The following is a 56588-nucleotide window of genomic DNA, read 5'->3' as shown; positions in this document are numbered from 1 at the left end:
CGCCCGCTGAATGCTCCGCGCCCAGTAGCTGATCGATCGTGGTCACAGCATGCCCCTCGGAATAGTGCGCACCTGATCTCCCCCGAGTGCGCTCAGGTTAGCAGGTGGTATATCGGTCCGCGAGGGGGCTCGCGAACCGTCGGAACCGCCTGATGCAGGGGGCGCGGATTCATCGTCGGAGATTCACCCCGATCGGGTGACTCTCGGGTGCTCATGGCGGCAGATACTGAGGCGCACCCGGATAGCTTGCGCGTCGTGCGGATCCCACCGCATCCGCACCATCCACCGCATCCGCACCATCCATCGCATCAACGGAAAGGCCGATCATGAGTTTCTGGCAGGGATTCTGGGACATCATCTGGTGGTTCTTCTGGGCGTTCGTCTTCATCTCCTATCTGTTCGCGCTGTTCGCGATCATCGGAGACCTGTTCAGAGACCGAAAGCTCAATGGCTGGTGGAAGGCGGTCTGGGTCGTCTTCCTGATCTTCGTGCCCTTCCTCACCTCGCTCGTCTACCTGATCGCTCGCGGGCAGGGCATGGCCGAACGCAGCGCCGCGCAGGTGCAGGCGACGGCCGACGCGACCGACCACTACATCAGGACGGTCGCAGGCTCGAGCCCGAGCGACGAGATCGCCAAGGCGAAGAGCCTGCTCAACGACGGCACCATCACGCCAGAGGAGTACGAACGGATCAAGGCGCGCGCTCTCGCGCATGTCTGAGAGCGGACGGATGAGCCCCGCCGACATCGTGTCGGCGGGGCACATCCGTGCCGGGCGGGCTGTCCCCGCGAGGTCAACCGGTGATGGTCGGGAAACGCCAGGAGCCGTCGAGCACCTCGGGTCGCGGTCGGTACAGACGCACGAGATAGTTCCAGCCCTGCGTGAGGGGAAGTGCGTTGGGTGCGGCAGGATCGCCCCCGAATCGCACCGTGATCGTCCCGTCGGCATCGCGCGCACCGGTGACGCTGTTGACGCTGTAGCGGCCGGCGTCATTGGGCTCGAAGTAGCCGTCTGCGTTGTACAGCGAGATCGACCAGAACCCGTCGACGGGCACATCGCCCACCTGCAGCGTGTACTCGCCGGGCGGCAGGCCGGGTTCGACGTTGAGGTAGTACGCCTCGTTCTCGGGGAGCCCGCCCCACCCGGCGGCGGTGCCGAGCAGATGGCGGATCGGGTCGACCTCATCCGCACGTCCGAACGCGTGCTCGAAGTCGGGCAGGCCCTTCGCGAGAGTGAGCACGGCCTCCCGCGTCTCTGAGAACGTTGTCGCGTCGTAATCGAGCGGCGGTAGCTCGCGGCCTCCGGCCGACGTCAGTGTGAGCTGGTCCTGCAGAGCGTTGACGGCGGCGACGTCTTCCGGGTCTTCGGAGTCGACCAGGATGCGTGCGGCCGCGAGAACGAAGTCGCAACCGAGGTCCTCGGCGGACAGAGCATGCTCGCCCGGCTCGTGGAGGACCCGGTTGATGTAGTGCCCCTCGTTCACGAGCATCACCGACACGTACCGATCGCCCGCTTCGGGGATCGTGAGAGTCGCCCCCTGCGACACATCGATGATCGCGGCGCTGTACAGCGTGTCGCGGTTCATGCGGATCACGGTCTGCTCATCGATCGGCGTGGGGACCCGGAAGTGGTTCCAGCGGTTCGCGCCGCCGGCGCTCGCGGCGATGGCGGCGAACATCCGCAGGGTCTCGATATGCGCGAAGTTGGCGAACGTCACGGTGGGGGAGGTGTCGGTCGTGGTGCTGTCGGACATCATCCGGCCTTTCGAGGTCGTGGGATGCTGTCATTCTGATGCACGCGCCCTCTCCCGCACGTCATCCGAAATCGGTGAAGTGGGGATGCTCGATCAGACCATCGACTCATCTGCGCTCGCCGCCTGCCCTCCGAGGCTGGACGCCACCGCGCTTCCGAGCGAGACTGAGACCGGCGTCGCCGATGACGTCAGGACAAGGGGAATCGTCATGACCTACCGAGTCGGATACTTCGTCGGGAGTCTCTCGTCGACTTCGATCAACCGCATCCTCGCGACGGCGCTGATCCGGTTGGCTCCGAACGATCTCGAGTTCTTCGAGATCCCGATCAGAGACCTCCCGCTGTACAGCCAGGACTATGACGACGACTATCCGGCTGTCGCTGTCGAGCTGAAGGAAGCGATCGATTCGGCGGATGCGGTGCTGTTCGTCACGCCGGAGTACAACCGCTCGATCCCGGGCGGTCTCAAGAACGCGATCGACTGGGCGTCACGGCCGTGGGGGCAGAACTCCTTCGATCACATTCCCGCAGCAGTGATCGGGGCGTCGGTCGGCGCGATCGGTACGGCAGTCGCCCAGCAGAGTCTGCGGGGTGTGCTGAGCTTCTGCAACGCCCGTCAGATGACGTCTCCCGAGGCCTACATCCAGTTCGTCCCCGACGATTACGCCGACGACGGCACGGTGACGAACCAGAGCACCGCGACGTTCCTGCGGGACTACATGACGGAGTTCCGCGACCACATCGAAAGAGTGCTCACCGTGCTGCCGCGCGACACCGAGAGCTGAGCGCAGGCACCCCTGACGGTCAGGGTCCGAGGAGCGTACTGTGACCGCATGATCATCGACGATCCCACCCTCACGAACCCCGACCACTACCGCACACTCTGGGAGAACGAGTTCGTCCGGGTTCTCGAGTACACCGACGAACCGGGCGACCGCACGACCCCGCACGATCACCCCAACAGCGTGATGATCACCCTCAGCGACTTCTCGCGCCGACTCTCCGCGGGTGAGCGGAGTTTCGACACCGCTCTCACCGCCGGCCAGGCTGTGTGGATCGCCGCGCAGCGGCACTCGGGAGAGAACACCGGGGCGACCGCGACCCATACGATCCTCGTCGAGCTGAAGGGCGAGGCCGCCGGTGACGCGGACTCCGGCGTGCTCGGGCCGCAGACCTGAGGGTGAGCGGGCTTTCAGCCGTTCGGGGCGACGAGGCTCGACACATCGCGCACGCACCGCACGCGGGGCCCACCCTGGACACGACTCGGTCGCCCTCGGCGACCGTCCTCGGGTTCGAGCGCATGCCAGTATGTCGGCATAACAGCAGCGCTGAAGGTACATCCCCGGGTATGCATCGGCCCGCCATCTACGTCGGCTACGTCGCGGTCGTGTTCCTCGTGCAGGAGTTGAGCGGTGTGCCGTACACCGACCTCGGCGAGAGCGGCGGCAACCTGTTCCTCGGCGTCGGCCTCTCGCTGATCGTCGCCGCGATCCTGCTGGCGATCACGACGACGCTCCTGGGCTGGTGGCGGCCCGCGCTCCGCGAGCAGAGGCGCAGCGTCCGGTGGCCGATCATCGCGCCGATCATCATGGTCGTCGCGCTCCTCATCGATCTCGCCTCCACCGACTGGGCCTCCTACGACGGGGCATTCTTCGCGGCGTCCATCGTGCTGATCCTCGTCGGCTTCACCGAAGAGCTCACCACCCGGGGCCTGCTGCTCACCTCGCTGCGCAGCACACTCAGCGAGGGGTGGGCGTGGTTCCTCACCTCTGCGCTGTTCGCACTCATGCACCTCATCAACGCCGCATCCGGCCAGGCGCTCCTCGCGACTGTGCAGCAGGTCGCATTCGCTTTCCTCGGCGGCACCATCTTCTACATCGTGCGCCGGACGACCGGCACGCTCATCTGGGCAATGGTCCTGCACGGCCTCTGGGACTTCTCGACGTTCGCTGTATTGCACGGCACTCCTGGTGCCTTCGCCGGGTTCGGCTCCATCGTCTACCTGGGTGCGGGCGTTCTTGCGCTGATCTTCGTCCCGTTCGTCATCCGCGGCGCGAACGAGAAGATCGGCGCACGTGCATAGCGAGTCGGTGGTGACATCCGGGCGCCCGCGGAGTATCTGGCTCGCCCTCGCCGCGGTCGTCGTATACGTCCTCCTCGCCGCTGGCCTGGGCAGTCTGCTGAGCGGACTCGTAAGCGACGAGCAGGAACTTGCACAGTTCTCGCTCGGCCACTTCATACCGCTCGCCATCGCGATCATCGGTCTGCTTCTGTTCCTGCGCTGGGCGGGCTGGGGTGAGGACGTGTGGCGGGAGCGACCGACTCCCACACTGACACCGCGACGCTGGTGGTTGGTCTCGATACCCGTCCTCGTGGTGCTGCTGCCTATCAGCCAGTTTGGCGACGTCCCTTGGGCGTCGCGCCCCATCGGATATGTGCTGGTGATCGCGGCAGGCACGCTGATGGTCGGATTCGGTGAGGAGCTGCTCATCCGTGGGGTGCTGCTAACAGCGGTGCGCGCACGTCACGGTGAGCTCATCGCCCTTCTCGGGACCAGCCTCGTGTTCGCGCTCGCGCACATCCCCGGCAGCATCATCGCCGGCGCCTCCCTCGCCACCATCGCGTTCCAGGTGTCATTCCTCGCCGCGGCCGGTGCCGCCTACTATTGGGGCCGCCGCGTCACCGGACGACTCTGGGTCGCCATGCTCGCCCACGCCTTCACCGACTGGGTGCTGTACCTCGCGTCGCGTGCAGGAACACCGGGCGCGTCCATGCCGCACGACCACGCCGGAAGCCCGAACCCCATCCAGGCCACTGTGCAGATCATGCTCCTCGTCGCGACCACCGTCAGCATCATCAGCGTCATCCGAGAAGATCGACGCCGCGGACAGGCGGCGGCGGAGCGGAGGGCGTGATCCTCGGAAGTGAGCCATGATCGAGACGACGCGCGCCTTCGCCCCCACCTTCATCGCGGGGCCCGCTTGCGCGCTGCTCACTGACGAGAAAAGCCGCCTGAGACCCGGCAGCTTTTCTCTGAAGGTGCGTGGGTTGTACGCGGAAGTGAGCGCTGCGTCCTCTGCCGTATCGCGGCGATGTCGGATGCAAGGAGGGAGAAATCATCACCGCGGTTCACCACCCCCTGCGTCAGCCATGGCAACTCCTCGTCTCGGTCGCGTCTCGTCCGCGTTTACGCGGGAGGAGTGGTGCGTACCGAGCTTGCGGCAGCCCAGGAGGCGAGAAGGCGCAAGCGCTCCGCCGACGGCGAGCCCGGTTCCGCGGAGTAGATCAGCATGACCTGCCCGGGTTCCGCGGTGAGAGCGAGTTCTTCGTAGACGAGTGTGAGCTCGCCCACCACCGGGTGCTGGAAGCGCTTGGTGCCTGAGCCGTGCGTGCGGACGTTGTGCGCCGCCCAGAGCGTCCGGAAGACGTCGCTGCGAGTGGAGAGCTCCCCGACGAGGTCTTGGATGCCCTTGTCATGCGGGTCTCGTCCTGCCTCGGCGCGGATGACCGCGACGCACATCTCGGCGAACAGGTCCCAGTCGGGATAGAAGTCGTGGGCCGCGGGGTCGAGGAATTGGAACCGAGCGAGGTTGGGCACCCGCCCTCCGTCGCCGATGACCGGGGAGTAGAACGCGCGTCCGAGCGCGTTGGTCGCGATGAGGTTCTGTCGCTGGTCGCGAACGAACGCGACGGCGTCGGTGATGGAGTCCAGGGCCCATTGCAGGCTCGGGCGCGGCGCGGAGGTCTTCACGGCTCGACGGCGGTTGCGGCCGGAAGACGGGATGCCGTCAGCGGATCGGGCCAGGTCGAGCAGGTGGGAATGCTCGGCGTCGGTGAGCTGCAGAGCACGGGAGACGGCGTCCAGCACGGACGCGGATGCTCCGGCGATGGCTCCGCGCTCGAGTTTGCTGTAGTACTCCACGGAGACACCGGCGAGCATGGCGACCTCGCTGCGACGCAGTCCTGCCACTCTCCGGTTCGTTCCTGCAGGAAGGCCCGCAGACGCCGTGGTCAGGTGCGCGCGGCGCGTCATCAGGAACTCGCGAACCTCTGCTCGATTGTCCATAGGATCAGCGTACGGTTCCGCTCCCGCTCGAGGGATGCCCTGAGAGTGCACCCCTCGCTCCGCCAATCATCCGGCGAGTGTCACGCCTGTGGTCTCTGCGAGCGCGGCGAGCAGGTGCTCGTGGAAGATCGAGTCCGCCGCTGCGGCAGCGGGCCGCTGGGTGCTCAGATGGTGCCAGTACCCGCCGGTGCGCGGCGTGATCGACTCGGCGGTCGACAGGTGCACCTGGGTGAGGTGCCCTTCGCGAAGGTCGTCCGGCGCCCCGGAACCGCCCATGCTCGTTGGCACCCATCCGGGGTCCACCGCATGGACGAGGGTGTCTGGCCAACGAGTCGCGAGAGCGAGGGCCATGGCCGTCACCCAGAGCTTGCTGTCGCTGTACGATCCGGAACCGCTCCGCAAGCCCTTGAGGTCGGTGCCCCCACCGCGATGCATGGAACTGCTCAGGTAGATGAGCCGTTCAGGACGATGCATCGACGCGGTGAGGACGTAGGGGGCGACGGAGTTGACGCGCACAGCGTCGGGCGAATGCAGCGCCCCGGCATTGTGCACGACGGCGTCGAACCGACCGAACTCGTCAGCGTCCCGAGCAAGCTGCTTCACAGCGTCGCCGTCGGTGAGGTCCCCGATGAGGGTGCCCCGCCACGCGCCAGGAGGGACGCGAGAGGGTATGCGCGCGTGCACCACGACATCATGCCCGTCGTCAGTGAGGGCCTGCGCGGTAGCGAGGCCGAGACCGGTGGATGCTCCGGTCACGAGGATCAGCGACATCTCAGGCCTCGCTCGACTGCTCTCATCGGTTGATACTCCTCAGGTCGTCCGAGCTTCTCATTCTGCAAGCGCGATGTCACGCGAAGGGTTCCCTGTCAGTACACCTCTCGCCAGGGACTCCCGACGATCCGTCGGGCGGAGAACACTGGTGTGCATGATGTTTCCGCCACGCAACCGAAGATGAGTCGGATGCTGCCTGCACTCTTGCTGGTGCTGACCGTGTTCGGCCCGATCTCCATGGACCTGTACCTGCCCGCGCTGCCGGCGCTCACGCAGGAGTTGGATGCGGCGACGTCCGTCGCGCAGCTCACGGTCACCGCCTGCCTCATCGGGCTCGCAGCCGGTCAGCTGCTGGCCGGGCCGCTGTCCGACCGATTCGGTCGGCGGATCATCCTCCTCATCGGCGTCGTCGCCTACGTGGCGACATCGCTGCTGTGCGCGTTCAGCCCGACGGTCGAGACACTCATCGCCGCCCGCTTCGTGCAGGGGCTCGCCGGCGGAGTGGGGATCGTCATCGCGAACGCGGCCGGCCGCGACGCCTATGCCGGCTCGCAGCTGATCCGGTTCTACGCACGACTGACCGTCGTGGGCGGCCTCGCGGCCATCGTCGGTCCGCTGCTGGGCGGAGTTCTGACGACGTTCACCGATTGGCGCGGTCTGTTCGTGTTCCTCGCCGTCGCGGGAGCTGCGATCCTCGCGTTCGTTCTCTTCGTGTTCGGGGAGACGCTTCCACGGGACCAGCGCACCTCCGGTGGGTTCGGTCACACCCTCCGCGACTTCGGAACGCTGTTGCGGGACCGCGCGTTCCTCGGAGCGGTACTCAACCAGGGGTTCCTCTACGCCGCATTGTTCGCCTACCTCTCCGGTGCCACCTTCGTCCTGCAGGACATCTACGGGCTCTCCCCGCAGTGGTACGCCGCCGCGTTCGGTCTGAACTCCGCCGGCTTCATGGTGTTCGGTCACTTCGCAGGGCAAGCGGCAGAGAGATGGAGCGTGGGCGGCACGCTCGCCGTCGGCGTGGCCGTGACCGCGGCCGGAGCTCTCGGGCTGCTTCTCGCCGGTGTCGTGGCCGTCCCCCTCTGGGTCGTCGTCCTCTCCCTGTTCACGCTGGCCAGCGGCGTAGCCATCGCCTCCCCGCCCGCGACCACCATCGCGCTCAGCGGATATCCGCAGATGGCCGGTACCGCGGCCTCTCTCCTCGGAATGGCTCGCTTCGGCTTCGGTGGTATCGCGGCACCCTTCGTCGGCGTCGCCGGAGCGCTCAGCATCCTGCCACTCGGCGTTGTCACCACCGTCTCGGCCGTGCTCGCCGCCCTCGCTTGCATCCTCATCGTCCGGCCGCGTCATCACGCGCCCGAACCTGCCGTGACCACGGCATCCGCAACCATCCACTGACCCCCAGAGAAAGGACACCACCATGCGTGGAGTCATGATGTACGCCCCCGGCGACGTGCGAGTCGAAGACCGCGCCGACCCCGTGATCCTCGAACCCACCGACGCCATCATCCGGCTCTCGGCCACCTGCATCTGCGGATCCGACCTCTGGCCTTATCGCGGCGCCGAGGATCTGCAGGAGACGCCTCAGCCGATGGGGCACGAGTACGTCGGCGTCGTCACCGAGATCGGTGCAGACGTCAAGAACGTCGCCGTCGGGGACTTCGTCGTCGGCAGCTTCTTCACCTCCGACAACACCTGCGAGATCTGTCAGGCCGGCTACCAGTCGCATTGCGTGCACCGTACGCCCATCGGGGCCGAGGGCACTCAGGCGGAACTCGCCCGGATCCCGAACGCAGACGGCACGCTCGTCGCAACCCCCGGGCAGCCCGACGAGGATCTGATCCCTTCCCTGCTCGCCGCCTCCGACGTGCTCGGCACGGGGTGGTTCGCTGCCGTCGCGGCGAACGCCGGACCGGGTAAGACCGTCGCCGTCGTCGGCGATGGAGCTGTCGGCCTGCTCGGCATCCTCGCCGCGAAGCAGCTCGGTGCCGAGCGCATCATCGCGATGTCGCGCCACGCCGACCGGCAGGAACTCGCGCGTCGGTTCGGCGCCACCGACATCGTCGAAGAGCGCGGCGATGAAGGAGTCGCGAAGGTCAAGGAGCTGACCGACGGACTCGGCGCGCACTCCGTCATCGAAGCGGTCGGCACGCAGGCATCCATGGAACAGGCGATCCGCTCCGCCCGACCCGGCGGCCACGTCGGATACGTCGGTGTCTCGCACGACGTCTCCCTCGACGGATTCGAACTGTTCTTCTCCGGCGTGACCCTGCACGGAGGCCCGGCACCCGTCCGTCGCTTCCTGCCCGAGCTCATCCAGCTCATCTGGGATCGCAAGATCGATCCCGGCGTGGTCTTCGACCTCACGCTCCCGCTCGAGCAGGCCGCCGAGGGGTACACCGCCATGGACCAGCGCACCGCCACCAAGGTGCTGCTGACCGTCTGAACCGCTGTGGGGCGGACGGGCTGCCCGTCCGCCCCACGATGAACAGGAGGACCACATATGAACATCGAACCCGCCGCAGCCGCGGCCAAGAACCCGCCCGAGCAGTTCGCCGGAGACGTCTGGGCGGACATGATCGCTGTCCCGCACGAGGACGATCAGCGCATGTCGGTCGCAGTCGTCAAGTTCGCTCCCGGCGCCCGGACCGCGTGGCATTCCCACGCCCGCGGACAGTACCTCCGAGTCACGCAGGGGATCGCCCGCTTCGGAACCCGTGACGACGAGATCATCGAGGTTTACCCCGGACAGACGCTGTACACCCCGCCAGGCCAGGATCACTGGCACGCATCCGCAGGTGGCACGTTCATGGAGCACATCGCGATGCTCGAGAACGGCGATGACCCCGCAACCACCACCGTGTGGAAGGAACACATCACCGACGACGAGTACGAAGGGAAGGCCACACGATGACCGGATGGACCGGAGGCCAACGAGCCGTAGGCGACATCGCCCCCGCACTCGCGCACTACACCGACAAGATCCTCTTCGACGAGGTCTGGGCTCGCCCCGAGCTCTCTCCACGCGACCGCAGCCTCGCCACCGTCTCCGCGCTGGTGACGCTCGGCGCCACGGACCAACTGACCTTCCACCTCGGCTACGCGCGAGACAACGGCATCACCGAACAGGAACTCATCGAGACCATCACACACCTCGCCTTCTACACCGGGTGGCCCCGCGCCATGGCCGCCATCGGGGCCGCACGAGCCGCGTTCGCCGATGAGGACACATGACGATGAGTCGAAGGCTACGGCTCTCCCTCGCCGCCCTCGCGGTAACCGCGACGTTGGCCGCGGGGTGCGCGCCCGCACCGTCCGAACGCGCCTCCTCGGCTCCGACGCCGCAACCCTCCGCCTCACCGTCCCTTGAGGCGCCGTCTACGGAGGTGCCAGTCCCTGGAGACACTCAAGGCGAGATCATCGTCCGCTTCAGCAACGACGACAACCACGCGGACGTGGTGATGGCGGAGGACAGCCCGGCCGTCAAAGACTTCCTCTCGATGGTTCCCCTGGAACTCTCCCTGGAAGACTTCAACCAGAAGGAGAAGATCTCCTACCTCCCCGGAGAGCTCGCGTGGGAAGGAACGTCCGGCTTCGACCCCGAGGACGGGGACCTCATCTACTACACCCCCTGGGGGAATCTCGGGTTCTACTACGACGCGAGCGGCATCGGCTACTCGGACGCGACGCTCAAACTCGGCACGTTCGCCGCCACGCGAAGCGAGCTCGACGCCCTCGACGGGCCCGTGACGGTGGGCATCGTCCGCTAGCGCCAGAACAAGGCGCTACGGGCGCATGGTAAGTCCACCGTCGACCGAAATGGACTGCCCCTGGATCCATGAGCCGTCTTCGCAGCGCGTCACACACAACCGCGGCCGAGCGCGACGTAACCCCGTCCGCACATAGCCCGCCACAAGTCAGTACCTCTCACACCACCGGCTCGAAGGTCGGCGCCAGCATGCCCAGACGTGGGTCTAGGCACTGGCCTCGAGCTGTTTCTGCGCCGAAGTAGATCACCGCAGACACGAACTGCCGTCGAGAACGAGCTTCAAACGAGAAAAGCCGCCTGAGACCAGGCGGCTTTTCTCGTACTTGGTGGTTACGCGTACGTATTCACATACCATCCGCCTACAACCCTGTGTGTGGTGTGCCCCCGACAGGAGTCGAACCTGCGACCTACGGTACCGGAAACCGGCGCTCTATCCACTGAGCTACGGAGGCGTACCGGTCGACAATATCACTGCTCGGTGGTGGTCTCCGACCCGGCCTCGGTCACGGGCGCGTCGCCGAGTTCGGCGAGTGCCGCGGCGACCTTCTCCGCGAGGTAGCGATGTCCGTCGGTGGAGGGGTGCTTGCGGCCGAGATCGACATCGATCACCGAAAGGTAGTTCTGCTCGGTGATCCAGTTCTGCGCGATGGGGGAGATGTACCACCATCCGCGCGCGGCGGACAGCTCGCCGAGATCCGTGTCGATTCTGGCGGTGCCCTCACCGACCGGGAGCTCGTGCGGGGCGGGACCGAGCACGACGATCGTGGCGTCGGGGTACGTCGCCGACATCGCGTCCCAGGCGGCCGTCACAGCCTCGCGGTAGCCGGCTTCACCCTGCTCGCGGTCGTTGATGGAGCCCTGCATGATGATCAGGTCGGGGTCGAGCGTCGGGTCGAGAGCCGTGATCCGTTCGCCGAACGCGGGGCCGTCTATGCCGGGCTTCAGGTAGCCGCTGCCGCGCACGCCGTTGACGATCGTCTCGCCGCCGAGAAGATCGGCGAGCACGTACGCGTACCCCTCGGTGGGAACCGTGGCGGCCGAGCCGTAGGTCCACGAATCGCCGAAGACGAGCACGGTCGGGTCGTCAGGCAGCAGCAGGGGAGCGGGGGCGATCGCGACCGCGTTCTCATCGGTGGATGCCGCCCCGATGGGTGCCGTCGTCGGCGATGGCACCCACGGTCTCCACACCCCGAGGACCACGGCCGCGAGGGCCAGGAACACCGCGATGGCGACCCCTGCGACGGGCAGGTGTCGGCGGGCGGTGACGGGGCGCATGGCATGACTGTAGATCACGAATCTCCCGACGCAAATTCCGGCGCGTGACGAGCCGTAAACTGGGATGCCTATGAACCCTGAAACGCTCGCCGAAGCCCTCCTCGCCGTCCTCGCACCGATCGCCGAGGAACGACGTCCCGGCGAGCCGCTCGCCGTCACCGCATCCGACATCGTGTTCGAGCGTCCTCGTAACCGTGACCACGGTGACTGGGCCTCGAACATCGCGATGCGCCTGGCGAAGCCGTTCGGCACGAACCCCCGCGAACTGGCGCAGCAGATCGCCGACGGCCTCGCGCAGGTCGACGGCGTGCAGAGCGCCGAGGTCGCAGGGCCCGGATTCATCAACATCCGCCTGGATGCCGCCGCGGCCGGTGCGCTGGCCAAGGTCATCGTCGAGGCGGGCGCGAAGTACGGCCACAACGAGACCCAGGCCGGCCAGAGCATCAACATCGAGTTCGTGAGCGCGAACCCGACCGGCCCCCTGCACATCGGCCACACTCGGTGGGCGGCGCTGGGCGACGCGATCGCCCGGGTGCTCTCCGCGTCGGGTGCGACCGTCGCCAGGGAGTACTACATCAACGACGCCGGTGTGCAGATGGAGCGCTTCGCGAACTCCGTGCTCGCCGCCGCGAAGGGCGAGCCGACGCCGGAGGGCGGCTACGCCGGAAGCTACATCGGCGACCTCGCCGCGCGCGTGCTCGTGGCGCGTCCGGACCTGTTGGAGCTGCCGGCGGCCGAGCAGGCGCTCGTCGCACGTGAGCTGGCCTACGAGTTCCAGCTCGAGGAGCAGAAGCAGTCGCTCGCGAAGTTCAACGTCCATTTCGATGTGTGGTTCTCGGAGCGCGTTCTGCACGACAAGAACGAGGCCGGTGTGAGCCTCGTCGATGAGGCCGTCGACCGTCTGCGCGAGCAGGGCCACGTCTTCGATGACGAGGGCGCCGTGTGGGTGCGCACGACCGACTTCGGCGACGACAAGGACCGCGTGATCCGCCGCTCCAACGGCGAGTACACGTACTTCGCGGCCGATGCCGCGTACTACCTCAACAAGGGCGACCGCGGCTTCGAGTACAAGCTGTACCTCCTCGGCGCCGATCACCACGGCTACGTGCACCGCCTCAAGGCGATCGCCGGCGCCGCGGGCGAAGACCCCGAGAAGAACGTCGAGGTGCTGATCGGTCAGCTCGTCTCGGTCGGCGGTGCTCGTCTGAGCAAGCGCGCCGGCAACATCATCGAGATGGACGACCTTCGCGAATGGCTCGGCACCGATGCACTGCGCTATTCGCTCGAGCGTTCGCCCGCCGATTCTCCGCTCGCTCTCGATCCGGAACTGCTGCAGAAGCGCACGAACGACAACCCCGTCTTCTATGTGCAGTACGCGCACGCCCGCACCCACAACGTCGCGCGCAATGCGGGTGATTCGGGTGTCGACCGCTCGGAGTTCGCCCCTGAGACCCTCACGCACGAGACCGAGGCAGCTCTGCTCGGGGCGCTGCAGGAGTTCCCGCGCATCGTCGCGTTCGCGGCAGAGGTGCGCGAGCCGCATCGCGTGGCACGCTACCTCGAGGAGCTCGCGGGTCTGTACCACCGCTGGTACGACAACTGCCGCGTGATCCCGCAGGGCGACGATTCGATCGAGACCGTTCACCGCACACGCCTCTGGCTCAACGACGCGGCCGGACAGGTATTCCGCAACGGTCTCGACCTTCTCGGAGTGTCGGCACCCGAGCGGATGTAGCCGATCGGCCGCTCGCCGGTACGGCAGGATGGCACCATGAACGACGACAACCACACGCTGCCCTACCCTGCGGCCGATTCCGAGCATCCGACGCTCGTGATCCCCGGTGAGGGAACGGATGCGCCCACGCCGCGCCGTCGCAAGCGCTGGCCGTGGGTCATCGTGATCGTGCTCGTCGTTCTGGCGGTGCTCGTGGTCGCCGCGGAGTTCATCGCGCGAGCGGTGCTCCCCGGCGTCGTGCGGTCGATCGTGATCGAGCAGCTCGATCTTCCCGCCGACCAGCAGCTCGATGTGCAGGCCGACGGCATCCTGCTGCCGCAGCTCATCGGCGGACGCCTCGACGACCTGCACCTCTCGACCGACTCGGTCACGCTCGAAGGCATCACCGGCGCAGTCGATGTCACTGCCGAGGGAGTGCCGCTGCGCGGGGGCGACCTCGACGGTGCCGCAGGTACGATCCGGATCGACGAGTCGCAGTTCACGGAACTCCTCTCCGGAACCGAGCTTCCGGTCGACACCGTCGCCTTCGAGGCGCCTGACGCCACGGTGTCGGGGTCCGTCAGCGTGCTCGGAGTCGCAATCCCGATCTCGCTCACGGTGACGCCCGGCGTCGCGGAGGGCGATCTCGAGCTCACCCCGGTCGGGCTCTCGGTCGGCGGGCTGCAGATCGATGCCGAACAGGTCGGATCGTCGCTCGGTGCGCTCGGCGCCGACCTCACTCAGACGCAGCGGGTCTGCATCGCCGACCGCCTCCCGGCAGGTCTCACGCTGACCGACCTGCAGATCGACGGAAGCGTCGCCGTGATCGACGTCGACGTCGACGGCGCGATCGTCACCGACGAGAGCCTGCAGCAGCCCGGCGTCTGCCCGCAGTGCTGACGATCAGTCGGCCTTCGGCTCGACCCCGCGCGCTGCGCGCTCCGCTTCCTGAGCGCTCCTGAGCGTCGCGGTGGCGAGCGCGACCTCGGCCTCGGCGCGCTGCACACGCCGCTGCTCGAAGGTCTTCGCACCGAATCGGGCGTGCACCCTGTCGTGCCGCTCGTCCTCGGACGTCACGATGTACGCACAGGCGATGAGCATGACCTGGGTCGACAGGTTGAGCCAGATGAGCAGTGCCAGCAGCGATGCGAACGAGGCCAGCAACGGATTGCTCGTCGCGCCGCCGATGAAGAGACTCGAGAGCTCCTGCAGCACGAGCAGGCCGATCCCGCCGATGAGTGCACCCGTCCAGAGCGACCTCGCGGATGCGCCGACTCCGGAGAGCAGGCGGAAGACACCGGCGACCAGCACGGTGTTGAGCGCCAGCACGACGAGCAGCGACACGATGCGGACACTCCACGTGGCGATGGCCGAGTCCTCGTCGAGTCCGAGCAGTCCGGTGATCCAGGTGATGCCGAGCCGACCCACGAAGGTCACTGCCGCCGATGCGATGAAGAGCACCGCCACGCCGACGGCGAGCAGGAGGTTGCGCAGCAGGACCCAGATGAAGAGGATGTCGTCCTGAGCGGTTCCCGCGATCACGCGCACCGCGGTGCGGAGCGAGCCGACCGCACTGAGCGCCGAGCCCGTGAGCGCCACCGCCGAGACGATTCCGGCGATGGACAGCGAGAGCGGAACGCGCAGATCGTCGGGGTCGATCACTCCGTCGTCGCCGATCAGACCGGGAACGACCGACTGCACGGCGTCGATGATCGCCCGCCAGGCATCCGGGTTGCCCGCCAGCCAGAGCGCCAGGATCGAGAACCCGAGCAGTACTCCGGCGAACACGCTGAACAGTGCACGGTAGGTGACGCTGTCGGCCAGCATGGCGCCGCGGCGTTCACTGTAGAGAAGGAAGGCGCGTACCGGCCGGCGCTCGAGCGCCCAGCGGATCGCCTTCGCGCTCACGCGTGCGATCGGACCAGGACTCTGGGCTTTCTGGGGCGCGCTGTCGGTACTCATCGCCACCTACCCTACGAGGCGACGACAGGCGTCCGAAGGGGGTTGACGCGGAGGGTCACCATGACGGATGCGGCATACCCGGTGCCCTAGAATCGGGTCAACCTCGCGCTGCGCCCTCGCGCCGAGACCGTCCCACGATTGGTGTCCCTTGCTTTCCCCTGCCGATTCGCTCGCCCCGGAATGGCTCGTCGTGCCCGACGACGTCAACGACCTCCCCGCAGCGGTGTGGCCGGCTTCCGCCGGGCGAACCGTCGACGGCGTGCTCACACTGTCCGGCATCTCCGCGGCCAGCCTCGCCGAGACCTACGGGACTCCGTTGCTGGTGCTCGACGAGGACGAGGTGCGCGGACGGGCGCGTGCCTTCCGCACCGCGTTCGATGCGGCTGCCGCCGACCACGACACCACCGCGCAGGTCTACTACGCGGGCAAGGCGTTCCTCAGCACGACCGTCGCACGCTGGGTCGTCGATGAGGGACTGCGCGTCGACGTGTGCACGGGTGGTGAGCTCGAGGTGGCTCTGGCAGCCGGCGTCGCGCCGGCGTCTCTGGGGTTCCACGGCAACAACAAGTCCGTGGCAGAGCTCGGCCGCGCGGTCGAGGTCGGTGTCGGCACGATCATCGTCGACAGCGCCATCGAGATCGAGCGGCTCGCGGCGATCACCGCGCGGACAGATGCGACGCAGCGCGTACTCGTGCGCGTGATCAGTGGCGTGCACGCAGAGACACACGACTTCCTCGCCACCGCTCACGAAGACCAGAAGTTCGGCTTCCCTCTCCCCGAGGCGGAGGCGGCCGTGGCGCGGATCCGAGAGATCGACGGCCTGGAGTTCGCCGGCCTGCACTGCCACATCGGCTCGCAGATCTTCGGAGTCGCAGGATTCCGCGAATCCGCGGAACGCGTCCTCGAACTCCACGCCGCTCTGCTCGACCGCGGCCCCGTGCCGCAGCTCAATCTCGGCGGCGGATTCGGCATCGCGTACACGAGCGTCGACGACCCCACGCCCATCGAGACGCTCGCCGGTGAGATCGTGGCGGCCGTGGCAGAGGGCTGCGCGGCGCGCGGAATCGCCGTTCCCGCGCTCTCGTTCGAGCCCGGGCGTGCCATCGTCGGGACCGCAGGGGTGACCCTCTACGAGGTCGGCACCATCAAGGACGTCGATCTCGGATCGGCAGGCACGCGGCGCTACATCAGCGTCGACGGCGGCATGAGCGACAACGCTCGTACGGCTCTCTATGGCGCTCAGTTCTCGGCACGGCTCGCCTCACGGACCGGAGTCGGGGCGGCGCAGCTCAGCCGCGTGGTCGGCAAGCACTGCGAGTCGGGCGACATCGTCGTCGATCATGAGTACCTCCCCGACGACGTGACGCCCGGAGATCTGCTGGCGGTTCCCGCCACCGGAGCCTATTGCGCACCGCTCGCGAGCAACTACAACCACGTTCCCCGCCCGCCCGTCGTGGCGGTGCGCGGCGGACGATCCACAGTCATCGTGCGCGGCGAGACCATCGCCGATGTGCTGTCGCGCGATGTCGGGGTCGACCCGGCCGCGGCAGAGACACGACACCGCTGAGTCGGATCCGCGACCCGCGCGATCCGATGATGCATCACCGAACCACCCTCCGAAGGAGAAGCAATGACGACTGAGTACCGACGACTTCGCGTGGCGCTGCTGGGCGCCGGAGCGGTCGGCTCCCAGGTCGCCGCACTCCTGCTGCGCCACGGCGACGAGCTCGCGGACCGCGCGGGCGCATCGCTCGAGCTGGCAGGCATCGCTGTGCGCAACCTCGACGCCCCTCGCGACACCGATCTGCCGAAGGAGCTGTTCACGACCGACGCCGAGTCGCTGATCCTCGGGTCGGACATCGTGATCGAGCTCATCGGCGGCATCGAGCCCGCCCGCACGAGCATCCTGCAGGCGATCGGATCCGGCGCCGATGTCGTCACGGCGAACAAGGCCCTCCTCGCCACACACGGCCCCGAGCTCTTCGAAGCGGCAGACCGTGTCGGCGCATCCGTCTACTACGAGGCCGCCGCCGCCGGAGCGATCCCGATCATCCGACCGCTGCGCGACTCGCTCGCGGGCGACCGCGTCGTGCGCATCATGGGCATCGTGAACGGCACGACGAACTACATCCTCGACCGCATGGAGACCGAGGGTGCCGACTTCGGTGACGTGCTCGCCGACGCGCAGCGTCTGGGATACGCCGAAGCCGACCCGACCGCCGATGTCGAGGGCTTCGACGCGGCGCAGAAGGCCGCGATCCTCGCCAGCCTCGCCTTCCACACCGCGGTCCCGCTCGACGCCGTGTATCGCGAGGGCATCACCTCGGTCACGGCATCGATGATCGAAGAGGCTCGTGCGGCGGGCTTCGTGATCAAGCTGCTCGCCGTGTGCGAGCGCATCGAGGCGAACGGCACCGAGTCCATCTCCGTGCGCGTGTACCCGGCGCTCATCCCGCAGAGCCACCCGCTCGCCGCCGTGCACGGCGCCAACAACGCGGTGTTCGTCGAGGCCGAGGCCGCCGGATCCCTGATGTTCTACGGCGCAGGTGCCGGCGGGGTGCAGACCGCCTCGGCCGTGCTCGGCGACGTCGTGTCGGCCGCTCGTCGCCACATCGCCGGCGGGGTCGGCGTCGGAGAGTCGACGCGGGCCAATCTGCCCGTCGTCCCGATCGGACACGTCACGACCCGCTACCAGGTCACCCTTGAGGTGTCGGATGCGCCCGGCGTGCTCGCGACTGTCGCCGGCATCCTCAGCGACGGCGGCGTCTCGGTCGCGACCGTGGTGCAGACCGTCGAGGGAGAGGACGAGACCACCGCCCGCCTCGTCATCGGCACCCACCGAGCCACCGATCAGGCCCTGAGCGAGACCGTCGCCGCACTGGCCGAGAGTTCGGTCGTCGAGCGCGTGGTCTCCGTGCTGCGCGTGGAAGGCGAGTGACGGTGACGACAGGGCGCGCGGTCGAAGTGACCGTACCGGCCACCAGCGCCAACCTCGGCCCGGGGTTCGACACCCTCGGGCTCGCGCTCAGCGTCTACGACACTCTGCTCGTGACCGAGCTCCCCGCGGGGGAACTGGAGATCGAGGTCACCGGCTCGGGCGCGAGCGAGATCCCGCGCGATGAGTCGAACCTGATCGTGCGGACGATCGCGCATGTCTACGCGGATGTGGAGCGCCCGGTTCCGGGTCTCCGGATCGTCGCGGAGAACGGTGTGCCGCACGGGCGGGGCCTCGGATCCTCGGGAGCCGCCGTGACCGCCGGGATCCTCGCGGCCAAGGGGCTGCTCGAGGGCGATGTCGAGATCAGCGACGCCGACATGCTGCGACTCGCCACCGAGATCGAGGGCCACCCCGACAACGTCGCACCGGCGCTGTTCGGCGGACTGACGATCGCATGGGTGGGGGAGCGCGGTCCGCAGCACAAGAAGCTTCTCGTGCACCGCGGCGTCTCGCCGCTGGTGCTCGTGCCGTCGTACACGATGTCGACGTCGAAGGCGCGGTCGCTGCAGCCGCCCCACGTCTCGACGGAGGATGCGGTGTTCAACGTCTCGCGCTCGGCTCTGCTGATCGCAGCTCTGATGCAGAGCCCTGAGCTGCTGCTCGACGCCACCGCCGACCGACTTCACCAGGACTACCGCGCCGAGGCCATGCCCGAGACGCAGCGTCTCGTGCAGACGCTGCGGAGCGCCGGATTCGCCGCCGTCGTCTCGGGTGCAGGGCCCAGCGTGCTCGTGCTGGCCGACGGCCCGGGAAGTCGCCAGGAAGCCGTGGAACTGGCCGAGGCCACCACCGACACCCCGTGGGAGGCGCTGCTGCTCGCAGTCGACGTGCGTGGTGGTACAGTGGGGAACCGAGCGGAGGGCTCCACGTAACTGCGTGAATCTGGCCCCATTGCAACTCTGCAAGACCCGCACGTGAACCCCTGATGCACTGATCCTTCTGAGAGCTCAGTTCTCTTCGACGGCCCGGTGACAAGGCTTGCCGGCACCGAGTGCCGGCCCGTGCGACCGCGCGCAGCACCCGTTGTGCGCGTACCGCTCATGTCTTCGAGACCAAAGAGGGAGTACTCGTGGAGAATTTCTCCGAGACCCAGAACGACCAGGCGGCGCCCGCTGCCGAGGCCCCGACCAAGTCCGTCAGCTCCGACGCCGCCTCCGGCGCCGCTGCCACCGAGACTGCGCCGCCACGCAAGCGCGCCCCGCGCCGGGCGACCACCGCCACCGCCGCCGCCAAGGCCGAGAAGGCGACTGCCGCGACGGATTCCGCGTCTGCATCCGAGAAGTCGGCGCCCGCGGCTGATTCCGCACCGGCGTCCGAGAAGTCGGCACCCGCCGCTGCCGAGGCGCCCGCCGCAGAGGCTCCGAAGGCCAAGGCCCCGCGCCGCAGCCGGGCCAAGAAGGCCGATGCCGAGGCTCCCGCTGCGCCGGCCGAGCAGGCATCGTCCGAGGCTGCGTCAGCACCTGCTGCCGCAGAGGCCCCCTCCGCTCCGGCCGCGGCTTCCGCGCCCGAGGGAGGCGAGTCCACGGACGAGCCGAAGAAGCCGAGCCGCGGTCGTCGCACCGCCAAGAAGCCCGCAGCCGAGGCCGAGGCGCCCGCCGCCGAGAAGCCCGCTGAATCTGCGCCCGCCGAGAACGGTCAGGGATCGAACCAGAGCGCCGAGGCGTCGGGAGACTCCGCTGACGGCGACGAGCAGGGCGGACGCGGCCGCAACCGCAACCGCAGCCGCAACCGCGGACGCGGTCAGAACGGCAACGCCCAGACGCAGCCCGAGCAGCAGCAGAGCGCGCCGGCCGATGACGACCAGTCGTCGGGCAACGGCCGCAACCGTCAGCGCAACAAGCGCCGCGGCGGAGCACCGACCGACGAGTTCGACACCGAGATCGGCGAGGACGACGTTCTGATCCCGATCGCGGGCATCCTCGACGTGCTCGACAACTACGCCTTCGTGCGCACCACCGGCTACCTCGCCGGCCCCAGCGACGTCTACGTGTCGCTCGGGCAGGTCAAGAAGTACAACCTGCGCAAGGGCGACGCGATCGTCGGAGCCATCAAGCAGCCGCGCGAAGGCGATCAGCAGGGACGTCAGAAGTACAACGCCCTGGTGAAGGTCGACTCGATCAACGGCCTCTCGATCGACGACGCGGCCACCCGTGTCGAATTCGGCAAGCTCACGCCGCTCTACCCGCAGGAGCGCCTGCGTCTCGAGACGGTGCCCGAGAAGCTGACCCAGCGGATCATCGATCTCGTCGCTCCGATCGGCAAGGGCCAGCGCGGCCTCATCGTCGCGCCGCCCAAGGCCGGCAAGACGATCGTCCTGCAGCAGATCGCCAACGCGATCGCGCAGAACAACCCCGAGGTCCACCTCATGGTCGTGCTCGTCGACGAGCGTCCCGAAGAGGTCACGGACATGGAGCGCACGGTCAAGGGCGAGGTCATCGCCTCGACCTTCGACCGCCCCGCGGAAGACCACACCACGGTCGCCGAGCTCGCCATCGAGCGCGCTAAGCGTCTCGTCGAGCTGGGCCGCGACGTCGTCGTGCTGCTCGACTCGATCACGCGTCTCGGTCGTGCGTACAACCTCGCCGCTCCGGCATCCGGACGTGTGCTCTCGGGTGGTGTCGATGCCTCCGCGCTGTACCCGCCCAAGCGCTTCTTCGGCGCCGCGCGCAACATCGAGAACGGTGGATCCCTCACGATCCTCGCCACGGCTCTCGTCGAGACCGGCTCCAAGATGGACGAGGTCATCTTCGAGGAGTTCAAGGGCACCGGCAACAGCGAGCTGCGCCTGTCGCGCCAGCTCGCCGACAAGCGCATCTTCCCGGCAGTCGACGTGAACGCGTCGAGCACGCGTCGCGAAGAGATGCTGCTGTCCGCCGACGAGGTCAAGATCACCTGGAAGCTGCGTCGCGCCCTCGCGGGTCTCGACCAGCAGCAGGCGCTCGAGGTCGTCCTGGGCAAGCTCAAGGAGACCCACTCGAACGTCGAGTTCCTGGTGCAGATGCAGAAGTCGATCCCGACGCTGCCTGCGGGCGGTCACGGGCACGACAGCAACATCCGCTGAGCGGATCCGCTGTGTTCGAGTCCGTCCAGACTCTGATCGACGAGCATCGCCGGGTGCAGGAGGAGCTCTCCGACCCGGCGGTGCACGCCGACGCCGCGCGGGCGAAGCGCGTCAACCGTCGCTACGCGGAGCTCTCTCGGATCGTCTCCGCCCACGATGCCTGGGTGGCGGCTGTCGACGATCTCGAGGCTGCGCGCGAGCTCGCCCGTGAGGACGAGGCGTTCGCCGATGAGGTCCCCGGCCTCGAAGACGGGGTTCAGGCGGCGCAGGAGAAGCTCCGGCGTCTTCTCATCCCGCGCGACCCTGACGACGCCCGAGACGTGATCATGGAGATCAAGGCGGGGGAGGGTGGCGCGGAGTCCGCGCTGTTCGCCGCCGACCTGCTGCGCATGTACATCCAGTACGCGGCGTCCAAGGGCTGGAAGACTGAGCTGCTCGAACGCAACGAATCCGACCTCGGCGGCTACAAGGACGTCCAGGTCGCCATCAAGGGGTCCTCGACCGACCCGGCGCAGGGCGTCTGGGCGCACCTGAAGTACGAGGGCGGGGTGCACCGCGTGCAGCGTGTGCCCGCGACCGAGTCGCAGGGACGGATCCACACCTCGACCACCGGTGTGCTGGTGTTCCCCGAGGTCGATGAGCCGGATGAGATCGCGATCAATCAGAACGATCTGAAGATCGACGTGTTCCGCTCCTCGGGTCCTGGCGGCCAGTCGGTGAACACGACCGACTCGGCAGTGCGCATCACACATGTGCCCACCGGGATCGTCGTCTCGATGCAGAACGAGAAGTCGCAGTTGCAGAACCGCGAGGCGGCCATGCGCGTGCTCCGCGCCCGGCTGCTCGCCAAGCAGCAGGAGGAGCTGGACGCCGCGGCATCGGATGCCCGCAAGTCGCAGATCCGGGGAATGGACCGCTCGGAGCGCATCCGCACGTACAACTTCCCCGAGAACCGCATCGCGGACCACCGCACGGGGTTCAAGGCCTACAACCTCGACCAGGTGATGGACGGGGCGCTCGAGCCGATCATCGAGAGCGCGATCCAGGCCGACGAAGAGGCCCGGCTTGCCGCGGTCGGCTCCGAGTCCTGAGCCGCACAGGCCTGCGACGAGGACCGGCGCCTGCGGCGCCGGATCAGGTGCGCGCGGCGTACCTGTGTTCGGGGCGACCGGTCGCTCCGTAACGCAGACGTACCTCCACGACGGTCCGCGCGGCCAGAGCCGCGAGATGACGCTGGGCGGTCGCGCGCGAGATTCCGACGCGATCCCCGACCTCGGCGGCTGACGCTTCGCCGTCGCCGAGCGCTGCGAGCACCAACTGCTCCGTCGCCGAACGGGAGACGGACACCGGCTCGCCGGATCCGTGCAGGATCGCGAGCGCGCGGTCGACATCCTCCTGGCGCAGCGGACGCTCGCCGGCGATCAGATTCCGGTATCGCGCGTAGCGCTCGAGGAGCGCGGTCAGCGCGCGCCTCTCGAACGGCTTGCGCAGATATCCGACGGCTCCCGATCTGAGCGCGCGGCGTACGGTCGGCGCGTCGTCGGCCGCCGAGATCAGGATGGTATCGACCGAGGTGTCCCTGACCAGAGAGATGCCGTCGCCGTCGGGCAGGAAGACGTCGGCCAGAAGCAGATCGGGGCGCAGTGACACGATGGCGTCTCCCGCCTCGGTGACGGAGCGCACGGGATCGAGAGCCGCGAAGCCGGGCTGCTCGTCGACGATGGTCTGATGCAGCTGTCCGACGCGGAAGTCGTCGTCGAGTATGAGAACGCGGAGGGGCTCGGTCATGGTCTTTCCTCGAAGGTCGTGGTCGTGTCGGAGACGGCGCCGCACAGACGAGCGGCGAACACCGCGCCGTGCTCGGTGCCGCCGCGGTCGATGATCCAGAGATCGCCGTTCCCTCGGCGGGCGATCTCGCGAGAGAGCGGAAGGCCGAGGCCGTGCCCGTGCACGCGATCCTCCGCTTCGTCTTCCGGTGCTCGGGGTGACAGCGGGTCGACGTCGCCGAGACCGGGGCCGGAGTCCGCCACCGTGAACACGAGCGCGTCACCGTCGCTGAACACCGCCACCTCGACCCAGCGGGGCATACGTGATCCGGAGACGGCCGCCGTGACCGCGTTGTCGACGAGGTTGCCCAGCACCGCGGCGACGTCTTCGGGTTCGGCGACGCTGCCGATGAGCTGGCTCGAGTCTGCGATGCGCAGTGCGACGCCCCGCTCACCCGCTTCGACGCCTTTGGCGCCGAGGAAGGAGTGCAGGAACGGATCGTTCAGAGCGTCCAGACCGTCGACGGGGAATGCCACGGACCCGCGTTCGACGAGCTCGCCGAGAAACGCCCTTGCGTCCGGAACTCTCTCGGCGTCGATCAGGCCCGCCGCGACGTGCATGCGGTTCGCGAACTCGTGGCGCTGCACGCGGAGTGCGGCGGTCATGGTGCGGACCGTCTCCAGCCTCTCCGTCAGGGCGATCAGGTCGGTGCGGTCGCGGATGATGAGCACGTCGCCGAGGGAGCGTCCGGCACGCACGACGGGGCGCGAGTCGAGGTACAGCACGCGTTCATCCACCACCGCGCTGGATCGAGTCCGGCTGACACGGACAGCCTCGAGAACGGTGGCAGGGAGTGCGAAATCGACGAGTGGGCGCCCGATCGGCGAGTCGAGACCCAGCATCCGGTTCGCGGCGTCGTTGCTCACCCGCACGATCCCGTTCGTGTCGATGGCGAGAACGCCGTCGTCGACGCCGTTCAGCACAGCGGTCTGGTTCTGCACCAGTGCCACGAGCTCCTCGGGCTGCACGCCGAGCGTCAGGCGCTCCCATCGGCGACGGAGCAGCAGGAAAGTGAGTATTGCCAGAGTCAGTGACCCGGCGGCGGTGAGGCCGATCACGGTGAGCAGCGGCGGAAGATCGTCGAAGACACCCGCGCGCTCGAACCCCACGCTGATCTCTCCGACGGGAGTCCCGTCCTCGTCGAGGACCGGGACCTTGGCGCGCGCTGATTCGCCCAGCGTGCCGGTCTGCCAGTCGACGACCTCATTGCCTGCGAGGACCTCCGCGAAGGGGGTGCTCACGACCTCGCCGATCCTCGCGCTCGTGGGGTGGGCGAGACGGATGCCGTCTTCGTCCGTGATCACGACGAACAGGGCGCCGGTCCGGTCCGCGACGCCCAGGGCGAGTCTCTGCAGGTCGCCGCGCCGGAGCGCGTCGGCATCGGGCGAGTCGTTCGCGGCGGAGATCCGGGTGACCTCGGCCCGTACATCCGGATCCTCCGCGAGCGTCCTCGCGATTCCGAGCGCGGTGGCCTCGGCTTCGGCGCGCAGCTGCTGAACGGCGAGCATGAGGTAGACGCCCGTGCACAGACCGACGACGAGGGCGACCGTCGCGAGGTGCAGCAGCAGCGCCCGGGTCGCGAATCGCGGTCTGGTCGTCGTCGACATGGAGCTCCCTTCGCGCAATATGCGCAGAAGTCACGCTACGCGCATAACGGCAGGGAATGCGGGATACCGCACCCGTGTGCGACGGATTGCCTAGTCTCGTCAGGATCCGTCGCAGACGACGGTGCGACGACGAAGGAGTCACCGTATGCCCGACGCACTCACCGGCCTGTTCATGGCCGCAGAAGAGGCACCCACGTACGACGTGGCGTTCGTGCCGCCGGAGTGGCTGCTCGTCCTCCTCGGGTTCACGATGGTTCTGGCGTTCATGACGCTCATCATGACCAAACGCCTCACGCCGATGGTTGCGTTGATCCTCGTCCCGACCGTGTTCGGCCTGTTCGCCGGTGCGGGGCTCGGACTCGGCGACATGATCCTCGACTCGATCGCCACCATGGCTCCGACGGCCGCCCTGCTGATGTTCGCGATCATGTTCTTCGGCATCATGATCGACGTCGGACTCTTCGACCCGCTCATCCGCATGATCACCCGGCTGCTCGGCGACGATCCCGCGAAGGTCGTGCTCGGCACCGCGATCCTCGCAGGCGCCGTGTCGCTCGACGGCGACGGCTCCACCACGTTCATCATCACGACCTCGGCCATGCTGCCGATCTACCTCCGGCTCGGGATGAGTCCGGTGGTCCTCACCTGTGTCGCGGGACTCATGAACGGCACCCTGAACATCGTGCCGTGGGGCGGACCGACGGTGCGCGCAGCGACGGCACTCGGGCTGCAGCCGACCGACATCTTCGTGCCGATGCTCCCGGCGCTCGGTGTCGGCATCCTCGTGGCACTCGGATTCGCCTGGATGCTCGGATTGGGGGAGCGTCGTCGCATCGGGCGTCTCGACACCTCCGCATCGTTCACGGGTGGCGACGGTGGCGCGCTGTCGACGGTGCCGAAGCTCTTCCGCGGGTCCGACGCGCAGCCCGGAGCACGAGCAGCGCTGCGCACCGGCAACATCGTCGTCGTCGCGGGAGGACGCGGTCCCGTCTCCGCAGCGAGCGTCGATCTCGCGGACACCGCCATGGCCGACACGATGCTCGACCCCGCGCGGCCGACGCTGCGGCCCCGGCTCATCTGGTTCAACCTGGCGCTCACGGTCGCCGTCATGGTTCTGCTGGTGATCGACATCATGCCGCTCCCGTACGTCTTCATGGTCGGCGCCGCCGTCGCGCTTCTGGTGAACTTCCGGGGCATCAAGGACCAGGCATCCGAGATCGTCGCGCACGCGCCCAGCATCGTGGGCGTCGTGTCGATGGTGATCGCCGCGGGCGTCCTCGTCGGCGTCCTCTCAGGCACCGGGATGGTCGATGCGATGGCCACGTGGATCACCGACGTCCTCCCTCCCGCGCTCGGGCCGTTCCTCGCTCCCATCACCGGTCTGCTGTCGATCCCGTTCACCTTCTTCATGTCGAACGACGCGTTCTACTTCGGCATCCTCCCGGTGCTGGCGCAGAGCGCCGCGGCATTCGGAATCGATCCGGTCGAGATGGCGCGTGCGTCGATCATCGGGCAGCCCGTGCATCTGCAGAGCCCGCTCGTGCCCGCGATCCTGCTGCTGGTCTCGCTCGCGAGCGTGAACCTCGGCGACCATCACCGGAAGGTGCTGTGGCGGGCGACGGTGGTGTCTCTTGTGATGCTGGGAATCGGCATCCTGTCCGGTGCGATCCCGTTCTTCGTGGCCCAGTGAGCGACAGCGCTGCGAGGTGACCGCTATTCCTGCACGGTGATGCGACAGCGGGGAACCGGGGCCAGTCCGGTTCCCCGCTGCCCTGCGCGAGGGGCGATATGCTCAGCGCGTGATCACGTTCCTGTTCCGCGCTCTCATGTACGTCGTGTCCGCCGGTCTCGGCCTCATCGCCGCGGACCTCCTCCTCGACGGATTCCAGATCCAGTGGGACAAGTGGTGGGGCTTCGTCGTCTGCATCGTCATCTTCGCCGTGCTTCAGAGCGTGCTGGCGCCCTGGGTCAGCAAGATCGCCGACCGCTACGCACCCGTGCTGATGGGCGGGATCGGGATCTTCTCGACGCTCATCGCCCTCGTCATCGTGGTGCTGCTGCCCATCGGGGGTCTGCGCATCGTCGATGTCACCGGCTGGCTGCTCGGAGCCGTGATCGTCTGGCTCGTCACCGCCGTCGGCAGTGTGCTGCTGCCCTTGATCTTCCTGCGCAAGAAGGTCGAGAAGTCGCGGGATCGCCGAGCAGCCTGACAGACGCTCGAGGCCTCAGATCGAGTACTCAGGTGCGGTGAGCACGGCCTTGGTGTCCTCGCCGAGAACGCGTGTCCGCGCCTTCGCGGGGATGCCGACCAGGATGCTGTCGGCCGGCGCATCGCGCGTCACGACGGCGTTCGCGCCCACCACGGAACCGGCGCCGATGGTGATGGGTCCGAGGATCTTCGCTCCCGCCCCCACGGCGACGCCGTCGTGGAGGGTGGGGTGCCTTTTACCGTGGTCGCGGGTGCGGCCGCCGAGTGTGACTCCGTGATAGAGCATGACGTCGTCGCCGATCTCGGCGGTCTCGCCGACGACCACGCCCATGCCGTGGTCGATGAAGAATCGCCGACCGATCCGCGCGCCGGGGTGGATCTCGATCCCGGTCAACCAGCGCGAGACCTGTGACGTCGCGCGAGCCAGCAGGCGGAGCCGACGGCGCCAGAGCGCGTGCGAGACGCGATGCGCCCAGATCGCGTGGAGGCCGGGATAGAGCAGCGCCAGCTCCGCGGCGCTGCGCGCGGCGGGGTCGCGAAGGCGTGCTGCCGCGATGTCCTCGCGCATTCGGCCGATCATGCCCATCCGACGGATCAGGCTTCGCGCAGGTGCTCGTACAGCGCGGTCGACAGGTATCGCTCGCCGAACGAGGGGATGATCACGACGATTGTCTTGCCTGCGGCCTCCGGGCGCTGCGCGACCTGCAGTGCCGCCCAGATCGCGGCACCGCTCGACATGCCCACGAGAATGCCCTCTTTGCTCGCCGTCTCCCGTGCGACACGGATGGCATCGTCGAATGTGACGTCGATGACCTCGTCGAGGACGTCGCGGTCGAGGATGGGCGGCACGAAGTTCGGCCCGATTCCCTGGATCTTGTGCGGTCCGGGGTGCCCCTCGGTCAGGATGGGGGAGTCCTTGGGCTCGACGGCGACGATCTGCACGCCGGGTACGCGTTCCTTCAGGACCTGGCCGACCCCGGTGATGGTGCCGCCGGTACCGATGCCGGCGACGAGATAGTCGACGGAGCCCTCCGTGTCACGGAGGATCTCCTCAGCCGTGGTCCGGCGGTGGATCGCGGGGTTCGCCTCGTTGGCGAACTGCTTCGCCAGCACGGCACCCGGCGTCCGGGCCGCGATGGCCTCGGCCTCGGCGACCGCGTGCGTCATGCCCTTCGTGGGGTCGGTGAGCACGAGCTCGGCGCCGAATGCCTTGAGGAGCATGCGTCGCTCCTTCGACATCGATGCGGGCATCGTGAGGATCACGTTGTAGCCGCGTGCCGCGCCGACCATCGCCAGAGCGATACCGGTGTTGCCGCTCGTCGCCTCGACGATCGTGCCCCCGGGCTTCAACTCGCCGGACGCCTCCGCCGCGTCGACGATCGCGATGCCGAGCCGGTCCTTGACGCTCGAGGCCGGGTTGTAGAACTCCAGCTTGGCGAGCACCGTGGCGCCCAGGCCCTCGGTGACGCGGTTCAGACGAACGAGGGGGGTGTTGCCGAAAGCGGTGGTGATGTCGGGGTGGATGCCGGACATGTGAAGGCCTTCCTGTGGTGGGGGACTGCGGGTCCAGCCTAGGTGAGCCACCCCGGGCGTCGGGCATTGTGACACCGTTCCGGCTCTACGCTGGAGCACATGCCAGAGACCACCCTCGCGTCCCTCGTCCACGCCGCCGCCCAGCGACTGGCCGAGGCGGGGGTCCCCGATCCGCTCGTCGATGCGGAGCTGCTGGTGGGGCATGTGCGTGGAGCCCGGCGCGGTGAGGTGCAGGCGGCGATCATCCGCGGCGACGTGGCCGGCGATTCCGAGCAGGAGGCGCTGAACGCTCTCGTGGTGCGTCGCGCGGCGCGGGAACCCCTGCAGCACATCACGGGGACGGCGCCGTTCCGGCACCTCGAGCTGGCCGTCGGCCCCGGGGTGTTCGTGCCGCGACCCGAGACCGAGACGGTCGTGCAGTTCGCGATCGATGCACTCCTGAACGCGCCTGAGCCGGAACCTGTCGCGGTCGACCTCGGCACCGGGAGCGGAGCCATCGCGCTCGCGATGGCGACAGAGGTTCCGCATGCCCGTGTGTTCGCGACGGAGCTCTCGCCCGACGCCTACCGTTGGGCGCGCCGCAACACAGAGGGGGTGACGAACCTGACCCTGGTGAACGAGGACCTCGCGCACGCGTTCCGCGACCTCGACGGCACGGTCTCGGTCGTGATCTCCAACCCGCCGTACGTCCCCGACGCGGCGATCCCGCGCGACCCCGAGGTCCGTCTCTTCGATCCCGCGATGGCGCTCTACGGGGGAGAGGACGGTCTCGACATCGTCCGTGTGCTGAGCGTGCGTGCACTCGAGCTGCTGCGACCGGGGGGTCTGCTGGTCATCGAGCACGGCGAGCTTCAGGGGGAGGAGATCCGCAGCATCCTCACCCGCGACGGGTGGCGGGCCGCCGCGACGCATCGCGATCTGACCCTGCGCGACCGCGCGACGACTGCGCTCCGCCCCTGATCGCGCCGTCACCGAGTGCCCAGGCAGACCCCGGCTAGAATCGAGTCGTCATGTCCTCCATCTTCGATTGCGGCGACGACGGTCAGCTCCTCGCCGGAATGCGTCACGCGCGCCAGGCCATCAGTCGCGGCGAACTCATCGTCATGCCCACCGACACCGTCTACGGGGTCGCTGCCGACGCGTTCTCCCCGCAGGCCGTGCAGCGGCTGCTCGACGCCAAGGGGCGAGGCCGCAACCAGCCGCCGCCTGTGCTGATCGGCTCGGTCGAGACGCTCGAGGCTCTCGCCGAGTCCGTGCCCGAGCCCGTGCGCCGTCTCGTCGACGCGTTCTGGCCCGGTGGTCTGACGATCGTCCTGCCTGCGCAGCCCTCGCTCGCATGGGACCTCGGAGACACTCTGGGCACCGTCGCCGTGCGCATGCCCGAGGGGCGGGTCGCGCTGGAGTTGCTCGCCGAGACCGGCCCGCTCGCGGTCTCGAGCGCCAACCTCACCGGTCTCGACGCCGCGACGTCCGCCGAAGACGCGGAGCGGATGCTCGGCGACAGCGTCTCGGTCTACCTGGCCGACGGCGTCAGCGAGACCGGAATCGCCTCGACCATCGTCGACGCGACCTCGCTCGTGGCGCGTGCACCCGACCCCCGCACCGGTACGGTGCGGGTGCTCCGCGAAGGAGCGATCAGCCGCGAGCGTCTCGAAGAGGTGCTCGGAGACCTGCTCGAGCCGGCTCCGGCACAGGAGGACGCGGACGGGGATTCGTGAAGCAGTATCTCTTCACCGTCATCATCACCGCCGCGATCACGTTCGCGCTGACCTGGGCGGTCTGGAAGCTGAGCCTCCGTTTCAAGCTCTATCCGAGCATTCGCGAGCGCGACGTCCACACGACTCCGACGCCCCGCCTCGGCGGGGTGGCGATCTTCCTGGGCATCGCCATCACGATGGCGGTCTCCGCCGCGAACCCCTTCTTCGCGACGATCTGGATGCCGCCGCAGACGATGTGGTCGATCCTCGCCGCTGCTCTGCTGATCGCGGTGATCGGGGTGGTCGACGATCTGTGGGACCTCGACTGGATGATCAAGCTCGGCGCCCAGTTCCTGGCCGCCGGCATCATCACCGTGGGGGGCGGACTGCAGATCCTGTCGCTACCGTTCGGCGACCTCATCGTCTTCTCGAGCTGGCTGAGCATCACGATCACGATGTTCGCGATCGTCATCGTCATGAACGCCGTGAACTTCATCGACGGCCTCGACGGTCTGGTGGCCGGGGTCTGTCTGATCGCGAACGGTGTCTTCTTCGCGTACTCGTACATCCTCACGCGCGACACGGGCGCCTCGAGCTACTTCAACCTCGCGTCCTTCCTGGCCGCCGTGCTGATCGGAGCATGCCTCGGCTTCCTGCCGTTCAACTGGAGCCCGGCGAAGCTCTTCATGGGCGACTCCGGCGCGCTGGTGCTCGGCCTGCTCATGGCGACATCGGCGATCGCCGTGACCGGTCAGCTCGAGCCGTCGGCCCTCGACCTCGAGCGCCTCGGTCGCTCCCAGCTGCTGGGTGCGTTCATCCCGATCCTGCTCCCTCTCCTGGTCGTGCTCCTGCCGCTGCTCGACTTCGGTCTGGCGGTCCTGCGTCGCATGAACGCGGGCAAGTCCCCGTTCTCGCCCGATCGCAAGCATCTCCACCACCGCATGCTCGACCTCGGGCACCGCGACCGCGACGCCGTGCTCATCTTCTACGCCTGGACCGCGGTCATCTCCCTCGCCGTGCTGCTGATGTACGTCGGCGCCCGTGAGGACTGGCCGGGGCAGTATCTGCCGGGCGTGGCCTTCGGCGTGGTCGGCATCGCTGCGTGCCTCGTCATCACCCTGAATCCCTCGCGCCGCCGGAAGACCGCGGCGTCTGCTGAACCCGACCCGAAACCCGTGGAGTCCCCGTGAGCCCGAGCCCCGTTTCCAGCAACCCGATCCTGCGGAAGACCCTGATCTGGTCGGCCGTGTCGATGGTGATCCTCGCGCTCGTGGCCGGTGCCATCGGTCTTCTCGTCGGAGGGGGAGAGGGCCTCATCAGCGGCCTGCTCGGTGTCGTGCTCGCGATGCTGTTCCTCGGCATCACGGCACTCAGCATCCTGATCGCGAACCGCTGGTTCGGCGACCCGCTCTATGTGCAGCTGTTCTTCGCGATCGTGCTGGGCGGCTGGCTGCTCAAGGTCGGACTCTTCGTCGTGATCATGATCGTGCTGAGCGGTCAGCCGTGGATCGAGCCGATGGTGTTCTTCCTGTCGATCGTCACGGGCGTCGTGGCGACGCTCGTGATCGACGTGATCGTGATCACGCGGATGCGGCTGCCGAATGTGAGCGACGCGTCGCTGCCGACCGAAGCGCCGACCGATCGTGCGCCCGGCGTCGAGCTGCCCACCGTCGTGCCCGAGGACCGCGCTCCGGGGCGGCATCACATCGTCCCCGAGACCCATGACCCGGAAGGCCCCGTCGAAGAGACCCCGCGGTCTTAGGGCACCCTCTTATTCTGATAGTGTTGAGACGTGCCCGCCGCTCGCCCGCGAGCGCTTGCGCTTGAAGCACACCGACCATCGTCGCCCCGGTTCTGACCGGTGCCCCGAAGCTGGAGCCCGCGCTGTTCAATCTTGCTGCGACCCTGATGCCCAAACTCGCCTCTGACGGCGAGTTCCACGGACCTTCGATCGACGAGTTCTTCCCGGAGATCCTCTTCGAAGTCGCGGGTGTTCCCGTGCACCGAATCCACCTGGTGCAGTTCATCGCCGTCGTGGCGGTCGTGCTGATCCTGGTTCTCGGAACCCGTCGGATGAAGGTCATTCCCGGCCGCTTCCAGAGCGTCGTCGAGATGGGGTTGGACTTCGTCCGCACCAACATCGCGCACGACCTCCTCGGACGCAAGGACGGCAACCGATTCCTTCCGATCCTCACCACGATCTTCTTCATGGTGCTGTTCATGAACATCACGGGAATCATCCCGTTCCTGAACATCGCCGGAACGAGCATCGCCGCGGTGCCGCTCACGCTCGCTCTCGTGAGCTACATCACCTTCATCTACGCCGGTATCAAGAAGAGCCCGGTGGGCTTCTTCAAGAACGCACTGTTCCCCTCGGGCGTGCCGTGGCCGGTCTACATCATCGTGACGCCGATCGAGTTCCTCTCGACCTTCATCATCCGTCCCGTCACCCTGATGCTCCGACTCCTGATGAACATGGTCGTCGGACACATGCTCCTGGTGCTGTGCTTCGCGGCCACCCAGTTCTTCTTCTTCACCGCAGGTGGCGGCTGGGCCGCCCTGGGTGTCGGAACCCTCGCCTTCGGCGGCGCCTTCACTCTCTTCGAGATCCTGGTCGCCGTTCTCCAGGCATACGTCTTCACCGTCCTCACCGCGGTCTACATCCAGCTCGCGGTCGCAGAAGAGCACTAAGCCCACTAGGCACTGAGCGGGTCGGCAACTGCCGGCCCACCCAACGAAAGGAAAAACCCGTGGACGCTACTACGGTTCTCGCAGACATCAACGGTCACCTCGCTTCGGTCGGCTACGGCCTCGCAGCAATCGGTCCGGCCATCGGTGTGGGCATCGTCGTCGGCAAGACCATTGAGGGTGTCGCTCGTCAGCCCGAGCTGGCCGGCCGCCTCCAGGTCCTCATGTGGATCGGTATCGCCTTCACCGAGGCGCTTGCATTCGTCGGCATCGCCGTCGGATTCATCCCCTTCCCGTAATCCGAACCGACTTCTGAAGGAGACAGGATGCTGAACGCTCTTGTCACGAACCTCGCAGCAGAGGGTGAAGTACACAACCCGCTGATCCCTGCGTGGTACGACATCATCTGGTCGGGCCTGTGGTTCCTCGTCATCCTGGTCGTCGTGTGGAAGGTCGCCCTTCCGAAGTTCACGGCACTGCTCGACAAGCGGTCCGCCGCGATCGAGGGCAACATCGCCAAGGCCGACGAGGCACAGAAGCAGGCTGAGGCCGCACTCGAGGAGTACACCCGGCAGCTCGCCGAGGCGCGCACCGAGGCCGGCGAGATCCGTGAGGCCGCCCGTGAGGACGGCAAGAAGATCGTCGCCGAGGCCAAGGAGACCGCTTCGAGCGAGGCAGCTCGCATCACGGCGACCGCGCACACGCAGATCGAAGCCGAGCGCCAGACCGCGCTCGTCTCGCTGCGCAGCGAGGTCGGAACGCTCGCGATCGACCTCGCCGGTGGCGTCGTCGGCGAGACGCTCTCCGACGATGCACGCGCGACGGCTGTCGTGGACCGCTTCCTCGCGGACCTCGAGGCATCCGAGAAGGCGGCTCAGTAATGGGCAGCGCGTCCACTCAGGCACTCGCGGCATCCACTCAGGCGCTTGCCGCAGCGAAGGACATCACACTCGACACGGCGAAGGAGCTGTTCGCAGCCGCCCGTGCCGTGGGCGATTCGTCCCAGCTGAGCGGCGCGCTCGCCGACCCCGCGGCCACGGCCGTGGCGCGACAGAACGTCGTCGCAGCGGTGTTCGGCGGGTTCTCTCAGAATGCCCAGGGCCTTCTGAAGACCGTCGTCTCCGAGCGCTGGTCCTCGGCCGCCGAGATGATCGACGGCATCGAGGAACTCGCGATCCGCGCCGCAGCGGTTGCTGAGCCGTCGGCAGACCTCGAGGGTGAGCTGTTCGGCTTCTCCCGCGTGGTCGCCGCGAACTCGGAGCTCGAGCTCGCGCTCGGGAGCCGGCTCGGCGAGCAGGACGCCAAGGGCGGTCTCGTCGAGCGACTTCTCGCCGGCGGTGCCAGCGCAGCGACGACTCTGATCGTCTCTTCTCTGGTCAGCCGTCCGCGCGAGCGTCGGGTTCGTCAGCTGCTCTCCCGGGCCACGCGCATCGTCGCCAGCCAGGGCGAGCGGGTGGTGGCGACGGTCCACACGGCAAAGCCCCTCACCGACGCCCAGCGCACGCGACTGAGCGACGCACTCTCGCGTCGCTATGACGGAACCGTATCGCTCAACGAGGTCCTCGACCCCGCAGTCGTCGGAGGCCTGCGCGTGCAGATCGCCGATGACGTCATCGACGGAAGCATCTCCGCCCGTCTCGCCGATCTTCGCCAGAAGCTCGCCGGCTAACACGACTTCGCGCGGGGAACCGCGCACCCAGATACAAAGGGAAGACAATGGCAGAACTATCGATCAGCCCCGACGTCATCCGTGACGCGCTGAAGGACTTCGCCGCAGCATACGAGCCCACTGGGGCAGCGGCGACCGAGGTCGGCACCGTCATCGACGCCGCCGACGGCATCGCCCACGTCGAGGGACTGCCGGGTGTGATGGCGAACGAGCTCGTCGCCTTCGCCGACGGCACCAAGGGCCTCGCGCTCAACCTCGACGAGCACCAGATCGGTGTGGTCGTGCTCGGTGACTTCACCGGCGTCGAGGCCGGACAGGAAGTCACCCGTACGGGTGAGGTCCTCTCGGTTCCCGTCGGTGACGGCTACCTCGGTCGCGTCGTCGACCCGCTGGGAAACCCGATCGACGGACTCGGCTCCATCGCCACCGAGGGTGTGCGCGAGCTCGAGCTTCAGGCGCCCGGCGTCATGCAGCGCAAGTCGGTGCACGAGCCGATGCAGACCGGAATCAAGGCCATCGACGCGATGATCCCCGTCGGCCGTGGCCAGCGTCAGCTGATCATCGGCGACCGCCAGACCGGCAAGACGGCCATCGCGATCGACACGATCATCAACCAGAAGGCCAACTGGGAGTCGGGCGACGTCAACAAGCAGGTGCGCTGCATCTACGTCGCCATCGGTCAGAAGGGCTCGACCATCGCTTCGGTGAAGGGCGCGCTCGAAGAGGCCGGCGCTCTGGAGTACACCACGATCGTGGCCGCTCCGGCATCCGACCCCGCAGGTTTCAAGTACCTCGCTCCGTACACCGGTTCGGCCATCGGCCAGCACTGGATGTACGGCGGCAAGCACGTCCTCATCATCTTCGACGACCTGTCGAAGCAGGCCGAGGCCTACCGTGCCGTGTCGCTGCTCCTGCGTCGTCCGCCGGGCCGCGAGGCATACCCGGGTGACGTCTTCTACCTGCACTCCCGTCTGCTCGAGCGTTGCGCGAAGCTCTCCGACGAGCTCGGCGCGGGATCGATGACCGGTCTTCCGATCATCGAGACCAAGGCGAACGACGTCTCGGCGTACATCCCGACCAACGTGATCTCGATCACCGACGGCCAGATCTTCCTGCAGTCCGACCTCTTCAACGCGAACCAGCGTCCGGCTGTCGACGTGGGTATCTCGGTCTCGCGAGTCGGTGGTGACGCTCAGGTCAAGTCCATCAAGAAGGTCTCCGGAACGTTGAAGCTCGAGCTCGCGCAGTACCGCTCGCTCGAGGCCTTCGCGATGTTCGCGTCCGACCTCGACGCGGCTTCGCGTCGTCAGCTCTCGCGTGGTGCGCGTCTGACCGAGCTGCTCAAGCAGCCTCAGTACTCGCCGTACCCCGTCGAGGAGCAGGTCGTCTCGATCTGGGCCGGAACCAAGGGCAAGCTCGACACCCTCGAGGTCTCCGACGTCCTGCGCTTCGAGCGCGAGCTGCTCGACTACCTCCGTCGCAACACGAAGGTCCTCGACACCCTGCGCGAGACCAACGTCCTGGACGACGACACGGTGGCTGAGCTCGACAAGCACACCGACGCTTTCCTCCTGGAGTTCCAGGGTGGCAAGGGACACGCCATCGGCGCTCCCGGTCACGAGGAGCACGCTGCAGCCGAGGCTGATGACGTCAACCAGGAGAAGATCGTCAAGGGTCGTCGCGCGTAATCGCGTGAGGAACTGAATTCATGGGCGCTCAACTCAGGGTCTACAAGCAGAAGATCTCTTCTGCTCAGACGACCAAGAAGATCACGAAGGCGATGGAACTCATCGCGGCTTCGCGCATCCAGAAGGCGATGGCACGCGTCAAGGCGTCCAGCCCCTTCGCGCGAGCCGTGACGAGGGCCGTGTCCGCCGTCGCGACGCACTCGAACGTCGACCACCCGCTCACCCGTGAGCCCGAGACGATCCGCCGCTCCGCGGTCGTGATCTTCTCGTCGGACCGCGGTCTCGCGGGAGCCTTCAACTCGCAGATCCTCCGTGAGGGCCTCGAGGTTGCGGAGCTCCTTCGTGGGCAGGGCAAGGAGCCGGTGTTCTATCTCGTCGGCCGCAAGGCCGTCGGCTACTTCCAGTTCCGTCGCATCGCGGCGGCTGCGGAGTGGACCGGTGACACCGACACCCCGTCGTTCCACACGGCGGAGGAGATCTCGGCCACGCTGCTCGAGGACTTCTCGCGCGGTGCCGACGAGGGCGGCGTCGACGAGATCCACCTCGTGTACAACCGCTTCGTCAGCATGATGACGCAGTCGCCGGAATCCGTGCGTCTGCTTCCGCTGGAGATCGCGGAAGCCGATGACTCCGAGGCAGGTAGCGCCGTCTACCCGCTGTACGAGTTCGAGCCGGATGCCGAGACAGTCCTCGACGCGATCCTGCCGGTGTACATCCAGAGCCGCGTCTTCAACGCTCTCCTGCAGTCGTCTGCCGCCAAGCAGGCCGCGACGCAGAAGGCGATGAAGTCGGCCAGCGACAACGCCGACAAGCTCATCACCGACTACACCCGTCTGCGCAACAACGCGCGTCAGGCGGAGATCACGCAGCAGATCGCGGAGATCGTCGGCGGCGCCGACGCACTCTCGTCGAGCAAATAGACCATCAGGAAAGAGACGAAAATGACCACCACCGCCACGGCTGACCAGCCGGCGACCGCGGTCGTCGGGCGCGTCGCACGCGTCAACGGTCCGGTTGTCGACATCGAGTTCCCGCACGACTCGATCCCCGACATCTACAACGCGCTGAAGACCACGATCGTCATCGGCGAGGAGTCCACCGAGATCACCCTCGAGGTCGCTCAGCACCTCGGTGACGACCTGGTTCGCGCCATCGCACTGAAGCCGACCGACGGCATCGTCCGAGGCCAGGAAGTGCGCGACACCGGCGAGGCCATCTCGGTCCCCGTCGGCGACGTCACCAAGGGCAAGGTCTTCAACGTGATCGGCGAGGTCCTGAACCTCGAGCCCGGCGAGACCATCGAGGTCACCGAGCGCTGGCCGATCCACCGCAAGGCACCCAACTTCGACCAGCTCGAGTCGAAGACCACCATGTTCGAGACCGGTATCAAGTCGATCGACCTCCTGACGCCGTACGTGCTCGGTGGAAAGATCGGTCTGTTCGGTGGCGCCGGTGTCGGAAAGACCGTCCTCATCCAGGAGATGATCCAGCGCGTCGCGCAGGACCACGGTGGTGTGTCGGTGTTCGCCGGTGTCGGTGAGCGCACCCGTGAGGGCAACGACCTGATCCACGAGATGGAAGAGGCGGGTGTCTTCGACAAGACGGCCCTCGTGTTCGGCCAGATGGACGAGCCGCCGGGAACGCGTCTGCGCGTCGCCCTCTCGGCTCTGACGATGGCGGAGTACTTCCGCGACGTGCAGAAGCAGGACGTGCTGCTGTTCATCGACAACATCTTCCGCTTCACGCAGGCCGGTTCCGAGGTCTCCACGCTGCTGGGCCGCATGCCCTCCGCCGTGGGTTACCAGCCGAACCTCGCCGACGAGATGGGCCTCCTCCAGGAGCGCATCACCTCGACCCGTGGCCACTCGATCACCTCGCTGCAGGCGATCTACGTGCCCGCCGATGACTACACCGACCCGGCACCGGCGACCACGTTCGCGCACCTCGACGCCACCACGGAGCTCTCGCGTGAGATCGCGTCGAAGGGTCTGTACCCGGCCATCGACCCGCTGACCTCGACGTCGCGCATCATGGACCCCCGCTACTTGGGCGAGGACCACTACCGCGTCGCCACCACGGTCAAGCAGATCCTCCAGAAGAACAAGGAACTGCAGGAGATCATCGCCATCCTCGGTGTCGACGAGCTCTCCGAAGAGGACAAGATCGTCGTGTCGCGTGCACGTCGCATCCAGCAGTTCCTCTCGCAGAACACCTACATGGCCAAGAAGTTCACGGGTGTCGAGGGTTCGACCGTCCCGCTCAAGGAGACCATCGAGTCGTTCGATGCGATCACGCGCGGTGACTTCGACCACGTCGCCGAGCAGGCCTTCTTCAACGTCGGTGGCATCTCCGACGTCGAAGAGCAGTGGGCGAAGATCCAGAAGGAGAACGGCTGACCATGGCGCTGCATGTCAGCCTCGTCTCCGCGGATGCGGAGGTCTGGACGGGAGAGGCGAGCCTCGTGGTCGCCAAGACCGTCGAGGGTGAGATCGGCTTCATGACCGGTCACGAGCCGGTGCTGGCGATCCTCGCCCAGGGCGAGGTCCGCATCACGCAGACCGATGGCACCAAGGTGCTCGCCAACGCACAGGACGGCTTCCTCTCCATGGAGAGCGACGTCCTGACGATCGTGGCAGGCAACGCGGCTCTCATCGCCTGAGCAGTTCAGTTCATCGCGTCCGCCTCGACATCCTCCCGGGTGTCGAGGCGGACGCGTCTGTATGACCGAGGTTCCATGAAGATTCTGCTTCCACCTTCCGAGACGAAGCGGCCTGGCGGAGCCGGTGCCCCTCTCGATCTGGAGGCGCTGTCACTCCCGGGCTTGCGCGCCGAACGTCAGGTCGTGGTGAATGCCCTGATCGAGCTGGCCGCCGACGAGGAGGCGGCTCGCCGGGTGCTCAAGCTGAGCGTCAAGCAGGCCGGTGACGTCGCCCACAATCGCGCCCTCGCTGTCTCAGCCACGATGCCGGCGGTCGATCGCTACACGGGCGTCCTGTATGACGCGCTCGATGCCGCTGCACTCCCGCTCGCTTCGCGCCGGTGGCTCTCGAGCCATGTCTGGATTCACTCGGCTCCCTTCGGTCCGGTCGGAGCACTCGACCCGATTCCGACGTATCGTCTCGCGGCGGGAGTCTCGTTGCCTGGCGTTCAGGCGCTCCGCAGGCATTGGTCGAGCGCGACGAGCACGGCGATCGCGGCCGAGGAACCGGACTTCGTGCTCGATCTGCGCAGTGAGGCATACGTCGCCCTCGGACCCGTTCCGATGTCGGTGCCGTCGGCCTATGTGCGGGTCGTGACCGAGCACGGGCGTGCGCTCAACCACTTCAACAAGAAGTCCAAGGGGCTGCTCGTGCGGGCTCTCGCGGAAGATCGTGCCCGTGTTCGCTCCCGCCGTGCGCTTCTGAGGTGGGCGCACGAGCGGGGCTTCGTCCTGAGGGAGACCTCGGAGGACGCCGTGGTGGAGCTCGTCGTCTCGGAATGACGGTGCACGCCGCGCGCGTGACGGCCCGCGGCGTGGATCGTTGCCCGTCATATCGGCTCACCGCTATGGTGGGTGACGCGGCGCGCACGGCGCCGCTCCATCGGATCCGGAGGGGATCATGTACGACGATTACTACGGTTACGGCGGGCTCTCGGGCGGCGCTCTGGTCGCCCTGATTCTGCTCTATACGGTCTTGCCTCTGGCCATCTACGCGATCTACTCATGGTTCTACATGAAGATCTTCGAGAAGGCGGGCGTGCAGGGCAAGTGGCGCGCATGGGTGCCTGTGTACAGCTCGATGATCTTCTACAAGCTCGGTGACCTCAGCCCGTGGTTGCTGCTGTACGTTCTCGGCGGTTCTCTGGTCGGTGCGATCATCCCGTTCCTCGGCTGGTTCCTGATCCTGCCGATCGTCGCGATCGCCGCCAGGATCCTCGACCTGATCGCGGCATGGCGCGTCGGACTGAAGCTCCAGAAGGATGCCGTCTGGGTGGTCCTCTACTTCTTCCTGCCGGTCGTCTGGCTCGGCATCAACGCCTTCGACAAGTCGCGGTGGAACCCGAACATCGCGCCGGCATCGTGGGCGGCGAACAAGCTGCTCGCTGACACCACCGTGTGGCAGGGCGTCCCCGTGCAGCCGCGCCCCGCGGCGCCGCAGGGCTACGGTGCACCCCAGGGCTACGGTGTGCCCCAGGGCTACGCGCCTCCGGCTCCGCAGGGCTACGCTCCGCCGGCTCAGCCGGGCTACGCGCCTCCCGCAGGCCCCGCAGCTCCGCAGGGACCGGGCGTGCCCCCCGCCGCCCCTTCGGCACCTCCGGCCGCACCGCAGGTCCCGCCGGCACCGCCTTCTGCTCCGCCGGCACCGCCTTCCGCTCCGCCGGCAGCTCCGCCCGCACCGCCTTCCGCTCCGCCGGCAGCTCCGCCCGCACCGCCGACGGACCCGACTCAGCCTCCCGCGTGACGTTCTGACACAGAGCCCCCGACCGCGGTCGGGGGCTCTGTGCATGTGTCGATCCGGTGGTGAAGTGCGACGGAAGCGGCCGAAGACGATAGCGTGGGTGCATGGTCACCTCGCAGCGCCGTGACGGCGCACCCGGTCTGCCCGCGTCGGCCACAGGTTCGAGGCGCTCTCACCTCGTCGACGGGTCGGGGCACAGCAGAACGGTGTCGTCGGCCGCTCAGCCGATGGCTGGGTATGCTGGGGCCGCCCGGTTCGCGGGCGATTCGGAGGCGACGCGTGTCTGAGACGACGACGAAGACTCACAGCATCACGGTGTCGCAGAGCGCGCTGACGGTGTCCTGGGCAGGCGTGACCGACGTGGGGCGCCGCCGCGAGACCAACCAGGATGCATACCTCGCCGCGTATCCGCTGTTCATCGTCGCCGATGGGATGGGCGGACACGCGGGGGGCGAGATCGCCAGCTCCAGCACAGTGAAGCGGCTCGAGGCGATCGCCGCGGCAGGGAACGTGGAGCGCGCGACGATCGAGGGTGCGCTCGAGCTGGCCGTCGCCGATATCGCAGACCATCCGGAGACCACCGACGAAGGCACAGGCACGACTCTCACCGGGATCTTCCTCGAGTTCTCCGACGGCGACCCGCACTGGGTCTCGCTCAACATCGGCGATTCGCGTGTGTATCTGCTTCGTGATGATCGCCTCGTCCAGGTGACGACCGATCATTCCGTCGTACAGGAGCTCATCGCCTCGGGCAAGATCAGCCCCGAGGAGGCCGAGGGGCACCCGTACAGCAACGTCATCACCCGTGCTGTCGGAGCCAGCGAACTGACCGCCCCCGACTACATGGCGCTCGATCTCCGGGCTGGAGATCGATTCGTGATCTGCTCCGACGGTCTCACGAAGGAGCTCACCGACTACGGCATCCAGCACTTCCTGCGGGAGAACGCCGATCCGGCCGCTGCCGTCGACGCGATGCTGGCTGCCGCTCTCGAGAACGGCGGGCGCGACAACGTGACGCTCGTGATCGTTCAGGTCTCCGAGGAGTCTTCCTCCACATCTGCCGACGTGGAGAAGTAGCGCCCGAGTCGTTGTGGACGGGGCCGCACAGCATTCCTGCTGAGGTCCACTGGAGTCATGGACTCTCTGCCGATCGTCATTCCTGCTGCTCCCGCTGACCCGCGTCGGCCGCCGGTGCCGATCGTGGCGGCTCTCGTGCCGGTCGGGGCGGGCGTCGCACTCTGGCTGATCACCGATTCGCTCTATGCGCTGTGCTTCGCGGCGCTCGGCCCTCTCATGATCTTCGCCTCGCTCGTCGACGGTGCCCGAGCACGTCGCAAGGCCCGGCGCGATGCGACGATCGCCGGTGAGAGGGCATGGGCGGATGCCGAGATCGAGCTCGCAGCGCGTCACGATGAAGAACGGGCTGCCCGCTGGCACCTGCATCCCGACGCAGCAGTGTGCCTCTCGCAGCCTCCCCTGCGTGGAGGGGAGCGACCGGCGGCAGCGACGGAGATCGTCATCGGCAGCGGTGCATCGCCGAGCGGCCTGCGCGCGTCGGGTGGCGACGGCGCGCGAGAGCGCGACTTCCAACGCCGGTGCGGAACGATAGAGCGGGTGCCTGTCGCGGTTGCGTTGGGTGGCGGCATCGCGCTGAGAGGGCCCTCTCCCATCGTCGCAGCGGTTGCCAGAGCACTGGTCGTGCAGCTCTGCTCGAGGTTCGGCCCGCGCCAGCTGGCGCTGGCGGGCGAGGCAGCCTCCGAGCTCGGCGTGAACGTCTTTCCGCACTTCGGCAGATCGCGACGTGGGGCTTTTCTTCTCGGCGTCGTTCACGACGGAGATGAGGCGCCGGACTCCGACGCCGCGATCTGGATGCTGACGAGTGGCGCTGACGTGCCCGAGGGAGTCACGACGGTCATGGATCTGCAGGCGCTGCGTGGTGCGAAGGTGCGCACGCCGCAGGGAATCCTCGACGTCGATGCGGAGGGGCTGTCGCGCGCACAGGCCGAGGCCGCGGGAGTGAGACGCGCGGGGGATGCCGATGACCTCGAGGTTCTGCCGGACGCGGTCGCATTGTCCGACCTGGCGCAGGCTCCTGCGCCGCACGGCCTTGCGGTGGCTATCGGGCGAGGTGACCGCGACACCATGACGGTGGACCTCGTCGACGACGGACCTCATGCGATCGTGACCGGAACCACAGGCGCCGGCAAGAGCGAACTCCTGGTCACGTGGGTGACGGCGATGGCCGGGGCGTACGGGCCGGATCGAGTGTTGTTCGTCCTGGCGGACTTCAAGGGCGGCACTGCCTTCGAGCCGCTTCGAGTGCTCCCGCATGTCGCCGCGGTCATCACCGACCTCGACGACGAGGGCGCGCGACGCGGTGTCTCGAGTCTCACGGCCGAGCTTCGTCGGCGAGAGATGGTGATCGCATCAGCCGGAGCCCGTGACATCAGCGACGTCGCGATGCCGCGACTCGTCATCGTCGTCGACGAGTTCGCGGCGCTCTTGCAGGATCACACCGAGCTCGGCGGAGTCTTCACGGATATCGCGGCTCGTGGACGAGCACTCGGCATGCACCTCATCATCGGCACCCAGCGGGCCGCGGGTGTGATTCGCGACGCGCTCGCGGCGAACTGTCCGTTGCGACTCAGCCTGCGCGTGAGCGATGCGGGTGACAGCCGAGCAGTCCTGGGCACCGATGCGGCGGCAGAGCTCCCGGGCGGTCTCGAATCACGGGGGATCGCTTTCCTGCGACGTCCGCGTGATCACGAACCGACGGCACTGCGCGTGGCGCTCACCGGAGCCGCCGATCTGCGCGCCGCCGCGCTCCTGTGGCCCGGCGCTGATCAGGCCGTGAGTCCCTGGCTGCCGGTCCTGCCCCGTCGCATTCCGCTCGCTGAGATCGGCGAGGCTGTGCCTGACGGCTGGCTCGTGCTCGGCCGAGCCGACGATCCGCAGCGTCAGGCGCAACCCCTCGAGGTGATCCGACCGGGAGCGGACCGAGGCCTGTCGATCCTCGGAGCGCCCGGAAGCGGGCGCACCTCAGCGCTCCGACTCCTCGCAGAGCAGTCATCCGACGCGCTCTGGATACCGCGTGACGCGGAGTCCGCGTGGGACACCGTGACAGGGCTCGCAGAACGGACCCGCGTCGCGCCGAGCCTGATCCTCTGCGATGACATCGACCTGCAGATCGGAGACGTTCCGATCGAGCACGGCCAGCACCTCGCACAACTCTGGGAGCAGCTGATCCGCGGGGCGGTGAACACCACGATCGTGCTCGCCGCATCGAGGTCGTCGGGACCCCTGGGGCGCATCCTCGATTCGCTGCCTCGTCGCGCGCTTCTCCGCATGCCGAATCGTGTCGAGCATCTCGCGGCCGGAGGAGAGGCGCAGTCGTTCGACCGTGATCGTCCGCCAGGGAGAGCGGTCCTCGGTGACCGTGAGATCCAGGTCGCGTGGGTCGAAGCAGAGCATCAGGGGCACGACGAGTCAGCCGCTCGAGGGGCGGGGGAGCGGCTGCCCTGGGCGCCGGCGACGCGATTGACGGCTCTGGTCACGACCGGAGCGAGGTCGGTGGCCGCGTCTCTCGCCGAGGCATACCCCTGGTGCACGGTCACGGTGGCCTCTGCGCAGCACACGTCCGTGGAGGAGGGCATCGATCGGCCGGTCATCGTCGTCGGCGAGGCAGAGACATGGCAGCGCGATTGGACTCTCTGGCAGCGCGCGCGCAGTGAGGGAGAGGTCCTGATCCGGGCAGAGAATCCCGTCGAACTCCGTCAACTCGCCGGCATTCGGCAGCTCGCGCCCTATGCCAGACCGCACGCGGGCCGCGCCTGGTCGCTGCAGGGTGACGGCATACCCGAGCGCGTCGTGATCCCCGCGCTGACGCGGCGATGAGACAGCGACGGATGGTCGGCGTCCGATCGTCCCTGTCCGTCAGATCCCGGAGCCGGGGCGTACCGTGCCGACGACCTCGCCACCGCCGAGCACGTCGAGGGGCAGCGCGGCCGCGAGCGTGGCGACGTCCGCGTCGCTCAGGGCACCTGCCCTGGCCAGCAGCGTCGCTGCCACGATCGTGGAGGCGCGTGAGGCGCCGTCGAGCATCTTGAGGGCGACGGTCGTGCCGTCGGGGGCGACCATGACCATGATCCCCTCGGCGCCGCCCTTCGCGAACACGCCGAGCTTCTCGATAGCGATCGAATCGGGGCGGCCAGGACCCTCGATGGTCCACGGGTGCTCGCGCACGGCCCGGACGAGCGACCCCGCGACGCGGTGGAGCGCGAACGGCGACCGGTCCGATGCGGTGCCGATCCGATGGATGGCACGGGCCAGTCCGGTCAGAGTCAGCGCGTACACGGGGGCACCGCAACCGTCGATGGACGTGTGCGCGATCTTCTCGCCGGTGAGGCGCTCGATGACGTCGCGGATGTGCACCTGCAGCGGGTGAGTGCCATCGAGGTAGCCCTCGATGGGCCACCCGGTCGCGACGCAGGCGCGCAGCATCGCGGCATGCTTGCCCGAGCAGTTCATGCGGATCCGTGCCTGAGCGACGTGCTCGCGCACCATCTCATCGCGCGTCGCGGTGTCCGTGGGCCACGCGGGAGGACACCCCAGGTGGTCCTCGGTCAGGCCGCCCTCGGTGAGCATGTCGCGCACGGCGGATGCATGGCGATCCGTGCCCGAGTGGCTCGCCGTCGAGAGAGCGAGCTGCTCGCCTTCGAGCACAGCGCCGGCGGTGCTGCAGGCGACGGCCTGCAGCGGCTTGAGGCTCGAGCGGGGAAGGATGAGCGCGTCGGTGTTGCCATGTCGGGCGATGACGTCGCCGTCCGGGGAGAGGACCACGGCAGCTCCGGCGTGACGTGATTCGACGAATCCGCTCCGTTCGACGACGGCGAGTTCTACGGCATCCTGCACGGTGAGAGTTTCCAGCACCCAGCAAGGATACCGTCGACCGTCGTCTCTTCCGGAGCCGCGGCTGCGCCGCCATGTCGGAGCGGGCTGGCAGACTGTCGACATGGCAGACCGTCACCCGGCTCTCGGCGAGCACCACTACTCCCTCACTGCGACCTGGACCGGCAACTCCGGTACCGGCACCAGCGGCTATCGGGATTACCGACGCGATGTCACGCTCGCGGTCGAGGGGAAGCCAGAGATCCTCGCCTCCTCGGACAAGCCGTTCCGCGGGGATCCGGGGCGATGGAACCCCGAAGACCTCCTGCTCGCGTCGCTCTCCGAATGCCACCTGCTGTCCTACCTCCACGCGTGCGTGACGGACGGAGTGGTCGTGGTCTCGTACAGCGACACCGCCACGGGGTACATGCGTGAGGACGGCACCGGTGGGGGAGCGTTCGTCGAGGTGATGCTGCACCCCGAGGTCGTCGTCGCCGACGCGTCGATGATCGAGGCGGCCGAACGGGCGCACGCGCAGGCCAACGAGTGGTGCTTCATCGCGAACTCGATGAACTTCCCGGTGCGTCACGAAGCCACGGTCACCGCGCAGACCGCATGACGGTGGCCGTGAGTGGCGGGCTCAGCGCCGTTCGTGCGGCAGGGCCTGCTTGATCTTCTCGATCGCGTTCTGGGCGGGCGCCTCGTTGTAGGTGCCGGCGAGCTCCTGACCGGACAGCGCATGGATGGCCGCCATGATCTCGTCGGTCGCGAGTCGACGAGCGCGTCCGCTGGAGGCGGGACCGTGCGGTGAGAGTTCGAGGGGTTCGCCGAACCGCACGGTGATGCGCTCCTTCAGGGTCGGCATCTTCGCGCCGACCGGCATCACCTTGTCGGTGCCGATGAGTCCGACCGGAACCACCGGGGCTCCCGTCTGCAACGCGAGGAATGCCACGCCGGTTCGTCCCTTGTACAGGCGGCCGTCGGTCGACCGGGTTCCCTCGGGATAGAGCGCGACCGCGAGCCCTTCATCCAGAAGCTGGCGCTGGAGGTCGAGAGCGTCGAGTGCCGCCTGCCCTGCTCCACGGCGCACGGGGATCGCTCCGATCGACTCGAAGAACGTCTTGCTGAGCCAGCCGCGCGGTCCCGTGCCCTCGAAGTAGCTGGACTTCGCGAGGAAGTGTGCGGGTCGCGGGGCAGCGACCGGGATCGCGATCGAGTCGATGAACGACAGGTGATTGCTGGCGAAGATGACCGCGCCCTCGCGAGGAACGTTCTCACGTCCCTCGATGTGCGGCCGGTAGATCAGGCGGGCGAGCGGCGTGATGAGGCTGCGTCCCAGCGCGTACGCGAACCCGGCGTGACGGGGCTTCGCAGTCTCTGAGGGCGAGGTTTCGGGCTCCACGGACTGCTCTGACGTCATCAGAGCAGATTACTCCCGGATCCATGCTCCACCGGGAATGAAGACCCTGCGCGCGTCTCCCAGGCTCGGCAAAGGCCGATGCGAGATGATGGGATCTCCCGCCCGCGATCCTGAGGTCTCACTGTGCGCAAGCGTCCGCTCATCGTCCTGTCCACCGTCGCCGCGGCGACCCTGCTGCTTGCGGGGTGTTCCGGCAGCGCGACCCCCGAGTCGACGACGACCCCCGGAGCATCGACCGACGCGTCCTGCCTGGCTGATCTTCCCTCCGGTGCGGGATCCGATGCCGTGTCCGTCGAGGGCAGCGGAGCATCCGCCAAGATCACCGTTCCCGAGGGAGCCGACCTGGCGCAGGCCGAGCGCACCGTGATCTCGGAGGGTGACGGCGACGAGCTGCACCCCGGCGACTTCGTCTCGCTGCGCTACCAGCTCGTCGACGCCACGACGAACGAGGTCCTCAGCACCTCGGAGCGCGGCCCCGACGGCGTCCTGCCTGCGCTGCTCGCACTGCAGCAGTCGCAGCAGATGGTCGATCCCACCCAGTCGACCGTGTTCACTGTCGCCGCCGAGTGCCTTCCCGTGGGATCGAGTGTCGTTCTCACCCTGCCCTCGGCTCAGGAGGGTTCGAACCCGAGCGTGCTCTACGTCGAGACGATCGAGAAGCTTCCCACGGTGGCGACCGGCACCGAGGTCGACGCCACCGAGGGCATGCCGACCGTCGAGCTCGATGACGCGGGCTCTCCCACGATCACTCTCCCCGACGGCGACGCGCCGACCGAGACCGAGGTCGCGGTCCTCAAGGAGGGCGACGGCCCGGTCGTCGCCTCCGGTGACCTCGTCACCGTGCAGTACCGCGGCGTGAAGTGGTCGGACGGCAGCGAGTTCGATTCGAGCTGGAGCCGCGACGCGGCGCCGGCGCAGTTCCCGACCACCGGCGTCGTGACCGGGTTCAAGGCCGCCCTCGAGGGACAGAAGGTCGGCTCGCAGGTCATCGTCACGATGCCCCCGAAGGACGGCTACGGCGAGGGCGAGATTAACGAGAACGACCTCGTCGGCGAGAGCCTCGTGTTCGTCGTCGACATCCTCGGGACCACACCGCTCGAGCAGGTGCAGTAACAGCAGGGGAGCCGAGGACGTGCCATAGGCTGGCGGCATGCGTCGCATCATCGTCCTCGGCTCCACCGGCTCCATCGGCACTCAGGCGCTCGACGTCATCCGCGCGAATCCGCGTCGATTCGAGCTCGTGGGTCTGGCAGCCGGGTCGAACGCCGAGATGCTCGCCGAGCAGGCCGCGGCCTTCCACGTGGAGGACACAGCGCTCGGGGCCACCGAGGCGGAGCAGCTCGTGCGCGACGTCGACGCCGACGTGGTGCTCAACGCCATCACCGGCTCGATCGGACTCGGATCCACCCTCGCTGCGTTGACGGCCGGACGCACGCTGGCGCTCGCGAACAAGGAATCACTCATCGTGGGCGGGGAGCTCGTTCTCGCCGCGGCGAAGCGCGACCAGATCGTCCCTGTCGACTCCGAGCACTCGGCACTCGCCCAGGCGCTGCGCAGCGGCACGCACGCCGAGGTCCGGCGTCTCGTCGTCACGGCATCCGGAGGCCCGTTCCGCGGCCGGACCCGCGAGCAGATGCTCGACATCACTCCGCAGGAGGCCCTCGCGCACCCGACCTGGGACATGGGGCGCATGGTGACGACCAACTCTGCGACGCTCGTGAACAAGGGCCTCGAGGTGATCGAGGCGCACCTGCTGTTCGACGTCCCCTACGACGACATCGATGTCGTCGTGCACCCGCAGTCGATCGTGCACTCGATGGTCGAGTTCGTCGACGGGTCGACGATCGCTCAGGCCTCGCCGCCCGACATGCGTCTCCCGATCTCGCTCGGGCTCGACTGGCCGAACCGCGTCGGCGGCGTCGGACGCCCGCTCGACTGGTCGACGGCGACCTCCTGGACCTTCGAGCCGCTCGACGACACCGCATTTCCGGCGGTCGACCTCGCCAAGTCGGCGGGGCGTGCAGGTTCGACCTTCCCCGCCGTGTACAACGCCGCCAATGAACAGGCAGTCGATGCGTTCCACGAGGGGCGGCTGCCGTTCCTGGCGATCGTCGAGACGATCGCCAGAGTCATCGAAGCGCATGAGCCTCCGCAGAGCCTCACGGTCGAATCGCTCGCCGAAGCGGAGGGCTGGGCTCGCCGCAAAGCCGATCAGCTGATCGCCCAGGTCTGATCGCTCAGGCCTGAGCGCTCAGACCTGAGCGCTCAGACCTCGTCAGGCGACGCGCCACTGGCGGCGCGTCCGGTGCCCGACGGTGATCCGCCCGTCAGCTCTGTTCGTCGTACGGGACCGGCCATCGGGAGTCGGGAACGGGCCACCCGGCCGCCCGCAGGGCGCGTCGAGCCAGCTCACGAGCCGAGTACGGAGTGCGAACACCGCGGATATCGCGGTAGTCCTGATGCCCCGGACCCGCCCAGAGGATCGCGTCGCCCTCGCCGACGAGGCCGATCGCGGCGACGATCGCGTCCTCGGGCGGCGAGAACTCGTGGATCTCCGCATCGGGGCGCGCCGCGCGAGCGCCGTCGACGAGAGTGGCTCTGATCGAGTCGGGATCTTCGAAGCGCGGGTGGTGGTCGGTCACGACCAGGATGTCACTGCCTTCGACGGCGGTGCGGGCCATGTCGTAGCGCTTGGTCGCGTCACGGTCGCCATCGGCTCCGAAGAGCATCAGGACCTTGCCTGGCGTCACTCGCCGGACGGCCGCGAGGGTCTTCTCGAACGCGTCGGGGGAGTGCCCGAAGTCGACGAAGACCGCGGGTCCGGTGTCGCCCGAGACGAGCTGCGTGCGGCCGGGGAGGTACGCCTCGATTCCGCCGTCACGCTCGAGAGCCGTGACGATGCGGTCCCACTCGTATCCGCCCTCGAGCAGCATGACGATCGCGAGCGCGGCGTTCGCCGCCATGTGCGGCCCGATCACCGGGACGACGGTGGTGAGCGACCCGGCGGGCCCGGTGAGGGTGAAGGTGGTGCCCGTCGTCCTTTCGTCGTCGATGACGACGACCCAGTCTGCCCGGGATGCAGCGTCCGAATCTGCGGCGATCGACGGGGTGCCGACCGTGATGATCGGGATCTCGGCGCGCTCGACGACCGTCGCGCCCGAGGCGGAGTCGATGCAGACCACACCACGGAGGGCGCGGTCGGGACGGAACAGGGGCAGCTTCGCCTCGAAGTACTCCTCCATGTCGGCGTAATCATCGAGATGGTCGTGGCTGAGATTGGTGAAGCCGGCCACATCGAAGCGGATGCCGTCGACGCGGTGTCGCGACAGGGCCTGTGCGCTCACCTCGACGGCGACGGCTTCGACATCGCGTTCGCGCATCAGCGCCAGGAGCGCGTGCATCTCGGATGCTTCGGGAGTGGTGAGCCTCGAGACGATCACCTCTCCGGCGATGTGGCGCTCGGCGGTGGACGAGAGTCCGGTGACCACGCCCAGCTGGTCGAGGATGCCCTCGAGCAGGTGGGACACGCTCGTCTTGCCGTTGGTCCCGGTGGTCGCGAAGAGCAGGGGCAGCGCGTCGTCGGCGCCGGTGCCGTAGACCCAGGCGCTGAGCGCCCCGAGAACGCCGCGCGGGTCATCCACGATCAGGATCGGAAGCCCGGCGGAGGCGGCGATCCCAGCGCCCGCGTCATCGGTGATGATCGCGACGGCTCCCTTCTCGGCGGCCGCGGCTGCGAACTCGGCGCCGTGCCGGTTCACCCCTCGGATGGCGACGAAGGCTTCGCCGGCGCGGAGATCGGCGGTGGCGAGGGTGATCCCCGTCACGGTCACTCCGGTCACGTCGCCGCGCACGTCGCGCGCGAATCGGGAGGCGAGTTCGGACAGCTCACGCCGGGGCGGGTTCGCGGGGCGGAGCACGGGAGGCAGGCTCGGTTGTTGTTCAATCGACATGTCCCTCCCATGATCTCACGACGGCCCCACGCACACGGGGTGCGGCGCGTCTCCCGATCGGTCGAATCGATCGGGAGACGCGCGCGCGGCTCAGACTCGGCGGCGGAACGCGAGCACGGACACGACGAGCGCGGCCACACCGGCGACCAGCCCGCCCGCGCCGAGCACGGTGGGGAGGGCATCGGGTGCCGCAGCCTCCGCGTCCGCCGTCGCGTCGGCACCGTCGCTCGCGGCTCCGCTGTGGCCCGCGTGCTCCTCGCTCGCGGCGCCCACGGTCACCACGGGGGCCGGTGCGTCGAGATCGTGGGGGTTCTGTCCATCCTCTGCCAGCTGGGTCCACTCCGTGCTGCCCTCGACACAGGTCTGCACCACGGGGAAGGCGAGCGACTCGGGAGTGCTCTCGTCGAGACCCACCGCCATGCTCACGGCGCCGCGGAGGTCGTTGGGCACGGGGGTGGCAGCGGTGTACGTCACGGCGCTGACGAGCCCGTCATCGCCGCGCTCGACGGCGATCGTCCAGTCGCTGTCCATCGTGGGGGCCACTGAGGCGAGTCCCTCGGGCATCGTGATCGTCAGTCCGGTGGTCGGAGAGCCGTCGCAGCCGTGAGAGAACGAGAAGGTGAGCACGCCGTGATCTCCGGCGGAGAGCGCGTCGGGGGTGACACTCACATGAGCGCTGGCCATCGTGGGGATCGCGAGCGCGAGGATCGCACCTCCGACGACGCCGGCGGTCAGGGTGCGGCGGGTGGTGAAAAGCATGGTGGTACTCCTGAGTGCTGATGTGCGGGCGCGCAGAGAATCGCGCCATCCGCGGAAAAAGGGGGCGCCTCGACGAGGCGATGCGGGATCAGGCGAATGCAGGAGGTCCACGGCGCGACAGCGACGAGGAGAGAGCGGTGTCGACCGGCAACGGTGCCGAGACGAAAAGAAGCGCGGGGCCCTCGAATGCCGGGCGGAAGAGAGCGATCGCGCGGCGGAGTCGCGCCTCCACCCATCCGGCGACGGCTCGGACCATGGACTCGCCGTGCCAGAGCGCTGCGGTCGTGAGGGCGGCGGCGAGCAGATGGCCGAGCAGCATCGCCGCATCCGGCGCAGCGACGGAGGGTCCCGCACCGAGGGCGCTGAGATCGAGATGATGCTGGTGGCCGGTCGGCACGGCAGCACCCGTCGGGGCGCCCAAGACCTGGAACACGACGTGGAAGAGCGTCTGGCTCACCAGAACGGTCGCCGCGACTCGCGCCCGCGACGCGCGCACTCCGATGAGAACCGCCGCGAGGGGCACGAGGAACGATGCCATCGCGGCGATGAGGAGAGGGTGCGGAGCGGGGCCGCCCGCGATCGTGTGCGACACGGCTGCGAGCGTCGTGGCCACCGCCGACGCCGAAGCCGCGCGCAGGAGTCGCAGCTGGCGGGAAGTCACGGATTCAAGCCTACCGGCGTGCTCAGCTGTTCCCTGCTCGCCATGGGGCGCATTCCTAGGTGGCGAGCACTAGCGTGGGGGAGTGGAAATCCTGCTCTACCTGGCCGGCATCCTCTTCATGCTGATCGGCCTCGGTATCTCGATCGGCCTGCACGAGGTCGGTCATCTCCTGCCCGCGAAGCTCTTCGGCGTGCGCGTCGGCCAGTACATGATCGGTTTCGGTCCCCGGCTGTGGTCGAAGCGCATCGGCGAGACCGAGTACGGATTCAAGCTGCTGCCTCTCGGGGGTTTCATCTCGATGTCGGGCATGTACCCCGCGTCGAAGACGGCGAGGCCCGCGAGCGGCATCTTCCGCTCGCTCGTCCAGGATGCACGGACAGCCAACGACGAGACCATTGCGGACGGCGCGGAGGATCGCGTCTTCTACCGGCTGCCGGTGTGGAAGCGCGTGATCGTCATGCTCGGCGGTCCGCTCATGAACCTGATCCTCGCGGTGGTCATCTTCACGGTGCTGGTCTCCGGCATCGGAGTCCAGCAGGGCACCACGACGATCGCGACCGTGAACGAATGCGTCCTTCCGGCAGGTTCCACGGCTACGGAATGCGCCGCCGACGACCCGCTCACTCCGGCTGCCGAGGCCGGAATCGAGCCCGGCGATGTCCTGGTCTCGATCGACGGTCGGCCGGTTTCGACGTTCGCGGAGGCGACGGCGATCGTCCAGGCCGCTCCGGGTGAAGACCTCGCTCTCGTGGTGCGGCGCGACGGCGTGGATACGGACCTGACGATCACACCCGTCGAAGCCGAGCGCACGCTGACGGATGCGAGCGGTCAGCCTCTCCTCGACGATGAGGGCGAACCGGTCGTGAAAGAGGTCGGTTACGTCGGCATGGGAGCGCAGATGGGCTTCGTCCAGCAACCGCTCTCGGCCGGGCCGCAGATGGCCGGCGACACCGTCGCCCGCGTCGGGTCGATGATCCTCACGCTTCCGGTGCGCATCTGGGACGTGGGCGTATCGCTCGTCACCGGAGGCGAACGAGACCCCAACGGCCCGCTGAGCGTCGTGGGCGTCGGGCGGATCGCCGGTGAGGTCGCAGCCACCGATGCTCCGGTGCTCAACCGCTTCTCCGTGCTCCTCGGGCTCCTCGGTTCGTTGAACGTCGCGCTGTTCGTGTTCAACCTGATTCCGCTCCTGCCGCTCGACGGCGGTCACATCGTGGTCGCGCTGTGGGACGGGATCCGCAGAGCCTGGGCGAAGCTGTTCCGCCGTCCGCCTCCCGCACCGGTCGATGCCACGAAGCTCGTGCCGCTCACCGTCGTCGTCGCGATATTGCTGATCGCGATGGGAGCGCTGCTGCTTCTCGCCGATCTCTTCAATCCCGTGGACATCTTCGGGGGCTGACCGAACGCGACCTTCGATCGGGCGCGCCGCACTCGGCGACGCGCCCCGTTCGCGCTCAGGACAGTGCGTGGGCGACGAGACGCTCGAGGGTGCGGATGCCGTCGCGCGACAGGATCGACTCGAGATGGCCCTGGATCGAGGCGAAGTGCTCGCCTCGCAGCGCATAGACGTCGCCGGTCTCGGGATCAGCCGACACCTCTGCGGACCCGATCGACACGGTGCCCGGAGCGACGCGCGCAGTGAAGGTGTTGTAGAAGCCGATCGACGCATCCTCTCCGAAGACGGGAACGGCCTTCTGCAGGCCCTGGTGCGGCGCGTCCAGGGGAGCGAGGACGATACCCCATCGGTCGCTCAGGATCTGATGGCTCAGGCACACCGCGAGCAGGGGGGCACCCGAGTCGACTCGCCGCGCCACCACCTGGCGCATCCGCTCGATGCGGGGGCTGCCCGCGTCTCTCGGATCTCCGGGGCCGGGTCCCGCCACGACCAGGTCGGCGGCGTCGAGCTGGTCGTCGGTCAGATCGCTCCACGCTCGGATCGTGACATCGAGACCCAGGTGGCGCAGCTGGTGGGCGAGCATCGTCGTGAAGCGATCCTCGGCATCGACCACGACGGCCGAGCGTCCCGCGAAGGGGCCGGTGAAGTCCTCGCCCTGCGGGTTCAGCCAGAACTCGGCGAGCCGCGAGTTGCGCGAGGCGAGCAGAGCCTCGACGGTGGGGTCGTCGGCGAGCGACCGGGGAGCGGCGGGCGCGTCCGCGTCCTCGCGTGCGTCCGCGGCGCTGTCGCGGTCGATCGCTCCGATGGCACCCAGCACGCCCGCGGCCTTTCCGTGCGTCTCCGACACCTCGCCATGCGGATCGGAATGACGCACGAGCGTCGCGCCGACCGGAACGTTGAGCGATCCGTCCCGGAGGTACACCGTGCGGATCAGGATCGGGGCGTCGAGGTCGTGTCCGCCCTCGTCATTGGGCGTGAAGAGCGCGGCGACCCCCGAATAGTATCCGCGCGGCTTCGTCTCGTGACGGCGGATCACCGCGCAGGCGTTCTGCATCGGGGAGCCCGTCACGGTCGGCGCGAACATCGTCTCGCGCAGGATGTCCCGGGGATCCAGAGCACTGCGTCCACGGAGCATGTACTCGGTGTGGGTGAGCCGGGACATCTCCTTCAGATGTGGGCCGGTGATGCGTCCGCCGTCCGAGCAGACGGCGCTCATCATCTTCAGCTCCTCGTCGACGACCATGAACAGCTCTTCGGTCTCCTTCGTGGAGGAGAGGAAATCGACGAGTGTCTCCTTGGTCGCCCCGCCGGCGGGGTGACGGAAGGTGCCGGAGATCGGGTTCATGGTGACGACACCGCCGCGGGCGACGACGTGCGCCTCGGGGCTCGCGCCGACCGCGATATGACCGGGCGTGACCACCGCGAAAGTCCAGTACGCACCGCGTTCGTGCGTCAGGAGCGCACGGAACCAGGTGAGCGCGGCCGTGCGGTCGTCGACGTCGATCTCTGCGGTGAAGTCGCGGCGGATCACGAAGTTGGCGCCTTCGCCGCGCCCGATCTCATCCGCGATCACGGTCTCGACGATCGCGGCGTACTCCTCATCGGCGATATCGAAGCCCCCGCCGATGAGGGGGACGGGTGCGGCGGGAAGCGCCTCGAGCAGCGCAGGAGTCGGCAGGTGGAGATGCTCGTCCACGATGACGCAGCGCAGCGGCGCGCTGTCCTCCTGCGCGACGAATCCCCGTTCGCGCACCTGCCGGTACGGCACCATCGCGAACACCTCGCGCGGTGTGCCGTCGATGTCGAGCGGGATGTCGGCGAGCAGATCGACGTCGACGACCTCGCCCGTGAGCAGCTCGACGGTGTCCGCGCCGTCGCGGGCGATCAGGACGAACGACGCAGTGGGATCTGCGGTGAGCTCGGCAAGACGTGAGAGGGTCATCGGTGTCTCCTGTGCGTGGCTCCGGCTCGGCTCAACGAAAAGACCGCCCCGGAGGCGGTCTGGATTCGTGGGAACGCGAACACACCGCCTAAGAGGCGGGCCACCAGGTGAAGTTCGCGAGCATGGGCTGAAAACTATCACACCGACGCCTTCGGGATCGGCCGCATGACGCGAGATGCGCACCGCCCGACATCCAGCCCGTCCCCATCCAGGCGGCGTAGGCTGTGGGTTGTGCCAGCAGTGAATCTTGGGATGCCGAAGATCCCCGAAGTCCTCGCCCCGCGCCGCAAGTCTCGCCAGATCAAGGTGGGCAAGGTGCTCGTCGGCGGTGACGCTCCCGTCACCGTGCAGTCGATGACGACGACGAAGACGACGGACATCAACGCGACGCTCCAACAGATCGCCGAGCTCACCGCATCCGGATGCGAGATCGTCCGTGTCGCCGTCCCTCACCAGGACGATGCCGATGCGCTGAAGATCATCGCGATGAAGAGCCAGATCCCGGTGATCGCCGACATCCACTTCCAGCCGCGCTACATCTACACCGCGATCGACGCGGGCTGTGGCGCCGTGCGTGTGAACCCGGGCAACATCCGCGAGTTCGACGGCAACGTCGGCAAGATCGCCGAGGCCGCCAAGGCCGCAGGAGTCTCCCTGCGCATCGGCGTCAACGCAGGATCGCTGGACCGCCGCATCCTGACCAAGTACGGCAAGGCGACCGCGGAGGCACTCGTCGAGAGCGCCGTCTGGGAGGCGTCGTTGTTCGAAGAGCACGACTTCCACGACTTCAAGATCTCGGTGAAGCACAACGATCCGATCGTCATGGTGAAGGCATACCGCCAGCTCGCCGAG

At 67.9% G+C, this 56588-nt stretch carries 55 protein-coding genes and 1 tRNA gene (1 of these 56 cut by a window edge); 40 read left to right on the top strand and 16 right to left on the bottom strand.

What is annotated here, in order from left to right:
• The first annotated feature begins 326 nt into the window (after window positions 1-326).
• Window positions 327-719 (top strand): SHOCT domain-containing protein, encoded by a 393-nt coding sequence (locus tag IXW21_RS11025; protein WP_194764297.1) that lies wholly within the window; start codon window positions 327-329, stop codon window positions 717-719.
• 73 nt (window positions 720-792) lie between these two features.
• Here IXW21_RS11025 and IXW21_RS11020 read toward each other — a convergent pair whose 3' ends face one another.
• A complete protein-coding gene (locus IXW21_RS11020; RefSeq protein ID WP_228528393.1) occupies window positions 793-1752 on the bottom strand; it encodes a DUF1214 domain-containing protein in 960 nt (319 codons plus the stop codon).
• Between the two features lie 208 nt (window positions 1753-1960).
• Between IXW21_RS11020 and IXW21_RS11015 the strand changes: the two genes are divergently transcribed.
• The 4 genes from IXW21_RS11015 (at window position 1961) to IXW21_RS11000 (ending at window position 4666) form a co-directional block, all read left to right on the top strand.
• Window positions 1961-2536, top strand: a complete 576-nt coding sequence (locus IXW21_RS11015; protein ID WP_194764296.1) for an NADPH-dependent FMN reductase — start codon at window positions 1961-1963, stop codon at window positions 2534-2536.
• 48 nt (window positions 2537-2584) lie between these two features.
• Entirely contained in the window at window positions 2585-2929 is a 345-nt protein-coding gene (locus IXW21_RS11010) for a cupin domain-containing protein (protein WP_194764295.1), read from the top strand.
• Between the two features lie 170 nt (window positions 2930-3099).
• Window positions 3100-3834, top strand: a complete 735-nt coding sequence (locus IXW21_RS11005) for a CPBP family intramembrane glutamic endopeptidase (protein ID WP_194764294.1) — start codon at window positions 3100-3102, stop codon at window positions 3832-3834.
• 10 nt (window positions 3835-3844) lie between these two features.
• Entirely contained in the window at window positions 3845-4666 is an 822-nt protein-coding gene (locus IXW21_RS11000) for a CPBP family intramembrane glutamic endopeptidase (protein ID WP_194764293.1), read from the top strand.
• Window positions 4667-4938: 272 nt separating this feature from the next.
• On the opposite strand, the gene IXW21_RS10995 is transcribed toward IXW21_RS11000, so the two are convergent.
• Window positions 4939-5817: a helix-turn-helix domain-containing protein gene (locus IXW21_RS10995; protein ID WP_194764292.1), complete on the bottom strand. Its 879-nt coding sequence runs from the start codon at window positions 5815-5817 to the stop codon at window positions 4939-4941.
• 66 nt (window positions 5818-5883) lie between these two features.
• On the bottom strand, window positions 5884-6588 hold the full coding sequence (locus tag IXW21_RS10990; RefSeq protein WP_194764291.1) for an SDR family NAD(P)-dependent oxidoreductase: 705 nt from the start codon (window positions 6586-6588) through the stop codon (window positions 5884-5886).
• Between the two features lie 180 nt (window positions 6589-6768).
• On the opposite strand from IXW21_RS10990, the gene IXW21_RS10985 reads away from it, so the two are divergent.
• The 5 genes from IXW21_RS10985 (at window position 6769) to IXW21_RS10965 (ending at window position 10355) form a co-directional block, all read left to right on the top strand.
• On the top strand, window positions 6769-7983 hold the full coding sequence (locus IXW21_RS10985; protein ID WP_194764290.1) for a multidrug effflux MFS transporter: 1215 nt from the start codon (window positions 6769-6771) through the stop codon (window positions 7981-7983).
• 22 nt (window positions 7984-8005) lie between these two features.
• A complete protein-coding gene (locus tag IXW21_RS10980; protein ID WP_194764289.1) occupies window positions 8006-9031 on the top strand; it encodes a zinc-dependent alcohol dehydrogenase family protein in 1026 nt (341 codons plus the stop codon).
• Between the two features lie 57 nt (window positions 9032-9088).
• The gene (locus IXW21_RS10975; protein ID WP_194764288.1) at window positions 9089-9499 is read left to right on the top strand and encodes a cupin domain-containing protein; all 411 of its coding nucleotides are present in this window, start codon (window positions 9089-9091) and stop codon (window positions 9497-9499) included.
• Entirely contained in the window at window positions 9496-9819 is a 324-nt protein-coding gene (locus IXW21_RS10970) for a carboxymuconolactone decarboxylase family protein (protein WP_194764287.1), read from the top strand. Before IXW21_RS10975 ends, IXW21_RS10970 begins: the two co-directional genes overlap by 4 nt.
• A 152-nt stretch (window positions 9820-9971) precedes the next feature.
• Window positions 9972-10355 carry a cyclophilin-like fold protein gene (locus IXW21_RS10965; protein ID WP_323742225.1) on the top strand — a complete coding sequence of 128 codons (384 nt, stop codon included), beginning with the start codon at window positions 9972-9974 and terminating at the stop codon, window positions 10353-10355.
• A 378-nt stretch (window positions 10356-10733) separates the two neighbouring features.
• Here the strand turns inward: IXW21_RS10965 and IXW21_RS10960 are convergent.
• Together IXW21_RS10960 and IXW21_RS10955 are read right to left on the bottom strand one after the other, a co-directional pair.
• A tRNA-Arg gene (locus tag IXW21_RS10960) sits at window positions 10734-10806 on the bottom strand.
• A 16-nt stretch (window positions 10807-10822) separates the two neighbouring features.
• On the bottom strand, window positions 10823-11629 hold the full coding sequence (locus tag IXW21_RS10955) for an SGNH/GDSL hydrolase family protein (protein WP_194764286.1): 807 nt from the start codon (window positions 11627-11629) through the stop codon (window positions 10823-10825).
• A gap of 70 nt (window positions 11630-11699) precedes the next feature.
• Between IXW21_RS10955 and argS the strand changes: the two genes are divergently transcribed.
• On the top strand, window positions 11700-13364 hold the full coding sequence (gene argS / locus IXW21_RS10950; protein ID WP_194764285.1) for an arginine--tRNA ligase: 1665 nt from the start codon (window positions 11700-11702) through the stop codon (window positions 13362-13364).
• A 36-nt stretch (window positions 13365-13400) separates the two neighbouring features.
• A complete protein-coding gene (locus IXW21_RS10945; RefSeq protein WP_194764284.1) occupies window positions 13401-14243 on the top strand; it encodes a DUF2993 domain-containing protein in 843 nt (280 codons plus the stop codon).
• Between the two features lie 3 nt (window positions 14244-14246).
• Here IXW21_RS10945 and IXW21_RS10940 read toward each other — a convergent pair whose 3' ends face one another.
• Window positions 14247-15305 carry a YihY/virulence factor BrkB family protein gene (locus IXW21_RS10940; protein WP_194764283.1) on the bottom strand — a complete coding sequence of 353 codons (1059 nt, stop codon included), beginning with the start codon at window positions 15303-15305 and terminating at the stop codon, window positions 14247-14249.
• A gap of 148 nt (window positions 15306-15453) precedes the next feature.
• Here IXW21_RS10940 and lysA point away from each other — a divergent pair, with 148 nt between their 5' ends.
• From lysA to prfA, 5 genes are all read left to right on the top strand, one after another.
• Window positions 15454-16872 carry a diaminopimelate decarboxylase gene (lysA, locus tag IXW21_RS10935; protein WP_228528392.1) on the top strand — a complete coding sequence of 473 codons (1419 nt, stop codon included), beginning with the start codon at window positions 15454-15456 and terminating at the stop codon, window positions 16870-16872.
• A 63-nt stretch (window positions 16873-16935) separates the two neighbouring features.
• Window positions 16936-18243 carry a homoserine dehydrogenase gene (locus IXW21_RS10930; RefSeq protein WP_194764281.1) on the top strand — a complete coding sequence of 436 codons (1308 nt, stop codon included), beginning with the start codon at window positions 16936-16938 and terminating at the stop codon, window positions 18241-18243.
• On the top strand, window positions 18240-19175 hold the full coding sequence (gene thrB / locus IXW21_RS10925) for a homoserine kinase (RefSeq protein ID WP_194764280.1): 936 nt from the start codon (window positions 18240-18242) through the stop codon (window positions 19173-19175). The genes IXW21_RS10930 and thrB overlap by 4 nt, the downstream gene beginning before the upstream one ends.
• A gap of 197 nt (window positions 19176-19372) precedes the next feature.
• Entirely contained in the window at window positions 19373-21364 is a 1992-nt protein-coding gene (gene rho / locus IXW21_RS10920; protein WP_194764279.1) for a transcription termination factor Rho, read from the top strand.
• Between the two features lie 11 nt (window positions 21365-21375).
• A complete protein-coding gene (gene prfA / locus IXW21_RS10915; protein ID WP_194764278.1) occupies window positions 21376-22455 on the top strand; it encodes a peptide chain release factor 1 in 1080 nt (359 codons plus the stop codon).
• Window positions 22456-22498: 43 nt separating this feature from the next.
• Here prfA and IXW21_RS10910 read toward each other — a convergent pair whose 3' ends face one another.
• Entirely contained in the window at window positions 22499-23152 is a 654-nt protein-coding gene (locus IXW21_RS10910) for a response regulator (protein ID WP_194764277.1), read from the bottom strand.
• Entirely contained in the window at window positions 23149-24798 is a 1650-nt protein-coding gene (locus IXW21_RS10905; protein WP_194764276.1) for a sensor histidine kinase, read from the bottom strand. The genes IXW21_RS10910 and IXW21_RS10905 overlap by 4 nt, the downstream gene beginning before the upstream one ends.
• A 145-nt stretch (window positions 24799-24943) precedes the next feature.
• Between IXW21_RS10905 and IXW21_RS10900 the strand changes: the two genes are divergently transcribed.
• Both IXW21_RS10900 and IXW21_RS10895 read left to right on the top strand, forming a co-directional pair.
• Window positions 24944-26488, top strand: a complete 1545-nt coding sequence (locus IXW21_RS10900) for a CitMHS family transporter (RefSeq protein ID WP_194764275.1) — start codon at window positions 24944-24946, stop codon at window positions 26486-26488.
• A 109-nt stretch (window positions 26489-26597) separates the two neighbouring features.
• On the top strand, window positions 26598-27008 hold the full coding sequence (locus IXW21_RS10895; RefSeq protein ID WP_194764274.1) for a phage holin family protein: 411 nt from the start codon (window positions 26598-26600) through the stop codon (window positions 27006-27008).
• Window positions 27009-27023: 15 nt separating this feature from the next.
• Here the strand turns inward: IXW21_RS10895 and epsC are convergent, their stop codons facing one another.
• Both epsC and cysK read right to left on the bottom strand, forming a co-directional pair.
• Window positions 27024-27593 (bottom strand): serine O-acetyltransferase EpsC, encoded by a 570-nt coding sequence (epsC, locus tag IXW21_RS10890; protein ID WP_194764273.1) that lies wholly within the window; start codon window positions 27591-27593, stop codon window positions 27024-27026.
• An 8-nt stretch (window positions 27594-27601) separates the two neighbouring features.
• On the bottom strand, window positions 27602-28540 hold the full coding sequence (gene cysK / locus IXW21_RS10885) for a cysteine synthase A (RefSeq protein ID WP_194764272.1): 939 nt from the start codon (window positions 28538-28540) through the stop codon (window positions 27602-27604).
• A gap of 99 nt (window positions 28541-28639) precedes the next feature.
• Here cysK and prmC point away from each other — a divergent pair, with 99 nt between their 5' ends.
• From prmC to IXW21_RS10805, 16 genes are all read left to right on the top strand, one after another.
• Window positions 28640-29500, top strand: a complete 861-nt coding sequence (prmC, locus tag IXW21_RS10880) for a peptide chain release factor N(5)-glutamine methyltransferase (RefSeq protein ID WP_194764271.1) — start codon at window positions 28640-28642, stop codon at window positions 29498-29500.
• Between the two features lie 50 nt (window positions 29501-29550).
• On the top strand, window positions 29551-30258 hold the full coding sequence (locus tag IXW21_RS10875; protein WP_194764270.1) for an L-threonylcarbamoyladenylate synthase: 708 nt from the start codon (window positions 29551-29553) through the stop codon (window positions 30256-30258).
• The gene (locus IXW21_RS10870; RefSeq protein WP_194764269.1) at window positions 30255-31427 is read left to right on the top strand and encodes an MraY family glycosyltransferase; all 1173 of its coding nucleotides are present in this window, start codon (window positions 30255-30257) and stop codon (window positions 31425-31427) included. Before IXW21_RS10875 ends, IXW21_RS10870 begins: the two co-directional genes overlap by 4 nt.
• The gene (locus tag IXW21_RS10865; RefSeq protein ID WP_323742224.1) at window positions 31424-31999 is read left to right on the top strand and encodes a hypothetical protein; all 576 of its coding nucleotides are present in this window, start codon (window positions 31424-31426) and stop codon (window positions 31997-31999) included. The genes IXW21_RS10870 and IXW21_RS10865 overlap by 4 nt, the downstream gene beginning before the upstream one ends.
• Window positions 32000-32145: 146 nt before the next feature.
• Entirely contained in the window at window positions 32146-32928 is a 783-nt protein-coding gene (gene atpB / locus IXW21_RS10860) for a F0F1 ATP synthase subunit A (protein WP_194764268.1), read from the top strand.
• Window positions 32929-32987: 59 nt separating this feature from the next.
• Window positions 32988-33224 carry an ATP synthase F0 subunit C gene (gene atpE, locus IXW21_RS10855; protein ID WP_042541851.1) on the top strand — a complete coding sequence of 79 codons (237 nt, stop codon included), beginning with the start codon at window positions 32988-32990 and terminating at the stop codon, window positions 33222-33224.
• A 27-nt stretch (window positions 33225-33251) separates the two neighbouring features.
• Window positions 33252-33806, top strand: a complete 555-nt coding sequence (locus tag IXW21_RS10850; RefSeq protein ID WP_194764267.1) for a F0F1 ATP synthase subunit B — start codon at window positions 33252-33254, stop codon at window positions 33804-33806.
• Window positions 33806-34594, top strand: a complete 789-nt coding sequence (locus IXW21_RS10845) for a F0F1 ATP synthase subunit delta (RefSeq protein ID WP_194764266.1) — start codon at window positions 33806-33808, stop codon at window positions 34592-34594. The genes IXW21_RS10850 and IXW21_RS10845 overlap by 1 nt, the downstream gene beginning before the upstream one ends.
• A gap of 47 nt (window positions 34595-34641) precedes the next feature.
• Complete coding sequence (gene atpA / locus IXW21_RS10840) at window positions 34642-36282, top strand: F0F1 ATP synthase subunit alpha (protein ID WP_194764265.1); 1641 nt, start codon at window positions 34642-34644, stop codon at window positions 36280-36282.
• 20 nt (window positions 36283-36302) lie between these two features.
• Window positions 36303-37202: a F0F1 ATP synthase subunit gamma gene (locus IXW21_RS10835; RefSeq protein ID WP_053095762.1), complete on the top strand. Its 900-nt coding sequence runs from the start codon at window positions 36303-36305 to the stop codon at window positions 37200-37202.
• A gap of 21 nt (window positions 37203-37223) precedes the next feature.
• Window positions 37224-38678, top strand: a complete 1455-nt coding sequence (gene atpD / locus IXW21_RS10830; RefSeq protein WP_194764264.1) for a F0F1 ATP synthase subunit beta — start codon at window positions 37224-37226, stop codon at window positions 38676-38678.
• 2 nt (window positions 38679-38680) lie between these two features.
• Window positions 38681-38941 (top strand): F0F1 ATP synthase subunit epsilon, encoded by a 261-nt coding sequence (locus IXW21_RS10825; protein ID WP_056308253.1) that lies wholly within the window; start codon window positions 38681-38683, stop codon window positions 38939-38941.
• Window positions 38942-39016: 75 nt separating this feature from the next.
• Window positions 39017-39763, top strand: coding sequence for a YaaA family protein (locus IXW21_RS10820; protein WP_194764263.1), 747 nt, complete (start codon window positions 39017-39019; stop codon window positions 39761-39763).
• A gap of 118 nt (window positions 39764-39881) precedes the next feature.
• Window positions 39882-40724, top strand: a complete 843-nt coding sequence (locus IXW21_RS10815; protein WP_194764262.1) for a large exoprotein — start codon at window positions 39882-39884, stop codon at window positions 40722-40724.
• 276 nt (window positions 40725-41000) lie between these two features.
• On the top strand, window positions 41001-41798 hold the full coding sequence (locus IXW21_RS10810; protein ID WP_323742222.1) for a PP2C family protein-serine/threonine phosphatase: 798 nt from the start codon (window positions 41001-41003) through the stop codon (window positions 41796-41798).
• A gap of 57 nt (window positions 41799-41855) precedes the next feature.
• A complete protein-coding gene (locus IXW21_RS10805; protein WP_194764260.1) occupies window positions 41856-44615 on the top strand; it encodes an FtsK/SpoIIIE domain-containing protein in 2760 nt (919 codons plus the stop codon).
• Between the two features lie 39 nt (window positions 44616-44654).
• Here the strand turns inward: IXW21_RS10805 and IXW21_RS10800 are convergent, their stop codons facing one another.
• Window positions 44655-45650, bottom strand: a complete 996-nt coding sequence (locus IXW21_RS10800) for an asparaginase (RefSeq protein ID WP_323742221.1) — start codon at window positions 45648-45650, stop codon at window positions 44655-44657.
• An 82-nt stretch (window positions 45651-45732) separates the two neighbouring features.
• Here IXW21_RS10800 and IXW21_RS10795 point away from each other — a divergent pair, with 82 nt between their 5' ends.
• The gene (locus IXW21_RS10795) at window positions 45733-46227 is read left to right on the top strand and encodes an OsmC family protein (RefSeq protein ID WP_194764258.1); all 495 of its coding nucleotides are present in this window, start codon (window positions 45733-45735) and stop codon (window positions 46225-46227) included.
• A 21-nt stretch (window positions 46228-46248) separates the two neighbouring features.
• Here IXW21_RS10795 and IXW21_RS10790 read toward each other — a convergent pair whose 3' ends face one another.
• Entirely contained in the window at window positions 46249-47028 is a 780-nt protein-coding gene (locus IXW21_RS10790) for a lysophospholipid acyltransferase family protein (protein ID WP_194764257.1), read from the bottom strand.
• Between the two features lie 123 nt (window positions 47029-47151).
• Here IXW21_RS10790 and IXW21_RS10785 point away from each other — a divergent pair, with 123 nt between their 5' ends.
• Together IXW21_RS10785 and dxr are read left to right on the top strand one after the other, a co-directional pair.
• Entirely contained in the window at window positions 47152-48141 is a 990-nt protein-coding gene (locus IXW21_RS10785) for an FKBP-type peptidyl-prolyl cis-trans isomerase (RefSeq protein ID WP_194764256.1), read from the top strand.
• A gap of 37 nt (window positions 48142-48178) precedes the next feature.
• A complete protein-coding gene (dxr, locus tag IXW21_RS10780; RefSeq protein ID WP_194764255.1) occupies window positions 48179-49261 on the top strand; it encodes a 1-deoxy-D-xylulose-5-phosphate reductoisomerase in 1083 nt (360 codons plus the stop codon).
• Between the two features lie 94 nt (window positions 49262-49355).
• On the opposite strand, the gene IXW21_RS10775 is transcribed toward dxr, so the two are convergent.
• The 3 genes from IXW21_RS10775 to IXW21_RS10765 form a co-directional block, all read right to left on the bottom strand.
• Entirely contained in the window at window positions 49356-50978 is a 1623-nt protein-coding gene (locus IXW21_RS10775; protein ID WP_194764254.1) for a Mur ligase family protein, read from the bottom strand.
• Between the two features lie 90 nt (window positions 50979-51068).
• Window positions 51069-51737, bottom strand: coding sequence for a YcnI family protein (locus IXW21_RS10770; RefSeq protein ID WP_194764253.1), 669 nt, complete (start codon window positions 51735-51737; stop codon window positions 51069-51071).
• A gap of 88 nt (window positions 51738-51825) precedes the next feature.
• Window positions 51826-52398: a hypothetical protein gene (locus tag IXW21_RS10765; protein ID WP_194764252.1), complete on the bottom strand. Its 573-nt coding sequence runs from the start codon at window positions 52396-52398 to the stop codon at window positions 51826-51828.
• A gap of 82 nt (window positions 52399-52480) precedes the next feature.
• On the opposite strand from IXW21_RS10765, the gene IXW21_RS10760 reads away from it, so the two are divergent.
• Entirely contained in the window at window positions 52481-53797 is a 1317-nt protein-coding gene (locus IXW21_RS10760) for a M50 family metallopeptidase (protein ID WP_194764251.1), read from the top strand.
• Window positions 53798-53852: 55 nt separating this feature from the next.
• On the opposite strand, the gene IXW21_RS10755 is transcribed toward IXW21_RS10760, so the two are convergent.
• Window positions 53853-55736, bottom strand: coding sequence for a chorismate-binding protein (locus IXW21_RS10755; RefSeq protein ID WP_194764250.1), 1884 nt, complete (start codon window positions 55734-55736; stop codon window positions 53853-53855).
• 252 nt (window positions 55737-55988) lie between these two features.
• On the opposite strand from IXW21_RS10755, the gene ispG reads away from it, so the two are divergent.
• Window positions 55989-56588, top strand: the 5' portion of a protein-coding gene (gene ispG / locus IXW21_RS10750) for a flavodoxin-dependent (E)-4-hydroxy-3-methylbut-2-enyl-diphosphate synthase (protein ID WP_194764249.1). 531 nt of this gene lie beyond the right edge of the window; the window shows 600 of its 1131 coding nt (coding positions 1-600); the start codon lies at window positions 55989-55991; the stop codon falls past the right edge of the window.

This window comes from Microbacterium sp. UFMG61 (assembly GCF_015354505.1).
Classification (GTDB): Bacteria; Actinomycetota; Actinomycetes; order Actinomycetales; family Microbacteriaceae; genus Microbacterium.
The sequence above is the reverse complement of the archived record's forward strand: the minus strand, read 5'-3'. Positions and strand labels throughout refer to the sequence as shown.

What these genes read in the sequence shown, in the direction of transcription:
- IXW21_RS11025 (WP_194764297.1), top strand. Translation starts at nt 327, where the DNA reads ATGAGTTTCTGGCAGGGATTCTGGGACATCATCTGGTGGTTCTTCTGG.
- IXW21_RS11020 (WP_228528393.1), bottom strand. Translation starts at nt 1,752, where the DNA reads ATGTCCGACAGCACCACGACCGACACCTCCCCCACCGTGACGTTCGCC.
- IXW21_RS11015 (WP_194764296.1), top strand. Translation starts at nt 1,961, where the DNA reads ATGACCTACCGAGTCGGATACTTCGTCGGGAGTCTCTCGTCGACTTCG.
- IXW21_RS11010 (WP_194764295.1), top strand. Translation starts at nt 2,585, where the DNA reads ATGATCATCGACGATCCCACCCTCACGAACCCCGACCACTACCGCACA.
- IXW21_RS11005 (WP_194764294.1), top strand. Translation starts at nt 3,100, where the DNA reads ATGCATCGGCCCGCCATCTACGTCGGCTACGTCGCGGTCGTGTTCCTC.
- IXW21_RS10995 (WP_194764292.1), bottom strand. Translation starts at nt 5,817, where the DNA reads ATGGACAATCGAGCAGAGGTTCGCGAGTTCCTGATGACGCGCCGCGCG.
- IXW21_RS10990 (WP_194764291.1), bottom strand. Translation starts at nt 6,588, where the DNA reads ATGTCGCTGATCCTCGTGACCGGAGCATCCACCGGTCTCGGCCTCGCT.
- IXW21_RS10985 (WP_194764290.1), top strand. Translation starts at nt 6,769, where the DNA reads ATGAGTCGGATGCTGCCTGCACTCTTGCTGGTGCTGACCGTGTTCGGC.
- IXW21_RS10980 (WP_194764289.1), top strand. Translation starts at nt 8,006, where the DNA reads ATGCGTGGAGTCATGATGTACGCCCCCGGCGACGTGCGAGTCGAAGAC.
- IXW21_RS10975 (WP_194764288.1), top strand. Translation starts at nt 9,089, where the DNA reads ATGAACATCGAACCCGCCGCAGCCGCGGCCAAGAACCCGCCCGAGCAG.
- IXW21_RS10970 (WP_194764287.1), top strand. Translation starts at nt 9,496, where the DNA reads ATGACCGGATGGACCGGAGGCCAACGAGCCGTAGGCGACATCGCCCCC.
- IXW21_RS10955 (WP_194764286.1), bottom strand. Translation starts at nt 11,629, where the DNA reads ATGCGCCCCGTCACCGCCCGCCGACACCTGCCCGTCGCAGGGGTCGCC.
- argS (WP_194764285.1), top strand. Translation starts at nt 11,700, where the DNA reads ATGAACCCTGAAACGCTCGCCGAAGCCCTCCTCGCCGTCCTCGCACCG.
- IXW21_RS10945 (WP_194764284.1), top strand. Translation starts at nt 13,401, where the DNA reads ATGAACGACGACAACCACACGCTGCCCTACCCTGCGGCCGATTCCGAG.
- IXW21_RS10940 (WP_194764283.1), bottom strand. Translation starts at nt 15,305, where the DNA reads ATGAGTACCGACAGCGCGCCCCAGAAAGCCCAGAGTCCTGGTCCGATC.
- IXW21_RS10930 (WP_194764281.1), top strand. Translation starts at nt 16,936, where the DNA reads ATGACGACTGAGTACCGACGACTTCGCGTGGCGCTGCTGGGCGCCGGA.
- IXW21_RS10910 (WP_194764277.1), bottom strand. Translation starts at nt 23,152, where the DNA reads ATGACCGAGCCCCTCCGCGTTCTCATACTCGACGACGACTTCCGCGTC.
- IXW21_RS10905 (WP_194764276.1), bottom strand. Translation starts at nt 24,798, where the DNA reads ATGTCGACGACGACCAGACCGCGATTCGCGACCCGGGCGCTGCTGCTG.
- IXW21_RS10900 (WP_194764275.1), top strand. Translation starts at nt 24,944, where the DNA reads ATGCCCGACGCACTCACCGGCCTGTTCATGGCCGCAGAAGAGGCACCC.
- epsC (WP_194764273.1), bottom strand. Translation starts at nt 27,593, where the DNA reads ATGGGCATGATCGGCCGAATGCGCGAGGACATCGCGGCAGCACGCCTT.
- cysK (WP_194764272.1), bottom strand. Translation starts at nt 28,540, where the DNA reads ATGTCCGGCATCCACCCCGACATCACCACCGCTTTCGGCAACACCCCC.
- prmC (WP_194764271.1), top strand. Translation starts at nt 28,640, where the DNA reads ATGCCAGAGACCACCCTCGCGTCCCTCGTCCACGCCGCCGCCCAGCGA.
- IXW21_RS10875 (WP_194764270.1), top strand. Translation starts at nt 29,551, where the DNA reads ATGTCCTCCATCTTCGATTGCGGCGACGACGGTCAGCTCCTCGCCGGA.
- atpB (WP_194764268.1), top strand. Translation starts at nt 32,146, where the DNA reads ATGCCCAAACTCGCCTCTGACGGCGAGTTCCACGGACCTTCGATCGAC.
- IXW21_RS10850 (WP_194764267.1), top strand. Translation starts at nt 33,252, where the DNA reads ATGCTGAACGCTCTTGTCACGAACCTCGCAGCAGAGGGTGAAGTACAC.
- IXW21_RS10845 (WP_194764266.1), top strand. Translation starts at nt 33,806, where the DNA reads ATGGGCAGCGCGTCCACTCAGGCACTCGCGGCATCCACTCAGGCGCTT.
- atpA (WP_194764265.1), top strand. Translation starts at nt 34,642, where the DNA reads ATGGCAGAACTATCGATCAGCCCCGACGTCATCCGTGACGCGCTGAAG.
- IXW21_RS10835 (WP_053095762.1), top strand. Translation starts at nt 36,303, where the DNA reads ATGGGCGCTCAACTCAGGGTCTACAAGCAGAAGATCTCTTCTGCTCAG.
- atpD (WP_194764264.1), top strand. Translation starts at nt 37,224, where the DNA reads ATGACCACCACCGCCACGGCTGACCAGCCGGCGACCGCGGTCGTCGGG.
- IXW21_RS10825 (WP_056308253.1), top strand. Translation starts at nt 38,681, where the DNA reads ATGGCGCTGCATGTCAGCCTCGTCTCCGCGGATGCGGAGGTCTGGACG.
- IXW21_RS10820 (WP_194764263.1), top strand. Translation starts at nt 39,017, where the DNA reads ATGAAGATTCTGCTTCCACCTTCCGAGACGAAGCGGCCTGGCGGAGCC.
- IXW21_RS10815 (WP_194764262.1), top strand. Translation starts at nt 39,882, where the DNA reads ATGTACGACGATTACTACGGTTACGGCGGGCTCTCGGGCGGCGCTCTG.
- IXW21_RS10805 (WP_194764260.1), top strand. Translation starts at nt 41,856, where the DNA reads ATGGACTCTCTGCCGATCGTCATTCCTGCTGCTCCCGCTGACCCGCGT.
- IXW21_RS10795 (WP_194764258.1), top strand. Translation starts at nt 45,733, where the DNA reads ATGGCAGACCGTCACCCGGCTCTCGGCGAGCACCACTACTCCCTCACT.
- IXW21_RS10790 (WP_194764257.1), bottom strand. Translation starts at nt 47,028, where the DNA reads ATGACGTCAGAGCAGTCCGTGGAGCCCGAAACCTCGCCCTCAGAGACT.
- dxr (WP_194764255.1), top strand. Translation starts at nt 48,179, where the DNA reads ATGCGTCGCATCATCGTCCTCGGCTCCACCGGCTCCATCGGCACTCAG.
- IXW21_RS10775 (WP_194764254.1), bottom strand. Translation starts at nt 50,978, where the DNA reads ATGTCGATTGAACAACAACCGAGCCTGCCTCCCGTGCTCCGCCCCGCG.
- IXW21_RS10770 (WP_194764253.1), bottom strand. Translation starts at nt 51,737, where the DNA reads ATGCTTTTCACCACCCGCCGCACCCTGACCGCCGGCGTCGTCGGAGGT.
- IXW21_RS10755 (WP_194764250.1), bottom strand. Translation starts at nt 55,736, where the DNA reads ATGACCCTCTCACGTCTTGCCGAGCTCACCGCAGATCCCACTGCGTCG.